The organism is Georgenia satyanarayanai (assembly GCF_900116375.1).
Classification (GTDB): domain Bacteria; phylum Actinomycetota; class Actinomycetes; order Actinomycetales; family Actinomycetaceae; genus Oceanitalea; species Oceanitalea nanhaiensis.
On record NZ_UETB01000001.1, the window covers coordinates 553,281 to 610,728 of the forward strand.

Annotated in this window: 46 protein-coding genes, 1 tRNA gene and 1 pseudogene (1 of these 48 running past the window's edge); 29 read left to right on the forward strand and 19 right to left on the reverse strand. The window is 73.5% G+C overall.

Going from position 1 to position 57,448, the window contains the following annotated elements; translation table 11 throughout:
* Positions 1 to 20 precede the first annotated feature (20 nt).
* The 3 genes and pseudogenes from DSZ44_RS02405 to DSZ44_RS02415 all read left to right on the forward strand — a co-directional run.
* On the forward strand, positions 21 to 1,202 hold the full coding sequence (locus DSZ44_RS02405) for a DUF4192 domain-containing protein (protein ID WP_181424508.1): 1,182 nt from the start codon (positions 21 to 23) through the stop codon (positions 1,200 to 1,202).
* Between the two features lie 64 nt (positions 1,203 to 1,266).
* The gene (locus tag DSZ44_RS02410) at positions 1,267 to 1,674 is read left to right on the forward strand and encodes a universal stress protein (protein WP_110850966.1); all 408 of its coding nucleotides are present in this window, start codon (positions 1,267 to 1,269) and stop codon (positions 1,672 to 1,674) included.
* A 126-nt stretch (positions 1,675 to 1,800) separates the two neighbouring features.
* A pseudogene (locus DSZ44_RS02415) lies at positions 1,801 to 3,141 on the forward strand (RNA polymerase sigma factor); the annotation flags it as partial.
* 57 nt (positions 3,142 to 3,198) lie between these two features.
* Here the strand turns inward: DSZ44_RS02415 and DSZ44_RS02420 are convergent.
* Positions 3,199 to 3,993 carry a MerR family transcriptional regulator gene (locus DSZ44_RS02420; RefSeq protein ID WP_110850968.1) on the reverse strand — a complete coding sequence of 265 codons (795 nt, stop codon included), beginning with the start codon at positions 3,991 to 3,993 and terminating at the stop codon, positions 3,199 to 3,201.
* 250 nt (positions 3,994 to 4,243) lie between these two features.
* Here DSZ44_RS02420 and DSZ44_RS02425 point away from each other — a divergent pair, with 250 nt between their 5' ends.
* Positions 4,244 to 5,104, forward strand: coding sequence for a hypothetical protein (locus DSZ44_RS02425; protein ID WP_110850969.1), 861 nt, complete (start codon positions 4,244 to 4,246; stop codon positions 5,102 to 5,104).
* A gap of 3 nt (positions 5,105 to 5,107) precedes the next feature.
* Here DSZ44_RS02425 and DSZ44_RS02430 read toward each other — a convergent pair whose 3' ends face one another.
* Positions 5,108 to 6,094: a GNAT family N-acetyltransferase gene (locus DSZ44_RS02430; protein ID WP_110850970.1), complete on the reverse strand. Its 987-nt coding sequence runs from the start codon at positions 6,092 to 6,094 to the stop codon at positions 5,108 to 5,110.
* Positions 6,095 to 6,198: 104 nt separating this feature from the next.
* Positions 6,199 to 6,390 carry a DUF7455 domain-containing protein gene (locus DSZ44_RS02435; protein ID WP_110850971.1) on the reverse strand — a complete coding sequence of 64 codons (192 nt, stop codon included), beginning with the start codon at positions 6,388 to 6,390 and terminating at the stop codon, positions 6,199 to 6,201.
* 217 nt (positions 6,391 to 6,607) lie between these two features.
* Between DSZ44_RS02435 and DSZ44_RS02440 the strand changes: the two genes are divergently transcribed.
* From DSZ44_RS02440 to DSZ44_RS02450, 3 genes are all read left to right on the forward strand, one after another.
* Positions 6,608 to 8,743 (forward strand): DNA gyrase/topoisomerase IV subunit B, encoded by a 2,136-nt coding sequence (locus DSZ44_RS02440; RefSeq protein ID WP_110850972.1) that lies wholly within the window; start codon positions 6,608 to 6,610, stop codon positions 8,741 to 8,743.
* A 46-nt stretch (positions 8,744 to 8,789) separates the two neighbouring features.
* Entirely contained in the window at positions 8,790 to 9,809 is a 1,020-nt protein-coding gene (locus DSZ44_RS18505; RefSeq protein ID WP_220035060.1) for a GNAT family N-acetyltransferase, read from the forward strand.
* Positions 9,810 to 9,870: 61 nt separating this feature from the next.
* Positions 9,871 to 10,905, forward strand: coding sequence for a GNAT family N-acetyltransferase (locus DSZ44_RS02450; protein ID WP_110850973.1), 1,035 nt, complete (start codon positions 9,871 to 9,873; stop codon positions 10,903 to 10,905).
* Positions 10,906 to 11,764: 859 nt separating this feature from the next.
* Here the strand turns inward: DSZ44_RS02450 and DSZ44_RS02455 are convergent.
* The gene (locus DSZ44_RS02455) at positions 11,765 to 14,221 is read right to left on the reverse strand and encodes a DNA gyrase/topoisomerase IV subunit A (protein WP_110850974.1); all 2,457 of its coding nucleotides are present in this window, start codon (positions 14,219 to 14,221) and stop codon (positions 11,765 to 11,767) included.
* A gap of 89 nt (positions 14,222 to 14,310) precedes the next feature.
* Here DSZ44_RS02455 and DSZ44_RS02460 point away from each other — a divergent pair, with 89 nt between their 5' ends.
* Genes DSZ44_RS02460 through DSZ44_RS02475 form a run of 4 tightly spaced genes read left to right on the forward strand, consistent with a single transcriptional unit; the run spans position 14,311 to position 19,409 of the window.
* Positions 14,311 to 17,019, forward strand: coding sequence for a bifunctional acetate--CoA ligase family protein/GNAT family N-acetyltransferase (locus tag DSZ44_RS02460; protein WP_110850975.1), 2,709 nt, complete (start codon positions 14,311 to 14,313; stop codon positions 17,017 to 17,019).
* Positions 17,001 to 17,585: a DUF5998 family protein gene (locus tag DSZ44_RS02465; protein ID WP_110850976.1), complete on the forward strand. Its 585-nt coding sequence runs from the start codon at positions 17,001 to 17,003 to the stop codon at positions 17,583 to 17,585. Before DSZ44_RS02460 ends, DSZ44_RS02465 begins: the two co-directional genes overlap by 19 nt.
* On the forward strand, positions 17,582 to 18,754 hold the full coding sequence (locus DSZ44_RS02470; protein ID WP_110850977.1) for an alkaline phosphatase family protein: 1,173 nt from the start codon (positions 17,582 to 17,584) through the stop codon (positions 18,752 to 18,754). The genes DSZ44_RS02465 and DSZ44_RS02470 overlap by 4 nt, the downstream gene beginning before the upstream one ends.
* Before the next feature lies 1 nt (position 18,755).
* Positions 18,756 to 19,409, forward strand: coding sequence for a thymidine kinase (locus DSZ44_RS02475; protein WP_110850978.1), 654 nt, complete (start codon positions 18,756 to 18,758; stop codon positions 19,407 to 19,409).
* A 322-nt stretch (positions 19,410 to 19,731) separates the two neighbouring features.
* Here DSZ44_RS02475 and sepH read toward each other — a convergent pair whose 3' ends face one another.
* Positions 19,732 to 20,856 (reverse strand): septation protein SepH, encoded by a 1,125-nt coding sequence (sepH, locus tag DSZ44_RS02480; protein WP_110850979.1) that lies wholly within the window; start codon positions 20,854 to 20,856, stop codon positions 19,732 to 19,734.
* 170 nt (positions 20,857 to 21,026) lie between these two features.
* On the opposite strand from sepH, the gene DSZ44_RS02485 reads away from it, so the two are divergent.
* Positions 21,027 to 21,839 (forward strand): inositol monophosphatase family protein, encoded by an 813-nt coding sequence (locus DSZ44_RS02485; RefSeq protein WP_110850980.1) that lies wholly within the window; start codon positions 21,027 to 21,029, stop codon positions 21,837 to 21,839.
* Between the two features lie 234 nt (positions 21,840 to 22,073).
* Positions 22,074 to 22,373 (forward strand): DUF4193 domain-containing protein, encoded by a 300-nt coding sequence (locus DSZ44_RS02490; protein ID WP_110850981.1) that lies wholly within the window; start codon positions 22,074 to 22,076, stop codon positions 22,371 to 22,373.
* On the opposite strand, the gene DSZ44_RS02495 is transcribed toward DSZ44_RS02490, so the two are convergent.
* Positions 22,328 to 22,837: a DUF3093 domain-containing protein gene (locus DSZ44_RS02495; RefSeq protein ID WP_181424509.1), complete on the reverse strand. Its 510-nt coding sequence runs from the start codon at positions 22,835 to 22,837 to the stop codon at positions 22,328 to 22,330. The genes DSZ44_RS02490 and DSZ44_RS02495 overlap by 46 nt on opposite strands.
* A 160-nt stretch (positions 22,838 to 22,997) precedes the next feature.
* On the opposite strand from DSZ44_RS02495, the gene dut reads away from it, so the two are divergent.
* Genes dut through DSZ44_RS02515 form a run of 4 tightly spaced genes read left to right on the forward strand, consistent with a single transcriptional unit; the run spans position 22,998 to position 25,195 of the window.
* On the forward strand, positions 22,998 to 23,471 hold the full coding sequence (gene dut / locus DSZ44_RS02500) for a dUTP diphosphatase (RefSeq protein ID WP_258369167.1): 474 nt from the start codon (positions 22,998 to 23,000) through the stop codon (positions 23,469 to 23,471).
* Complete coding sequence (locus tag DSZ44_RS02505) at positions 23,471 to 24,193, forward strand: DUF3710 domain-containing protein (RefSeq protein ID WP_110850984.1); 723 nt, start codon at positions 23,471 to 23,473, stop codon at positions 24,191 to 24,193. Before dut ends, DSZ44_RS02505 begins: the two co-directional genes overlap by 1 nt.
* Positions 24,194 to 24,197: 4 nt before the next feature.
* Positions 24,198 to 24,473 (forward strand): single stranded DNA-binding domain-containing protein, encoded by a 276-nt coding sequence (locus tag DSZ44_RS02510; RefSeq protein WP_146237463.1) that lies wholly within the window; start codon positions 24,198 to 24,200, stop codon positions 24,471 to 24,473.
* Positions 24,470 to 25,195, forward strand: a complete 726-nt coding sequence (locus DSZ44_RS02515; protein ID WP_110850986.1) for a DUF3159 domain-containing protein — start codon at positions 24,470 to 24,472, stop codon at positions 25,193 to 25,195. The genes DSZ44_RS02510 and DSZ44_RS02515 overlap by 4 nt, the downstream gene beginning before the upstream one ends.
* Here the strand turns inward: DSZ44_RS02515 and DSZ44_RS02520 are convergent.
* The gene (locus DSZ44_RS02520) at positions 25,131 to 25,805 is read right to left on the reverse strand and encodes a potassium channel family protein (protein ID WP_110850987.1); all 675 of its coding nucleotides are present in this window, start codon (positions 25,803 to 25,805) and stop codon (positions 25,131 to 25,133) included. The two genes, DSZ44_RS02515 and DSZ44_RS02520, sit on opposite strands and share 65 nt — an antisense overlap.
* Positions 25,805 to 26,458, reverse strand: a complete 654-nt coding sequence (locus DSZ44_RS02525; RefSeq protein ID WP_110851323.1) for a potassium channel family protein — start codon at positions 26,456 to 26,458, stop codon at positions 25,805 to 25,807. Before DSZ44_RS02525 ends, DSZ44_RS02520 begins: the two co-directional genes overlap by 1 nt.
* Before the next feature lie 54 nt (positions 26,459 to 26,512).
* Between DSZ44_RS02525 and DSZ44_RS18175 the strand changes: the two genes are divergently transcribed.
* The 3 genes from DSZ44_RS18175 (at position 26,513) to DSZ44_RS02540 (ending at position 32,478) form a co-directional block, all read left to right on the forward strand.
* Positions 26,513 to 28,195, forward strand: a complete 1,683-nt coding sequence (locus DSZ44_RS18175) for a hypothetical protein (RefSeq protein WP_181424510.1) — start codon at positions 26,513 to 26,515, stop codon at positions 28,193 to 28,195.
* A gap of 4 nt (positions 28,196 to 28,199) precedes the next feature.
* Positions 28,200 to 29,501, forward strand: a complete 1,302-nt coding sequence (locus DSZ44_RS02535) for a class I SAM-dependent RNA methyltransferase (RefSeq protein WP_110850989.1) — start codon at positions 28,200 to 28,202, stop codon at positions 29,499 to 29,501.
* A gap of 160 nt (positions 29,502 to 29,661) precedes the next feature.
* Positions 29,662 to 32,478, forward strand: coding sequence for an aconitate hydratase (locus DSZ44_RS02540; protein ID WP_110850990.1), 2,817 nt, complete (start codon positions 29,662 to 29,664; stop codon positions 32,476 to 32,478).
* 113 nt (positions 32,479 to 32,591) lie between these two features.
* On the opposite strand, the gene DSZ44_RS02545 is transcribed toward DSZ44_RS02540, so the two are convergent.
* Complete coding sequence (locus DSZ44_RS02545) at positions 32,592 to 33,191, reverse strand: DinB family protein (protein ID WP_110850991.1); 600 nt, start codon at positions 33,189 to 33,191, stop codon at positions 32,592 to 32,594.
* 259 nt (positions 33,192 to 33,450) lie between these two features.
* Between DSZ44_RS02545 and dxs the strand changes: the two genes are divergently transcribed.
* The 3 genes from dxs (at position 33,451) to pflA (ending at position 38,754) form a co-directional block, all read left to right on the forward strand.
* Positions 33,451 to 35,382 carry a 1-deoxy-D-xylulose-5-phosphate synthase gene (dxs, locus tag DSZ44_RS02550; protein ID WP_110850992.1) on the forward strand — a complete coding sequence of 644 codons (1,932 nt, stop codon included), beginning with the start codon at positions 33,451 to 33,453 and terminating at the stop codon, positions 35,380 to 35,382.
* A 138-nt stretch (positions 35,383 to 35,520) separates the two neighbouring features.
* Entirely contained in the window at positions 35,521 to 37,782 is a 2,262-nt protein-coding gene (gene pflB, locus DSZ44_RS02555; RefSeq protein ID WP_110850993.1) for a formate C-acetyltransferase, read from the forward strand.
* 117 nt (positions 37,783 to 37,899) lie between these two features.
* Positions 37,900 to 38,754 carry a pyruvate formate-lyase-activating protein gene (pflA, locus tag DSZ44_RS02560; RefSeq protein WP_502530277.1) on the forward strand — a complete coding sequence of 285 codons (855 nt, stop codon included), beginning with the start codon at positions 37,900 to 37,902 and terminating at the stop codon, positions 38,752 to 38,754.
* Between the two features lie 91 nt (positions 38,755 to 38,845).
* On the opposite strand, the gene DSZ44_RS02565 is transcribed toward pflA, so the two are convergent.
* From DSZ44_RS02565 to DSZ44_RS02575, 3 genes are all read right to left on the reverse strand, one after another.
* On the reverse strand, positions 38,846 to 40,921 hold the full coding sequence (locus DSZ44_RS02565) for a 3-hydroxyacyl-CoA dehydrogenase NAD-binding domain-containing protein (protein ID WP_110850994.1): 2,076 nt from the start codon (positions 40,919 to 40,921) through the stop codon (positions 38,846 to 38,848).
* Positions 40,922 to 41,108: 187 nt separating this feature from the next.
* Complete coding sequence (locus DSZ44_RS02570; protein WP_110850995.1) at positions 41,109 to 42,338, reverse strand: HRDC domain-containing protein; 1,230 nt, start codon at positions 42,336 to 42,338, stop codon at positions 41,109 to 41,111.
* Positions 42,339 to 42,420: 82 nt separating this feature from the next.
* Positions 42,421 to 42,996 (reverse strand): DUF3000 domain-containing protein, encoded by a 576-nt coding sequence (locus tag DSZ44_RS02575; RefSeq protein ID WP_110850996.1) that lies wholly within the window; start codon positions 42,994 to 42,996, stop codon positions 42,421 to 42,423.
* 91 nt (positions 42,997 to 43,087) lie between these two features.
* On the opposite strand from DSZ44_RS02575, the gene DSZ44_RS02580 reads away from it, so the two are divergent.
* Positions 43,088 to 44,341, forward strand: coding sequence for a carboxylate--amine ligase (locus DSZ44_RS02580; protein WP_110850997.1), 1,254 nt, complete (start codon positions 43,088 to 43,090; stop codon positions 44,339 to 44,341).
* Positions 44,342 to 44,511: 170 nt separating this feature from the next.
* Here the strand turns inward: DSZ44_RS02580 and DSZ44_RS02585 are convergent, their stop codons facing one another.
* Positions 44,512 to 45,375: a putative RNA methyltransferase gene (locus DSZ44_RS02585; RefSeq protein ID WP_110850998.1), complete on the reverse strand. Its 864-nt coding sequence runs from the start codon at positions 45,373 to 45,375 to the stop codon at positions 44,512 to 44,514.
* Positions 45,376 to 45,413: 38 nt separating this feature from the next.
* On the opposite strand from DSZ44_RS02585, the gene DSZ44_RS02590 reads away from it, so the two are divergent.
* The 4 genes from DSZ44_RS02590 (at position 45,414) to DSZ44_RS02605 (ending at position 49,359) form a co-directional block, all read left to right on the forward strand.
* Positions 45,414 to 46,163, forward strand: a complete 750-nt coding sequence (locus DSZ44_RS02590) for a YaaA family protein (protein ID WP_110850999.1) — start codon at positions 45,414 to 45,416, stop codon at positions 46,161 to 46,163.
* Between the two features lie 53 nt (positions 46,164 to 46,216).
* Entirely contained in the window at positions 46,217 to 47,197 is a 981-nt protein-coding gene (locus tag DSZ44_RS02595) for an LLM class flavin-dependent oxidoreductase (RefSeq protein WP_110851000.1), read from the forward strand.
* Between the two features lie 72 nt (positions 47,198 to 47,269).
* Positions 47,270 to 48,331, forward strand: coding sequence for a lipid II:glycine glycyltransferase FemX (locus DSZ44_RS02600; RefSeq protein WP_110851001.1), 1,062 nt, complete (start codon positions 47,270 to 47,272; stop codon positions 48,329 to 48,331).
* Positions 48,328 to 49,359: a lipid II:glycine glycyltransferase FemX gene (locus tag DSZ44_RS02605; protein WP_110851002.1), complete on the forward strand. Its 1,032-nt coding sequence runs from the start codon at positions 48,328 to 48,330 to the stop codon at positions 49,357 to 49,359. The genes DSZ44_RS02600 and DSZ44_RS02605 overlap by 4 nt, the downstream gene beginning before the upstream one ends.
* Before the next feature lie 94 nt (positions 49,360 to 49,453).
* On the opposite strand, the gene DSZ44_RS02610 is transcribed toward DSZ44_RS02605, so the two are convergent.
* From DSZ44_RS02610 to glgX, 4 genes are all read right to left on the reverse strand, one after another.
* Positions 49,454 to 49,939 carry a hypothetical protein gene (locus DSZ44_RS02610; RefSeq protein WP_110851003.1) on the reverse strand — a complete coding sequence of 162 codons (486 nt, stop codon included), beginning with the start codon at positions 49,937 to 49,939 and terminating at the stop codon, positions 49,454 to 49,456.
* A 131-nt stretch (positions 49,940 to 50,070) separates the two neighbouring features.
* Positions 50,071 to 51,840 (reverse strand): malto-oligosyltrehalose trehalohydrolase, encoded by a 1,770-nt coding sequence (gene treZ, locus DSZ44_RS02615; protein ID WP_110851004.1) that lies wholly within the window; start codon positions 51,838 to 51,840, stop codon positions 50,071 to 50,073.
* Entirely contained in the window at positions 51,833 to 54,355 is a 2,523-nt protein-coding gene (treY, locus tag DSZ44_RS02620; protein WP_110851005.1) for a malto-oligosyltrehalose synthase, read from the reverse strand. The genes treZ and treY overlap by 8 nt, the downstream gene beginning before the upstream one ends.
* Positions 54,352 to 56,472 carry a glycogen debranching protein GlgX gene (glgX, locus tag DSZ44_RS02625; protein WP_110851006.1) on the reverse strand — a complete coding sequence of 707 codons (2,121 nt, stop codon included), beginning with the start codon at positions 56,470 to 56,472 and terminating at the stop codon, positions 54,352 to 54,354. Before glgX ends, treY begins: the two co-directional genes overlap by 4 nt.
* 146 nt (positions 56,473 to 56,618) lie before the next feature.
* Here glgX and DSZ44_RS02630 point away from each other — a divergent pair, with 146 nt between their 5' ends.
* On the forward strand, positions 56,619 to 57,176 hold the full coding sequence (locus tag DSZ44_RS02630) for a GNAT family N-acetyltransferase (protein ID WP_502530278.1): 558 nt from the start codon (positions 56,619 to 56,621) through the stop codon (positions 57,174 to 57,176).
* Positions 57,177 to 57,226: 50 nt separating this feature from the next.
* On the opposite strand, the gene DSZ44_RS02635 is transcribed toward DSZ44_RS02630, so the two are convergent.
* Positions 57,227 to 57,301, reverse strand: a tRNA-Val gene (locus DSZ44_RS02635).
* 45 nt (positions 57,302 to 57,346) lie between these two features.
* Positions 57,347 to 57,448, reverse strand: partial view of an aminotransferase class IV gene (locus DSZ44_RS02640; protein ID WP_110851007.1) — the 3' end only. It continues 756 nt past the right edge of the window; the window shows 102 of its 858 coding nt (coding positions 757-858); its start codon lies beyond the right edge, outside the window; its stop codon occupies positions 57,347 to 57,349.

A 57,448-nucleotide genomic window follows, 5' to 3' on the forward strand; every position in this document is an offset into this window, starting at 1 on the left:
TACCGGTGTGCCATGGGCCCATGGACACGACGACCATCACGATCTCCGGGCCCGAGGACATCGTGGCCTACCTGCCCTACCGGCTCGGCTTCCGGCCGCGGGACTCGGTGGTGCTGCTCGCGATGTGCGGTGAGCGCAACCGCCTCGGCCTGGTCACGCGGGCTGACCTCGCCGACATCGGCCACCCCCGGGTGGGTCCGGCACTGCTGCGGGACGTCTCCCGACTCATGGAGGAGGAGGGCGCCCACGACGTCTTCGTCGTCCTCTACAGCGACCTGCCCCGCGGTCGCCTCGCCGCCGACCCGCTGGTCCGCGGCGCCATCGAGCACCTGCGCACCCTCACCTCGTGGGCCGACCCGCCCGGCCCCTGGGTGGTGGGCGCCGGCACCTACGGCTGCTGGGGGACGGGGAAGGAGTGCGCACCGGCCGACCGTGACGTCGCCGAGCTCGACGAGCGGCCCGTCGTCGCCACTCTCGTCCTCCACGGGCTCGCGCTCGTCCCCGCCCGCGAGGACCTCGCCGTGGCTCGCACGACCGACGCCGAACGGCGCCGCGGCGCCACGCGCGCCGTCCGGGAGGGGCGCCGCCGGCTCTCCGAGCTGCGCGCCCGCAGCGGTGGGGGAGCCGCCCTGCCCGGTGCCGCCTTCGGCCTCCCTCGCGCGGCGCCCGCCGTCGACCAGCGCGAGATGGTCGAGTGGCGTGAGGAGGAGCGACGCCGCTGGGAGCGGCTGGTCGCCCTCGCCGTGCGCGGTGCGGTGCTGCCCGCGAGCGAGCTGGGGCTGCTCGCCGCAGCCCTCGAGGACAACACCGTGCGCGACAGCGTGCTGTGCTCGGTGGTCCACCCGTTGTCCGGCCGGGTGCTCGACCGGGCACGCACCGAGGAGATCCTCGACCTCGCCATGCTGCCCGGTGGGCCGCCGCCGGACCAGGACCGCGTGGAGCCGGCCGCCGCCGTGCTGCGGGCGCTCGCGGCGTGCGTGCCACGCCGCTCCGGGGCCCTGGCGCTCGGGCTGCTCGCCTGGATCGCCTGGTGGTGCGCCGACGGCGCGCGCGCCGACGTCCTCGCCCAGCAGGCGCTGCGGGCACGTCCTGGGACGCGCCTGGCCGAGCTCGTCGACCAGGCCCTCGCCGCCCGCCTGCCGCCCGGGTGGGTACGAACCGCTCCCGACGGTCCGGCGGCCCCGAGCGCGCCGATCCGGTAGCGTCAGCGCACACACGGAGCAGGCCCAGGACGTCCCGGCGGTGAGCCGGAGGATGGAGTGCTGAATGACGGTCGTCGTGGGCTACCTCGCAACCCCGGAGGGCGAGGCGGCGCTGGAGACCGGCGTGGCGGAGGCCCGCCGACGGGACGCGCGCGTCGTCGTCGTCATCTCCCGCCGTTCCCGGCAGGAGCAGCACGCCGACGTCGACGCCGAGCTCGACGCCCTGCGAGACCGTCTCGACGACGCCGAGGTCGCCTACGACGTGCGCCAGCTCGGTCGCGGCAACGACGTCGCCTCCGACCTCGTGGAGACCGCCGAGGAGACGGGCGCGGAGCTCATCGTCATCGGGCTGCGACGGCGCTCGCCGGTGGGCAAGCTCATCCTCGGCTCCAACGCCCAGCGCATCCTCCTCGACGCGCCGTGCCCGGTGCTCGCGGTCAAGCCTCCCTCGACGGAGCGCCGCTCCTACTGATTTCCACCAGCGGCGAGGGAATGCCGGGGCCCCACCCGGCGTTGTGACGGGTGGCTGCTGACGAAGTGCCGGGCGCGTGGACCATCCGCGGACGGCCATCGCGAGTTATAATTGTAGGCAGCGCACCGGCCAGCAGCCGGAACCCCATTCCCCTCCGAAAGGCTTTCTGTGTCGTCGCACGCCCAGAGCACCTCCAGCAGCCGCACGCATGCCGCGCGTACCTCTGCCGGCAGTACCACCGCGTCGGTCGAGGAGACGTCGACGAAGACCCGGGCCAAGGCGCCCGCGAAGTCGACCACGGCCAAGAAGCCCGCGGCGAAGAAGGAGACCAGTACGGCTACCAAGCGCACCGCCACGAAGACCACGACCGCCAAGAAGGCTGCCCTCAAGGCCGTCCCTGACGTCGAGGAGACCGAGGCGACCAGCGAGGAGGCGGCCGAGACCGCCGCCGCGCCGGAGCCCGAGGCCACCACCACCACCACCTCCGGCAAGGAGTCCGGTTTCGTCGTCTCCGACAACGACGACGACGACGCTCCTGTCCAGCAGGTCGTCACCGCGGGTGCCACGGCCGACCCGGTCAAGGACTACCTCAAGCAGATCGGCAAGGTCGCCCTCCTCAACGCCGAGCAGGAGGTCGAGCTCGCCAAGCGCATCGAGGCCGGCCTGTTCGCCGAGGACAAGCTCGCCAGCGAGGACGTCTCCGGCAAGCTCAAGCGCGAGCTCGAGTGGATCGCCAACGACGGCCGCCTGGCCAAGAACCACCTCCTCGAGGCCAACCTGCGCCTCGTCGTCTCGCTCGCCAAGCGCTACACCGGGCGCGGCATGCTCTTCCTGGACCTCATCCAGGAGGGCAACCTCGGCCTCATCCGCGCGGTGGAGAAGTTCGACTACACCAAGGGCTACAAGTTCTCGACGTACGCCACCTGGTGGATCCGTCAGGCGATCACCCGCGCCATGGCCGACCAGGCCCGCACCATCCGCATCCCGGTGCACATGGTCGAGGTCATCAACAAGCTCGCCCGTGTCCAGCGCCAGATGCTCCAGGACCTGGGCCGCGAGCCCACCCCGGAGGAGCTGGCCAAGGAGCTGGACATGACGCCCGAGAAGGTCGTCGAGGTCCAGAAGTACGGTCGCGAGCCGATCTCCCTGCACACGCCGCTCGGTGAGGACGGTGACAGCGAGTTCGGTGACCTCATCGAGGACTCCGAGGCCGTCGTCCCGGCCGACGCCGTGAGCTTCACCCTCCTCCAGGAGCAGCTCCACCAGGTCCTCGACACGCTCTCCGAGCGCGAGGCGGGCGTCGTGTCCATGCGCTTCGGCCTCACCGACGGTCAGCCGAAGACCCTCGATGAGATCGGCAAGGTCTACGGCGTGACGCGTGAGCGCATCCGTCAGATCGAGAGCAAGACGATGTCCAAGCTCCGTCACCCCAGCCGCTCCCAGGTGCTGCGCGACTACCTGGACTGAGCCGTACCAGTGAGAAGGGCCCGCACCGTGAGGTGCGGGCCCTTCTCAGTCCTGGGCTCAGCCGCCCGCGGTCTGCCTGTCGGCGTTGGCGTGGATGGCGTCGCGCACGTACTGCGCCAGGCCCGGCCGAAGGTCGTCGTAGGTCGCGGTGAACCGCGGGTCGCTCACGTACATGTCGCCGAGGTTCCGGTGGAACTCGGCCGAGAGGTCGTAGAAGCGCTCGTGGATCTGCAGGCGGGCCCGCTCCGCGGCGTCCATCGCCTCCTCGCTCGTCGGCGGGAGACCGGCCTCCATCGCGGCGACGAAGGCAGCGTTGACCGCGTCGGTCTCCGCCTTCACCTCCTCCCAGTCCGCCTTCGTGTACCGCGACGTGCGCTGCTGGGACTGGCGCCACGCCTCGGTGCCTCCCCAGCGCTCCTCCGCCTCGGCGGCGTACTCGTCGGTGAAGCCGTCCCCGAACAGCTCGCGCTGCTCCTCGCGCGTCAGGTCGATCCCCGTCATCTCTCTCTCCAGTGCTCGGTCGATGGCCGTGACGAGCTCGGCGAGCTCCTCCAGCCGGGACACGACCGCGGAGCGCTGCCGTCGCAGGTGCTCGAGCAGGGCCGGCTGCGTGCCGTCGTCGAGCAGCTGGGCGATCTCCTCCAGGGAGAAGTCCAGCCGCCGGTAGACGACGACGTGCTGCAGGCGGGTGACGTCCTGCTCGGTGTAGAGCCGGTAGCCCGCGTGGCTGCGGGCGCTCGGGCTCAGCAGGCCGATCGCGTCGTAGTGGTGCAACGTGCGCACCGTGACGCCGAAGCGCTCGGCCACCTGACCCACCGTCAGCACCGTGAGGACTCCCGTTCCGTCGGTCATGCCCTCCACCGTGCCGCCTGACGTCGCGTGAGGGTCAAGGGCGATTCTGCCGCCCTCCGGACGCCGCGTGAATTGCGACCGGGATGTGGCCGCGAGGCGGCCCGTATCGTCGCAGCCCCGACCCCGACCCCGGCACCGTGACGGCCGGCCGGCCGGGAGCCGGCCGGCGGTCCCCGGCCAGGACCCAGCCGCCACGGCCGGGCCGGGAGGACGAGCGGGGACCGTCGACACCGACCTCTACGATCGGGGCGTGACCAACCACACCACGAACGCGTCCCTGCCCCTGGGCCTGCGCCCCTCCGACGTCGTCACCGCGGCCGCGACCGGGCTGCTCACCCTGCCGGACCCGGCCCGCCGCACCCCGCTCTCCCGGTTCGCGCTGCGCACCGCAGTGGCCGGGACCACCGGCGCGGGCGTGTGGTGGGGCACGGGCGAGGACCCGGACCTCGCGGCGGAGCTGCCCACCCGCGTCGCCTTCACGGTCGGCGCGGCCGGTCTCGTGTACGGGGCCGCCGAGCTCGGAGAGACCCTGGACCGGGCGCTGCAGCGACGGCTCGTGCGGATGGGGCTGCGCCGCCCGCGGCTGGTGATGGCACTGACGGGTGTCGGGGTCTCGCTCGCGATGTCGCTCCTCGAACGGCGCGAGGCCGACGTCACGGCGGACGACGACGCCCCCGAGGGGCCCACCCTGCGTCCCCTCCCGGAGCACGTGCGGGAGCTCGTGGACGCGATCCTCGCGCACACCGAGGACCACGACTCCCTGCGCCTGCGTGCCCAGCTCGCGCGGGCGAGCGAGGAGGTGTGGGGTGAGCCCGAGGGTGCGCCACGCATGGTGGAGCTCGCCGTGCCGCAGGACGTCCCGCTCGCGGTGCCGCGCTCCTTCACCTTCCCGGTCAGCGCCCGCTTCAGCTCGGCCCGCGGCGTGCCGTGCACGGTCCAGATCCTCGTGAGCGGGGGCCGGCTGGCAGCCGCCGTCGTGGACGTGGACGACGAGGCGTGGGAGGTCCTCGCCGAGGACTGGGACCCGGCCGACGGTGACCCCGACCCGCTGGCGGACGTGACGTTCCCGCGGGCCCAGGACGTCACCCTGGTGGCCGAGTCGCGCGGCTAGGGCTCACACGTCCTTGCCGTAGGCCAGCGACCGGCGCGACTCCCGGTAGCCGAGGGCGGTGTACAGGTCCAGGGCACGGTTGGGGTTCTCGACGTCCACGCCGAGATCGGCGCACTCGATGCCGTCCTCCCGCAGTGCCCGCATGGTCGCCGCCAGCAGGGCGGTGGCCACGCCCGCGCGCCGCCACGGCCGCCGCACCCCCAGCAGGTCGGTCCATCCTGCCGAGTAGCCCTGAGCCGCCCAGTCCTGCTCGTAGGCGGAGGTGAGGCTGTAGCCGGCCACCTCCTCGCCGTCGAGCACGACGAAGCTCCACGCGGGACGGAAGTAGCGCCCGCCCACACTCTGGCGCTCCCAGTTCTCGCGGTCCCGGGGCTCGCTGCCCCAGTGGTCGGCGAAGGCCTCGTTGTGCGCCAGCCGGACCGCCTCGCTCAGGGACGCCTCGTAGGGCACGAGCTGCAGTCCCTCCCGCAGCGACGGCGCAGGGATGCCGACGTCGAGGGGGCGGGTGAGCTCGAGGTAGACCCGCAGCCGCCGGAAGCCCGCCCGGTCCAGCAGGCTCTCCGTGGCGGTGAGCCCGTCGTCGACGTTGACGAGCACCCGTCCGGGGCCGGTGGGCCGCGCGGCGGCGATCTTCTCCCGCCCCAGACGCTCCTGCCAGGCCAGCAGCTCCCGGCCGATGCCGCGGCCGCGCCACTGCGGGTGCACGCCGCCCCAGCAGAAGGCGCGCACGGTGCGCACGTCACCCGGGAGCACCTGGACGTGCCCGAAGGCGCGGGGGACGCCGTCGTCGTCGATCCCGATGGTGCTGTCGCGGACCGGGTCCTTCCACGAGCCGTCGAGCAGCTCGTCGTGGAGGTCCTCGGCGGTGTAGCGCTCGGCAGGGTCGTCGGCGGCCTCGATCGCCCGGACGAGCCCGTGCCAGTTTGGGACGTCCTGCGCGGTGATGGGCCGCCAGCGCAGGCCGGCGACGGGGGCGGGTGAGCTGCTCATGCCGCGGAGGCTACGGGCCCGGTCCCCGGCCCGTCACCGGAAATAGCGGAAAGCGCCGGCACCCCTGAGGGAGCCGGCGCTTCCGGTCGGTCGTGAAGGACGCGTCAGTGGGCGTTGTCCTCGGTGAGACGGTGCGTCTCGTCCTGGATCGCCGTCGCGACCCCTTCGAGCGCCTCGGCGTGCTTGCGTGCGTGGTGCGCGCAGAAGAGCAGCTCCCCTACGGGCAGTCCCACACGCACGTACGCCTGGGCGCCGCAGCGGTCACAGCGGTCCTGTGCGGTCAGCGGGGCGGTCATCGTTGCGTTCACACCTGCATACAACCACGACGGCGCGGGAAACTTCCCCGGGACGGGGCCCCGTTCGCTGGCAGCGGACCGGGTGGCGCGGGCTGGTGACACGGGTCACGACGACGGCGCCCCCCCGTCGCTCCCCGTCACCTCCCCGCGGGGCAACCTTCCGCACGTCCGCGGGTCAGTCCGCGGAAGCGGGGGAAGTCCTTCGTATGATCGCCTGGTGCCTCCCAAGTCGACCGCCTCGCCCGCGCAGTACACCGCCCGCCACCTCTCCGTGCTCGAGGGGCTGGAGGCGGTCCGCAAGCGCCCGGGCATGTACATCGGCTCGACGGACTCCCGCGGCCTCATGCACTGCCTGTGGGAGGTCATCGACAACGCGGTCGACGAGGCCCTCGAGGGCCACGGCGACGCGATCGACGTCGTCCTCCACCCCGACGGCTCCGTGGAGGTCCGCGACAACGGTCGCGGCATCCCGGTCGACACGGTCGACTCAGTCGGGCTGAGCGGCGTGGAGGTCGTCTTCACCAAGCTGCACGCCGGCGGCAAGTTCGGTGGCAGCTCCTACGCCGCCTCGGGCGGCCTGCACGGCGTCGGCGCCTCCGTCGTCAACGCCCTGTCCGCGCGGTTGGACGTCGAGGTCGACCGCGGCGGCAAGACCTACCGGATGACCTTCCACCGCGGCGAGCCCGGCACCTACGACGACCGCGCCGGCGCCGGCCCCGACGCGCCCTTCGCGCCCTTCACCGACGCGAGCGAGCTCGCCGTCGTGGGCAAGACACCCCGCAGCCGCACCGGAACCCGCGTGCGCTACTGGGCCGATCCACAGATCTTCCCCTCCACCTCCCAGTTCTCCTACGACGAGCTCGTCACGCGCGCCCGCCAGACGACCTTCCTCGTCCCCGGGCTGACGATCACGGTGCGCGACGAGCGGCGGCTGCCCGGCACGCCCGGTGCGGACGGCCCGGTCGAGGAGGTGTTCCGGCACGACGGCGGCGTCGTAGACTTCGCCGAGTTCCTCGCCACCGACCCGGCCGTCTCGGACATCTGGCACCTCACCGGCAGCGGGACCTTCACCGAGACCGTCCAGCAGCTCGACGCCTCCGGCCACCTGCGTCCCCAGGAGGTCGAGCGCACCTGCGAGGTCGACATCGCGCTGCGGTGGGGGCAGGGCTACGAGACCGCGGCCCGCTCCTTCGTCAACATCATCGCCACCCCCAAGGGCGGCAGCCACCTCACCGGCTTCGAGCAGGGGCTCGTGCGCACCGTTCGCAAGCAGATCGAGGCGAACTCCCGGCGTCTCAAGGTCACCGCCAAGGATCCGAAGATCGAGAAGGACGACGTCCTCGCCGGCCTCACCGCCGTCGTCACCGTCCGCCTGCCCGAGCCGCAGTTCGAGGGCCAGACCAAGGAGATCCTCGGGACCGCGCCGGTGCGCGGCATCGTCGCGAGCGTCGTCGACAAGCAGCTCACCGAGATCCTCACCTCCTCCAAGCGCCACGAGAAGGCGCAGGCCGCCGCGGTCCTGGAGAAGGTCGTGGGGGAGATGCGGGCGCGAGTCCAGGCACGGCTGACGAAGGAGATCTCGCGCCGCAAGAACGCGCTCGAAAGCTCGCGGCTGCCCGCCAAGCTGGCGGACTGCCGCACCGACGACATCGAGCGCTCGGAGCTGTTCATCGTCGAGGGCGACAGCGCCCTGGGCACCGCCAAGCTCGCCCGCTCCAGCGACTTCCAGGCCCTCCTGCCGATCCGCGGGAAAATCCTCAACGTCCAGAAGGCCTCGCCCGCCGACATCCTGCGCAACGCCGAGGTCGCGTCGATCATCCAGGTCATCGGCGCCGGCTCCGGGCGCACCTTCGACCTCGACGCCGCCCGCTACGGCAAGGTCATCCTCATGACCGACGCCGACGTCGACGGCGCCCACATCCGCACCCTGCTCCTCACCCTGTTCTTCCGGTACATGCGCCCGCTCGTGGAGGCCGGCCGGGTTTTCGCGGCCGTGCCACCGCTGCACCGGGTGGAGGTCACCGGTTCGGGCGGCAAGAAGGGCGAGAAGATCTACACCTACTCCGAGGCGGAGCTCCACCAGCTGCTGCGCAAGCTCGAGCGCCAGGGCAAGCGCTACAAGGAGCCGATCCAGCGGTACAAGGGCCTGGGGGAGATGGACGCCGACCAGCTCGCCGAGACGACGATGGACCCTGCCCACCGCACGCTGCGACGGGTGAGCATGGCCGACGCCGAGGCGCTGGCCGAGGCCGAGCGGGTCTTCGAGCTCCTCATGGGCAACGACGTCGCCCCGCGCAAGGACTTCATCGTCGCCGGCGCCGCCCAGATCGACCGGGACCGCATCGACGCCTGAGGTGTCCCGTCCCGACCACCACCGCCGCGCACTCTAGGATTCCGACATGCCCGACACCCTTCCCGACCGCGCCGCCCCGCCGGCCCAGGCCACTCTGCCCGCCCCCCACCTCGGCCTCACCTGGCGGCCGCTGACGACCGACGACGTCGACCTCGTCCTCGCGCTCATCGAGCGCTGCGAGGCCGTCGACCAGCCCGTGCTGCGTACGGCGCGGGCGCAGGTGGAGGAGGTCCTCGGACGCCCGGGGACCGGCATGAAGGCCGACAGCCTGGGGGGCCTGGACAGCTCCGGCGAGCTGCGCGCCGCGGCCTTCGTCCACGCGCCGCTCGGTGATGAGACCCACGCCAGGGTGTTCATCAGCGCGTCGGTGGACCCGTCGTGGCGCGAGCGCGGCATCGGCCGCGCCCTGCTCACCTGGCAGGACGACCGCGCCCGCCAGGTGCTCGCCACGCTCGACCCCAGCCTTCCCGGCCGCATCGCCGCCTACGTCGACGAGGACCTCGAGGACCGCCGTCGCCTCTACGCCGCGGCCGGGTTCAGCCCCAAGCGCACGTTCCGCGAGATGCGGCTGCGGCTCACTGAGCCGCCGGTCGCCGTCGACGTCCCCGAGGGCTACGAGATCCGGCAGTGGAGCCCCGAGATCGACGACGCCGTCCGCGAGGCCCACAACGAGGCGTTCCGCGACCACTGGGGCTCCCAGCCCGTCGCGGAGTCCACCTGGGCTGCCTCGCACCGCTCGCTCGAGTCGGCCTGGAGCGTGGTCGCCGTCCACCTCGAGACCGGCGACGTCGCGGGCTACGCGCTGACGGCCCGCCACGAGCACCAGTGGCAGGCGCTGGGCCACACCGAGGGCTACACCGAGCTCCTCGGCGTGCTGCGCCCGCACCGCGGCTCGGGCGTGGCCCGTGCGCTGCTCTCCGCCGTCCTCACCGCGCTGTACCGCGACGGCATCGAGGTGGCGGCCCTCGACGTCGACATGGAGAACCCCTCGGGGGCGCACCGCTTCTACGAGCGCATGGGGTACGAGCCGCAGGGCGCCCGGATCCTCTACACGATCGAGGTGTGACGCGTCCCGCTCGGCGGTGCCGCCGGTAGGCCGCGACGCGGTGAGCACGTATCGTCGGACCATGCTCGAGGACTACGACGGCGCCACCCGCGCCCCGGCGCCCGGCGCGGGCGGGACCGGCGTCGAGCTGCCGCAGGGGCACGGCCTGCGGTGGCAGTGGCTGACCGTGGAGAGCAACGCCGCGCTCGTCGAGCTCCTCGCCCGCATCGAGGAGCACGACGACCCGCCCTACCGGACCACCCTCGAGGAGTCCGCGGAGACCTTCGTCGCGGTGGGCGCGGACGCCGGCAACGCCAAGGTCATCGGCATCGACGCCGACGGCGTGCCCCGCGCCTACGCGATCGTGCGGGTGCGCCCCACGGCCGGCACCTACCGGGCCCTGTGCGACGGCGGGGTCGACCCGGCGTGGCGCAGCCACGGCATCGGCGCGACCCTGCTGGGCTGGCAGCTGCGCGCCGCCCGCACCATCCTCGACGCCGCCGGGCAGGACAACGCCCTGGCCGTCGTCCACGTCGAGGACAACATGACCCATGCCCAGACGATGCTGCGCCTGGCAGGCTTCGTGCCCACCCGCTGGTACACCGAGATGCGCCGGGACCTCGCGCTGCCGCTGCCCGAGGTCCAGCCCAAGGGCAAGGTGACCATCGAGCCGTGGGACCCGGCCCTGGACGACGCCGTGCGCCGCGCACACAACGACGCCTTCAAGGACCAGTGGGGCGGGGAGCAGCACACCGCCGAGACCTGGCTCCAGGGCCGGACGTACTTCGCGCCGCAGTGGAGCTTCATCGCCCTGGACCGCACGAGTGACCGTGCCCGCGTGGCCGGCTACCTCATGTCCGGGCGCTACGAGGGCGACTGGGAGGCGCAGGGCTGGACCGAGGGCTACACCGAGATCCTCGGCGTCCGCGAGGAGTGGCGCGGGATGCGGGTGGCCACGGCGCTCCTCGTCACCGCGATGCGCGCCTACGCTGCCGACGGCATGGAGTACGCGGGCCTCGGCGTCGACTCGCCCGCCCCCGACGGCGACTTCGGACTGTTCGGCCAGCTCGGCTACGAGCCCACCCGCCACTCCCTGATGTTCACCCGCGCAGTCTGATCCAGCCCGGCCGCGGCCCGGTCCCCTCCCTCGCCGACAGCTGAGTTGTTACCAGCCCGTCGCGCCGACAGACCACGTCCCGCCGACCGCGCCCGGCGCGCCGACAGCTGAGTTGTTACCAGTCCGTCGCGCGCCGACTGAGCCCGTCGCGCGCCGACAGCTGAGTTGTTACCAGCCCGTCGCGCGCCGACAGCGCCCGTCGCGCCGACAGCTGAGTTGTTACCAGCCCGTCGAGTCCGCGGGGGCGGGGGCGGCCGCGTCGCGGCCGTAGGCTGGCGAGCGCGCACCGACTTCCGTCGGCCCCGTTCTCATCAGCCGACAGCTGGATCTGCGCTCCCGCGCCGTCACGCCGACCGGGCACCTGCGACCGTCGGCGGTCCCGCTCCCCGCCGTTCCCGACTGGGCCACGACCGACGAGCCGACGCCGACGGGTGTGTCGGAACCGGTGCCCGTCGGTTGAGCGGCGAGGCGACGCGCGGAAACGCGGCTGTCGGCGGATTCCGGTTGTCGATGACACGTAACAACTCAGCTGTCGGCGCACGCACGCGTGACACTCGGCTGTCGGCGCGAGTAACAACTCAGCTGTCGGCGCACACGTGACTGCTCGGCTGTCGGTGCGAGTAACAACTCGGCTGTCGGCGCGAGTAACAACTCAGCTGTCGGCGCACATGTGACTGCTCGGCTGTCGGCGGATTCTGGCTGTCGATGACACGTAACAACTCAGCTGTCGGCGCGAGTAACAACTCAGCTGTCGGCGATGGGGGAGGATCCGCTGTTGGCGCGGGGGAGGGCTCGGCTGGCGGGGCTGGGCGAGAGCTCCGCTGTGGGCGAGAGGTGGGCTGTGGGCGGGTGAGCGGGGTCAGCCGATGGCGGCGACCGGGGCGGGGAGGGGGCGGCCGGAGCCGTCGCGGCGCTCGTCGACCTCGGGCAGGTCGACCGGCTGCCCGCCCGAGCCCACCGCGCGGATCGGCTCGAGACCGACCCACGCCGTCGTCAGAGCGTCCTCACCGCGCAGGAAGCGCTGCGCGCGGACGCCGCCGGTGGCGCGGCCCTTCCCGGGGAAGCGGTCGAACGGCGTGACCTTCGCGCTTCCCGGCACCGTGCCCGGCAGCGCCGTGGAGGACCCGGCGACGGTGACGACGAGGCTGCGGGAGACGTCGTCGGGGTGGACGACGCCAAAACCGACGACGCGCGCGTCCTCGGGCATCTTGATCCCGGCCATGCCGCCCGCGCCGCGCCCCTGGGGGCGCACGGCGGAGGCGGCGAAGTGGAGCAGGTGCGCCTCGGTCGTCACGAGGACGAGGCGGTGCTCGTCGGGCGCGTGCGCGGCCCCGACGACGGCGTCGCCCGGCTTGAGGGAGACGACTTCCCACGCGTCGCCCTTGCCGGGGCGGTCGGTGGGGCTGACACGCTTGACCGTGCCACCGGCGGTGGCCAGGGCGAGGGGCGGGGCGTCGTCGTCCAGGCGGGTCAGGCCCACCACCCGCTCACCGGGCTCGAGCTGGAGGAGCTCGCCGATGGGGGCGCCGCCGGAGAGGCCCGGCGCGGAGTCGGTGGGCGGCAGCGCGGGGGCGTCGAGGACCGACAGCCGCACGCACCGGCCGCTGCTCAGCACGACCCCGACGTCGCCGCGGGTGCGGGCGGGCACGGCGGAGGCGATGGCGTCGTGGGCCACGCGCGGACCCAGGCGCGGGGGCTCCTGCGCGCTGCGGGCGAGCAGCCCCGTGCCGGACAGCGCGACCCAGCAGGGCTCGTCGGGGATCTCGAGCGGCACGCTCGTCCCGGTGCGGCGCGCGGAGGCGGCGGAACCGGTGGCCGGGCCGCCGGCATGCTCGAGGAGCACCGTGCGACGCGGGGTGCCGTGCGTGGCGGCGACCTCGGCGAGCTCGTCGCTGACGACCGTCCGCAGGAGCGCCTCGTCGGCGAGGATCGCGCGCAGCTCCTCGATCTCGCGGGCCAGCGCGTCACGCTCGGCCTCGAGCTCGAGGCGGGAGAACTTCGTCAGGCGGCGCAGGCGCAGCGCGAGGATGTAGTCGGCCTGCGGCTCGGACAGGTCGAACACCATCATGAGCCGCTCGCGGGCGGCGTCGGCGTCGTCGGAGGAGCGGATGACGGCGATGACCTCGTCGATGTCCGCGATCGCGACGAGCAGGCCGGCCACGAGGTGGGCGCGCTCGATGCGCTTGGCGAGCCGGTGCTCGGTGCGGCGGCGCACCACCTGCAGGCGGTGCTGGACGTAGACCGACAGCAGCTCGCGCAGGCCCAGGGTCTGCGGCTGCCCGTCCACGAGCGCGACGTTGTTGATGCCGAAGGAGTCCTCCATCGGCGTGAAGCGGTAGAGCTGCTCGAGGACGGCCTCGGGGTTGAAGGCGTTCTTGATCTCGATGACCAGCCGCAGCCCGTGCGCGCGGTCGGTGTAGTCGGCGACGTCCGAGATGCCCTGGAGCTTCTTGGCGTCCACCGCCTCCTTGATCTTCTCGATGACCCGCTCCGGGCCCACCTGGTAGGGCAGCTCGGTGACGACGATGGCCTTGCGGCGCGCAGTGACGTTCTCCAGGTGCGTGGTCGCGCGGGTGCGGAAGGACCCGCGACCGGTCGCGTAGGCGTCCCGGATCCCGTCCAGGCCGACGATCTTGCCGCCCGAGGGCAGGTCCGGTCCCGGCACGAAGCGCATGAGCTCCTCGAGCGTCGCGTCCGGCTGGGCGATGAGGTGGCGCGCGGCGGCGACGACCTCGACGAGGTTGTGCGGCGGCATGTTCGTGGCCATGCCGACGGCGATGCCCGAGGCGCCGTTGACGAGCAGGTTCGGCATCGCGGCCGGCAGCACCGAGGGCTGGGTGAGCTGGTTGTCGTAGTTGGGGACGAAGTCGACGACGTCCTCGTCCAGCCCCGCGGTCATGAGCAGCGCCGCCGGGGTGAGGCGCGCCTCGGTGTACCGCGGTGCCGCCGGGCCGTCGTCGAGGGACCCGAAGTTGCCGTGCCCGTCGACGAGCGGCACCCGCAGCGAGAACGCCTGCGCCAGGCGGACGAGCGCGTCGTAGATCGCGGTGTCACCGTGGGGGTGGAGCTTGCCCATGACCTCACCGACGACGCGCGCCGACTTCACGTGCCCGCGGTCCGGACGCAGCCCCATGTCGTCCATCTGGAAGAGGATCCGCCGCTGCACGGGCTTGAGCCCGTCCCGCGCGTCGGGCAGCGCGCGGGAGTAGATCACCGAGTAGGCGTACTCGAGGAAGGAGCCCTGCATCTCGCTGGAGACGTCGATGTCGACGACTCGCGACGGCACGGGCGGCGGAGGGGTGCTGCGGCGTGGCATGGGGCCATTGTCCCCGACACGGGCGCCGGTCGGCGCAGCCTGCCCGCCGTGTCCGGGCTCCACCAGAGCCAGACCGGTAGGTTGGGAGGATGAGCGAGGAGGCGCCCCCGTACCCCGCGCACTGGGAGGCCGACGTCGTGCTGCGCGACGGCATCCCGATGCACATCCGCCCGATCCGGCCCGAGGACGCACCGGCGCTGCAGGCCATGCACCAGCGGCAGTCGCCGCTGTCGCAGTACTACCGCTTCTTCGCCCCGATGGAGCGGCTCAGCGAGCGCGACCTGCACCGCTTCACGCACGTGGACCACGACGACCGCGTCGCCCTCGTCCTCACGAGCGGGCAGGACATCCTCGCCGTCGGCCGCTACGACCGGGTGGACCACGACCTCGCCGAGGTGGCCTTCTACGTCGCCGACTCCGAGCACGGCCGCGGCCTCGGGTCCGTGCTCCTCGAGCACCTCGCCGCCGCGGGACGCGAGCGGGGGGTCGTGCGATTCACCGCCGAGGTGCTGCCCGCCAACGCCCGCATGATCCGCGTCTTCCGTGACGCCGGCTACGACGTCCAGCAGGAGCTGGACGACGGCGTGCTGCGCGTGCAGTTCCACATCGAGGAGACCGGCCGCTCGTGGGGCGTCATGGCCGAGCGTGAGCAGCGCGCGGAGTCGCTGAGCATGCGCACGCTCATGGCGGCCGGCTCGGTCGTCGTCGCCGGGCTGGGCGGTCCGGAGCAGGTCTACGCCGAGCGTGCCGCCGTCACCGTCCGCGAGGGCAGCTTCACCGGCCAGGTCCACCTCGTCGGCCTGCCCGACGGCGTGACGGCGGGGCACGCGTCCCTCGCCGCGCTCGCCGAGCGCCTCCGCACGACGGAGGCTCCCGCCCCGGACCTCGCGGTGGTCGCGGGGGACCCGGACGCCGTCGTCGCCGCGGTACCCGAGCTCGCGGCGCTGGGGGTGCACGCCGTCGTCGTCCTGTCCGGCGGCTTCGCCGAGGGCGACGAGGCGGGGCGCCAACGGCAGGAGGAGCTGGCCCGCCGCACCCGCGCGGCCGGGATGCGGCTCCTCGGGCCGGCGTCCTACGGCGTCGTCGCCACCGGTCCCGCGGGGCGGCTGGACGCCACGGTCCGCCACGGCATCGGGCAGGGCGGCCTCGCCCTGTTCTGCCAGTCCGCCGCCGCGGGCAGCGCCCTCCTCGCCGCGGTGCAGCGTCGCGGCATCGGGCTGCGCAGCTTCGTCTCCGCCGGCAACCGCGCGGACGTGTCCGGCAACGACACGATGCAGGCCTGGCAGGACGACCCCGGCATCACCGCCGCCGTCGTCAACCTCGAGTCGATCGGCAACCCGCGCAAGTTCTCACGGATCGCGCGGCGGCTCGGCGCCACCGTCCCGCTCATCACCGTGCTCAGCGGGCAGACGGGCCAGCAGGTGCCGCCCGGGCACGCGGTGCGCACCACGCGCGAGCCACAGCGGGTGCTCGCCCAGATGCTCGACCAGGCAGGGGTGCTCCGCACGCGCAGCACCCAGGAGATGCTCGACCTCGCCCAGCTGCTCGTCTCCCAGCCGCTGCCCCGCGGGCCGCGCACGGCCGTGCTGAGCAACTCCGGCGCGCTGACGAGCGCGATCGCCGGCGCGGCGCGCGGCCACGGCCTGCAGCCGGTGCACGCCGGTGCCCTGCACGCCCTCGCCACGGGGGAGGACTACGCCCGTGAGCTCGCGCGACTGCGGGCAGATGACTCGTGGGACGCGCTCGTCGTCGCGCACGTGCCGCCCCTGGGCGACGGCGACGCCGGCGTGTGGCAGGCCGTCGCGTCGGCGGCGGCGGGGGAGGGGCGGCCCGTCCTCGCGGCCGTCCGGGGGCTGCTCGGCCTCACCGACGAGCTCACCAGTGACGGACGCACCGTGCCCGCCTTCGCCACCACGGCCGACGCCGTCGGCGGCCTCGCCGGCGCCGTCGCCCACGCCCGGTGGCGTGAGGCGGACCGTGGTGAGCTCGTCGACCCCAGCGGGATCGCTCCCGCACGCGCCCGGGAGCTGCTCGCCCCGGCGCTGCGCGGGCTCGGGCCCGGTGAGGTCACGCGGCTCGCGCCCGACGCCGTCGCCGAGCTCCTCGCCTGCTACGGCCTCAGCCTCGTCCCCTCGCGCACCGCGCGGACCGCCGAGGAGGCCGTCGCGGCGGCCCACGACCTCGGGTGGCCGGTGGCGCTCAAGACCCGCGACGAGGTGCTGCGCCACCGTGCCGACCTCGGCGGCGTGCGCCTGGACCTGCGCACCGCCGAGGAGCTCACCGCCGCGATGGCCGCGATGACCCACGACCTCGAGGCCGTGGGCCGCCCCGGCCTCGGCGTCGAGGTCCAGGCCATGGCCCCGCCCGGCGTCGCCTGCGTCGTGCGCGGCACCGAGGACGACCTCTACGGGCCGGTCGTGTCCTTCGGGCTCGGCGGGGACGCCGTCGAGCTCCTCGACGACGTCTCCTACCGCATCCCGCCGCTCACCGACGTCGACGTCGCCCAGATGGTCCGCGCGGCCAAGGCCTCCCCCCGGCTCTTCGGCCACCGCGGCCTTCCGGTCATGGACGTCAAGGCCCTGGAGAACGTCATCGCGCGTGTCTCCGTGCTCGTCGACGACCTGCCGGAGGTGCGTCAGATCCTCCTCAACCCCGTGCTCGTCGGGCGCCGCGGTGCGGCCCTCCTCAGCGCCGTCGTCGAGGTCGCCCCACCCGGGCGCACCGACAGCGGACGACGCGTCCTGCCCGGGGTGGGCGCAAGTGGTGTCAAGATGGAGCCGTGGATCGCCGCAACGTGACGAACGACCTGCAGTCCCGCCTCCGAGCAGACCTGGACCGCGCCGGCTACTACCCGCGGCTCGTCCAGGGTGTGCTCGACATCGCGCTCGCCGGCGAGGAGGTCCGGGCCTACCTCGTGCACCCCGAGACCACCTTCGACTCCCGGGAGGTGCGCCGTCACCTCACCGCCCTCGCCCTGACGCCCACCCGACTGGTCATGGCGCACGTCGACGACGTCCCCGGCAACGAGGTCCCCTCGGCCGCCGCCACCACCGAGGCGGTGCCGATCTCCCGCATCGCCTCCGTCGCCCTCACCCACGGCGTGAGCGACCCGGCCGGCACCCACGGTGGGCTGCGCTCGGACGACCTCACCATCGCCGTGACGTGGGGCGGTGCCCAGCAGGTCGACCTCGCGCCGGCCGGCTGCAGCGACCCCGACTGCGAGGCCGACCACGGCTACACCGGGCTGCTCACCCCGGAGGACGTCGTCGTCCGGGTGAGCGCCCAGGCGGAGGGCTCCGAGGCGCTCGAGCAGGCCCTGGCCTTCGCCCGCGCCCTCTCCGCCGCGACGGTGTCGTCGACGTGACCGAGCTGCCCCCCGACCTGCGCCTGCCCGACTACGACGGCGCGGGGCTGCGCGCCGTGCTGCCCGCCGCCCTCGACGCCGTCGGCGCCCCGACGACGAGCGCCGGCCGCAGCTCGGCGGACGACCGCGAGGCCCTCGGCCTGCCCGAGGCCCGCAAGGTGTGCGTCGTCCTCGTCGACGGCCTGGGCGCCCACATGCTCGCCGAGCGGGGAGGGCACGCCCCCTTCCTGCGCCGGTACCTGGCCGACGGGCTCACCCTCACGAGCGGCTACCCCTCGACGACGGCGGCGAGCCTCACGATGTTCGGCACCGGCTGCCCGCCGGGCCAGACGGGCATGCTCGGCTACACGGTCCGCAACGACGCCGACGGCTCCCTCCTCAACCTCATCAGCTGGGAGGACGCGACCGTCTCCCCCCGGCAGTGGCAGCCCGAGCCCACGCTCGTGGAGCAGCTCGGCACCGAGTCGTGGGGACGGCGCGTGGCGAGCGTCGGCCCGGCGCGCTTCGTCGGCTCCGGGCTCACCGAGGCCGCGCTGCGCGGCCCGCGGTTCGTCGCCGCCGACTCCATGGCCGACCGGGTCGACGCGACCTGCTCGCTGCTGCGCACCCGCGGCACCGACCTCGTCTACCTCTACTGGGGCGACGTCGACAAGATGGGCCACCACCACGGCTGGGGCTCCTGGCAGTGGGGCGAGGCCGTCGAGCTCGTCGACGCGGAGATCTCCCGGCTCGCCCGCCAGCTGCCCAAGGGCACCCTGCTGCTCGTGACCGCCGACCACGGCATGGTCGACCTCGGTCCCGACTCGCGCATCGACGTCGCGACCACCCCGGAGCTCGACCGCGACGTCGCGCTCATCGCGGGGGAGCCGCGCGCCGTCCACGTCCACACCCGGCCGGGGACCGCCCCGGACGTCGCTCGCCGCTGGCGCGACGTGCTGGGGGACAGCGCCTGGGTGCTGCTGCGCGAGGAGGCGGAGGAGATCGGCCTGTTCGGCCCGCTGAGCCAGCGCCACCGCACGACCGTGGGCGACGTCGTCGTCGCGACCCGGGGGCGGCGTGCCGTCGTCGACTCGCGCACGCAGACGCCGTCGTCGATCGCGCTCATCGGGGTGCACGGCTCGCTCACGCCCGCCGAGCTGGAGATCCCGCTCGTGCGGGTGGTGGTGTGAGGTGGCCGAGCTCGCCTTCTTCGCCGGGACGATGGACTCCGGCAAGTCCACCCTCGCCCTGCAGATCGACCACAACTACCGCCGCCGCGGGCTGACCGGACTCATCTTCAGCCGCAACGACCGGGCCGGGAGCGGGGTGCTGTCCTCCCGGCTCGGCCTCGCCGTGGCCGCCGTCGAGGCCGACGACGCGACGAACTTCTGGCAGGAGGTCGTCACCCGGCGTACCCACGGGGAGCGCGTGGACTACCTCGTGTGCGACGAGGCGCAGTTCTACAGCGTCGCCCAGGTCGAGCAGCTCGCCCGGCTCGTCGACGACATGGGCGTGGACGTCTTCGCCTTCGGGATCACCACCGACTTCCGCACCCGGCTCTTCCCCGGTTCCGCGCGGCTGCTCGAGCTCGCCGACCGCGTCGAGCAGCTCCAGGTGCAGTCGCTGTGCTGGTGCGGGCGCCGCGCGACGCACAACGCCCGCACCGTGGACGGGCGGATGGTGACCGAGGGTGAGCAGGTCGTCGTCGGGGACACCGAGGCGGAGCCCGAGCCGGCCGGCGGCGTGGGCTACGAGGTGCTGTGCCGCCGCCACCACGTGCGCCGCGAGACCGCCGCCGTCGCGGGTGCGGCAGAGCTCAGCCCCGAGACCCTGCCGCTCGGCTGAGGACCGCCGCGGCGAGCCTACGCCGGGCGCGGCGGCGCGGCGGCTGCGCGTGATCCGCACCCACGTCCGCCGGGAGGCGGGTTGAGCGACACCTGTCCCGGCGTGTCGCCCGCGTGTCGCCGAGTTGTGTGCAGATCAGCGACGGCGTCCCGTCGGCCGGCGCTGGCGCGGCGGCCGCGGGTGGTCGCCGGCGGCGGCGCGACGGCTGCGCGTGATCCGCACCCAAGTCCGCCGGGAGGCGGGTTGAGCGACACCTGTCCCGGCGTGTCGCCCGCGTGTCGCCGAGTTGTGTGCAGATCAGCGACGGCCGGGCCGGCGCCGGCTACTCCGGCTTGGCGCCGAAGACGATCTCGTCCCAGCTCGGCACGCTGGCGCGGCGGCCGCGGCTCGGGCGTCGCTTCGTCTCCTTGGCCTCGCCGTCCCGGCGCTGCGCCGGTCCCTGCGCGGCCCGGCGGCCCTGGCCCTCCCCGGTGCGCTGCTGGGCAGGCTCCTCGGCACTCGTCGCGGCGGGCGTGGCGGCGGGCGGCGTGGAGGGGGCCGGCTCGGGCTCCTCGGCGGGACGGGCGTCTCGGGGCATCGGCAGCACCTGGGCGTCGATCGCCTCGTGGGCGCGCGACGCCGGAGGGTGCGCGGCCGGGGGGAGCCCCCAGTCGTCGTCGTCCTCCTCGAGGGGCTCGAGCTCGGGGCGCGTGCCACGCGTGGCACGCAGCTCGGCCAGGAGGTCGTCGGTGCTCGCGGCGGGCAGGTCCCCGTAACCGAGGTCCTCCTCGGGCTCGGCGTCGGTGAGGTCGGCGTCGACGGCCGCCAGCGCCGGGCCGAGGTCGCCGTCGGCCTCGACGTCGTAGAGCCGCACCGGCATGAGATGGCGACGGGAGGGGGTGGCGGCGGCGACCTCGGTCTCGGAGAGCCAGCGGCCCTCGTCGTCCAGCGCGTGGGTGGTGCGCGCGGCCATGTCGACCTCCCAGCGGGCCTCGCGCTGCTTGTCACCGGCGGTGAAGCGCGCGACGAGCTCCCACGAGCGGTCCTGGCCGCGCACGGCGTCCCACTCGATCTCCGGTGCGCGCACCCCGCGGGTGGCGAGCCGGTCGAGGACGAGGTCGCCCAGCGAGGGGGAGTCCTCGGCGCGGCCGACCGTGAAGCGGCGCGCCTGCTCGACCACCCAGCTGCGCTCGGCGAGCACCGGGCCCTCGTAGCGCTTGACGTGCTCGACAGGCAGCCCGGCGGCCTCCGCGACCTCCACGGCCGTGGCGCCGGCCCGGATGCGGGCCTGGATCTCCTTGGGCCGCAACCCGGCGCCGGCGCGGATCTGCTCGAGCTGGGGCCGGTCGCGCCGGACGGCAGCCCGCAGCGCGTCGTCGACCAGCAGGCGGTACCGCTGGCCGTCCGGACCGGCGAGCGTGAGGTGCTCGCCGTCGCCGTGCAGCCCGACGAGTTCGAGCTCTAGCATGTCGTCCCCCTTCGAGGTATGGGTCGAGGGTGCCACCGCTCGCCGCCCGGATGGCGGATTCCCGCCGGTGTGTTCGCCAGGGTGCTGACAGCATGGACCCGTGCGGCCGCCGGACCGGGGAGGTGCCCCGGCGTGGCACGGCCCGCCCGACGCCGCCGAGGAAGGACACCATGACCGACACCACCGCAGTCAGCCAGGAGCTCATGGAGATCGCCGAGGCCGTCGCCCGGGAGGCCGGCGACCTCGTGCGCGCCGCGCTCGGCGGGTCGGTCACCGTGGCCGCGACGAAGAGCAGCGGGGTCGACCTCGTCACCGAGGTGGACCAGGCGGCCGAGGCGCTCATCCGCCGGCGCCTCGCCGAGCTGCGCCCCGACGACGGCGTGCTCGGGGAGGAGGAGGGCTGGCAGGCCGGCTCCTCCGGCCTCGTCTGGGTGGTCGACCCCATCGACGGGACGACGAACTTCGTCTACGGCCTGCCCGGCTACTCGGTGAGCATCGCCGTGGCCCGCGCGGAGGGTGAGGACCCCTTCGCCTGGGAGCTGCTCGCCGGCGCCGTCCACGCCCCGGCCACCGGGCAGACGTGGTCCGCCGCCCGCGGTGGTGGCGCCTACGCCGACGGCGAGCGGCTCACCATCGGGGCGCCGGCGCAGCTCGCCACGGCCCTCGTGGGGACCGGTTTCGCCTACACCGCCGACCGTCGGGCCGGGCAGGCGCGGGTGCTGGCCGCGGTCCTGCCGGAGGTCCGCGACATCCGGCGGCTCGGGTCCGCGGCGATGGACCTGTGCCTCGTCGCCGCAGGCGCCATGGACGTCTTCTTCGAGCGCTACCTCAACCCGTGGGACATGGCGGCGGGCGCGCTCGTCGTCACCGAGGCGGGCGGGGTCGTGGAGCGGGTCGGGGAGGGCGTCGAGGGGCTGACCGTCGCGGGCCCGGCCACGCTCGTCGAGCAGCTCCTCGACGTCGTGCGCCCGGCCCTGCGCTGAGCGGCGCGCACGGCCGGGAGATTCCGGTCACACCAGGGTGTGGATCGCACTCGACAACGCGCGGATCTTGGCGGAAACTGTGCACTTCGTGCGGTCCCGACCGCGACGGCGGCCCATCCGATGGTGCACAATCCGGGTGCCGCGGGAACAACGAGGGGCTCTCGACGTTCCTGAGGTACGGCACGCGTGCCGTGCCCCTGACACAACTAAGACGAACCGGAGCGTGACGTCTACATGGCGACCGACTACGACGCGCCTCGCAAGAACGAGGAGGACCTCTCCGAGGACTCGATCGAGGAGCTCAAGGCCCGTCGGGCCGAGAAGAGCTCACCCTCGGTCGACGAGGACGAGGCGGAGGCCGCCGAGGGCTTCGAGCTCCCCGGTGCGGACCTCAGCAACGAAGAGCTCTCCGTCCGGGTGCTGCCGCGCCAGGCCGACGAGTTCACCTGCTCGCGGTGCTTCCTCGTGCACCACCGCAGCCAGCTCGCCTACGAGGACGGCGGCCAGCTCGTCTGCTCGGAGTGCGCTGCCTGACCTGCCCGTCCCAGGGCCGCGGCCAGCTCGGTAGGACGTCGGCTGGCCACGAGCCAGTAGGGCGCCGGGTCTCGCGGGTCGACGACCTCCACACGGACTCCCCGCCGCACCCACGGGCGCTGGCAGAGGAAGGCGCGGGCATCGGCCTGCGGACCCATGGCCGCAACCATCGCCTCGGCGTCGAGCACCTCGGTCCTCCCGAGGTGCTCGGCGCCGATTCGTGCGTTCGCGGCATGCAGCACCGGCCCCGTGCCCAGCTCCTCGTCCCCGAGGTCGACGACGACGCGCGGTGAGGTCACGAGCAGGACGACGACGACGGCGATCACCGCTACCGCCCCCACGACGTAGCCGGCCGTCGCGCTGAAGGGCCACACGAGCGCGCCGACCGCGACGCCGGCGAGCGCGCCGAGCACGACGTTCACCGGCCGGGGGTACAGGCGCTCGGAGAAGATGACGGAGTCCACGGCTCTACTCTCCCACCCCCCAATGCCTCCCCAACGCCGCAGCTGGTCGGTTGACCGACGCCGTCGGGCGTTCAGGCGTCAGCCGGGCGACCAGCTGCGACGGTGGGGGTGGGTGGACGGTGGTTGGGGGACGGCGGCCGGGGTCAGTACAGTCGCGGGCGTGAGTGACTACGTCGACGTCCCGCTTCTCCGGCTCGACCCGGAGCTGCCCGCGCCGTCCTACGCCCACCCCGGGGACGCCGGGGCCGACCTTCGTGCCCGGCACGACGTCGAGCTGGGCCCGGGGGAGCGGGCCGTGGTCCCCACCGGGGTCGCGATCGCGCTGCCGGACGGCTGGGCCGCATTCGTCCACCCGCGCTCCGGGCTGGCGGCCCGGCACGGTGTCACCGTGGTCAACGCGCCGGGTACCGTGGACGCTGGGTTCCGCGGTGAGATCAACGTGATCCTCCTCAACACCGACCTCCGGGAGACGGTGCGGATCGCGCGCGGCGACCGTGTGGCGCAGCTGGTCGTGCAGCGTGTCGCGCAGGCCCGGTTCGCCGAGGTCGAGGACCTGCCCGAGTCGGTACGCGGCACGGGCGGGCTGGGGTCAACGGGTGGCTGGACGGTCACCGGAGCAGGAGGCAGGAACTGATGGGGCTCTTCTCACGACGCCGCAAGGATGACGAGGCCGCGCCGGCCGAGACCGATGCGCAGACCGACGACGCACCCGCGGAGGACGAGGCCGCCGCGGCCGCCCCCACGGGCCGCGGCCCCTGGGACGTCGCCGACGTCCCCGAGCTCGGGCAGCGCCTCGACCTCGGCGCGCTGCGCGTGCCCGCCCGCCCCGGCCTCAAGCTGCGGATGGAGATGGACAAGCGCACCCGCCAGGTGGTGGCCACGAGCCTGTCGGTCTCCGGCTCCGCCCTCCAGCTCCAGGCCTTCGCCGCCCCCCGCTCCGGCGGGCTGTGGGCGGACCTGCGCCCCGAGATCGTCGCCTCGGTCGAGAAGCAGGGCGGCACGGCCGACGAGGTCGCCGGCCCCTTCGGCCGCGAGATCCTCGCCCGCCTGCCCGTCACCAGCCAGGACGGGCGCATGGGCCACCGTCCCGCGCGCTTCATCGGCGCCGACGGGCCCCGCTGGTTCCTGCGTGGCGTCCTCAGCGGGCGCGCCGCCGTCGACCCCGACGCCGCCACCGAGCTCGAGGACCTCTTCGCCGACGTCGTCGTCGTCCGCGGGCAGGAGGCCCGTCCGCCCCGTGACGTCCTCGTGCTGCGCGTGCCCGGGAAGGCGAACGAGGAGGCGACGGCGGAGGAGACCCCGACGACGTCCTTCGACCCGCTCGCCCGCGGCCCCGAGATCACCGAGATCCGCTGAGGACGTGAGCCTTTCCGTGGCCGAGGCCCCCAGCCGGCGGCGCACCCGCGTCGTGGGCGTGCTCGTGGCCGTCACCTACCGCCCCTCGGGATCGCCCGTGGGTCTCGTGGGCCGGCTCACGGACGGCCGCACCGAGGTGGACCTCGTGTGGCTGGGCCGCCGCGAGATCCCCGGCATCGCCCCCGGTCGTCGCCTCGTCGCCGAGGGGGTCGTCTACACCGGCGGCCTGCGCCCCACCATCTTCAACCCGGCCTACCGGCTGCTGCGGGAGGACTCATGACCACCGGCCCCACCGACCCGGGCCACGCCCCGGACAGCGCGCCGGAGGCGGTCGCCGAGGCGGTGACCCGCTCCCGGATGAGCCAGCTCGCCGGGCAGGACTTCTCGGTCGCCGACGCCGTCGGCGGCGTCCGCGGCCTCGTCGAGTCGGTGGCGCCCGGGCTCGTCTTCGTCGTCGTCTACCTCGTCGCGGGCCAGCAGCTGGCGGCCCCGCTCGTCGCCTCCCTCGCCGTGGCCGTCGTCCTCGTCGTCGCCCGCCTCGTCGGCGGCACGCCGGTCACCCAGGCGCTCGGCGGCGTCGTCGGAGTCGTCGTCGGCGTCGTGTGGGCGTGGCGCTCCGGCGAGGCGCAGGACTACTTCGCCCTGGGCCTGTGGACCAACGGCGTCTACGCGGCCGCGCTCCTCGTGAGCATCCTCGTCCGCTGGCCCCTCGTCGGCGTCGTCGTCGCGCTCCTGCGGCAGGAGGGCTTCACCTGGCGCACCGACCCCGTGCAGCGTCCGCGGCTGCGTCGCTACACCGCCGCGACGTGGCTGTGGATCGGGCTCTTCGTCGCTCGCCTGGCCGTCCAGCTGCCTCTCTACCTCGACGCCTCGACCGCGTGGCTCGGGACTGCCCGCCTCGTCATGGGCGTCCCGCTGTGGGCCCTGGCCCTGTGGATCACGTGGCTGCTGGTGCGGGAGCGACCAGCCGCTGCAGCGCAGCCGGGTCCGCCCGCTCGCTGAGCACGAGGACGAGCCGGTCACCGGCGACCACCCGCTCGTCCGGGTCCGGCGGCACCGGCTCACCGGCGCGGATGATCGCCGAGAGGAAGCATCCCGGCCCCCAGTCGAGCTCGCGCACGGTCGCGCCGGCGACGGCGGAGCCCGGCGCGAGGGTGACCTCGTGCAGGCTCGTGCCCGAGCCGTGGAAGGAGAAGATCCGGACGAGGTCGCCGACGGTGACGGCCTCCTCGACCAGCGCCGTCATGATCCGCGGCGTGGAGACCTGGACGTCCACGCCCCACGCGGAGTCGAACATCCACTCGTTCTTCGGGTTGTTCACGCGGGCGACGACGCGCGGCACCCCGAACTCGGTCTTGGCGAGGAGCGAGACGACGAGGTTCGCCTTGTCGTCGCCCGTCGCGGCGACGATGACGTCGCAGGAGTCCACGCCGGCCTCGGCGAGGCTGGAGATCTCGCAGGCGTCGGCAAGCTGCCACTCGGCGTCGGCCACCGAGGCGATGCGCATGGCGGCGGGCTGCCGGTCGATCAGGGTCACCGAGTGCCCGTGGGACAGCAGCTCTCGGGCGATGGACCGGCCCACGCTGCCGGCCCCGGCGATGACGACGCGCATCAGACCTCCTCCTCGCGCGGGGGAGCGGACAGCACCCGCTGCACCTGCTCGACGGCGTCGGTGACGGCGAGGACGTGGAGCAGGTCACCGTCCTGCAGGACCGTGCCGGCGTCCGGCAGCAGGCCAGAGCCGTGCCGGGTGAGGAAGGCCGCCCGCGCCCCGGACGCCGCCTCGAGGTCGACGAGCGGACGTCCCACCCACCCGTCGTGGACGTCGAGCTGGACGAGGGACACCCGCCCCGAGGCGTCGCGGTAGTCGGCTGCGCCACCGGCCGGCAGGAGGCGCCGCAGCACCTGGTCGGCCGTCCACCGCACCGTGGCCACCGTGGGGATGCCCAGGCGCTCGTACACCTCCGCGCGCCGCGGGTCGTAGATCCGGGCGACGACGCTCCTCACCCCGAAGGTCTCGCGGGCCACGCGGGCAGCGAGCACGTTGGAGTTGTCACCGCTGGAGACGGCGGCGAAGCCGTAGGCGTCCTCGATGCCGGTCTGGGACAGGGCGTCGCGGTCGAAGCCGAGGCCGGTGACCCGCTGACCGGAGAAGTCCTCGGGCAGGCGCCGGAAGCTGTCGGGGTTCTGGTCGAGGACGGCCACCGAGTGGCCCTGCTCCTCGAGCTGGGCGGCGAGGGAGGATCCCACGCGGCCGCAGCCCATGATGACGAAGTGCACGTCGGCACGCTATCGCGCGCAGGCCTAGCATGGCTGCCCGTGACCTCCGACCCCGCGGCCTTCCACCGGGCGCTCCTGGCCCGACCCCGTGGCAGGCAGCGGCATCCCGCACCGGCCGCGGCGCTCGTCGCCCTCGTGGCCCCCGCCGCCGGGGGCGTCATCATCGGGCTGGGCACGGCGACCGCGGAGCTCGCCCGGTGGGCCGTGCTCGGCACGCTGGGGGCGCTGGGCGTGCTCCTCCTCGCGCTCGCCCAGCTGCCCGAGGACACCCCGCGGGGCGTGGACGGCGTGCGCACGCCGGCGCTGCTCGCCGAGCGCGTCCTGCTCCTCGCCGCCTCCGCGGCCGTCGCCGCCGAGCTGCTCACCTCCGCCGGCCTCGCCGCGCCGCGCCCGCTCCTCGCAGCCGTCCTCGTGGCGCTCGCCCTCCTCGCGCGGCTCACCGTCGCGCAGCCTGCACGACGGCGGGTGACCGCCGGGCTCGGCGTGCTCGCGGCCGTCGTCCTCGCCGTCGTCGTCGCCGCGGGAGCGGGTGCGGCCGCGGGCGGCGCCGTGTCCGGGCTCCCGGTCACCAACGAGCTCGGCCGCTCACCTCTCACGCAGCTGCTCGCCGTGGGCGGGGCCGTCGCGCTCACCGGTGCGGTGCTCCAGCCTGCCCTGCTCGTCACGCGCGGGCGCGGCCTGCCCCGCGCGGGGGCCGCCGGTACGGCCGTCGTGCTCCTCCTCGTGTTCCTCGGTGCCGGCCTCGTGCTCGGCAGCGACCCGCTTGTGCTCGCCGTCGCCGACGCGGGGCTGGGCGGGTGGGCCGGTCCCTGGGTGGGTGTCGTGCTCGCGGGCGCGCTGCTCGCGGCGGGCGCGAGCGCGCTGTCGGGCGTGCCGCGCCCGCCCGCGACGTGGCTGGTGAGCCGGCGCTGGCCCGCCGGAGCCGCCGGCCGCCGGCTCAGCACCGGGGTGGCGGTGGCCGCCGCCGTCCTCGCCGCGGCCGCGGAGCCCTGGGGGCTCGTCGCGTGCTACGCGGCCGTCGTCCTGCTGCTCGCCGTCGTGGCGCTGCTCGCCGGACGCCGCGAGTGGCGGCGCCGGCTCGACGTCCTCAACCGGCCCGGGACCCGGCGCACCGCGCGCCGCGCCCGGGCGCTGACGGGCGCCGGAGCTCTTGTCGCCGGCGCCCTGCTCCTGCTCGCGGTGCCTCGCGGCTGGCCCGCACTCGTCGCCGTCGCGGCCGGGTCGGCGATGATGTGGGGTGTGAGCCGACACGACCGCGAGCTGCGCGCGCGCCTGGCCCTCGACCACGCGGCCGAGGACCGGCCGCTGCCGACGGTCGTGCGCGCCTTCGTCGTCGTCACCGAGCTCGACCGTCCGGCCGTGCGCGCGGTGGCCTGCGCACGGGCGATGCGGGCCACCTCGGTCGAGGCGCTCACCGTGCCCGGCGACGAGGAGGCCGCGGCCGAGCTGCGCCGGCAGTGGGCCGCGCTCGACCTGCCCGTCCCGCTCGTCGAGCTCGCGGCGCCCCCGGGCGACGCCGGCGCCGGGGTCGTCGCACACGTCGCGGCCGCCCGCCGCACCGAGCCGGACGGGCTCGCCGTCGTCTACCTGCCCGAGACCACCGCCAGGCGCCGGTGGCGCCGGCTGCTGCTCGGCAGCGGACCGCAGCGGCTGCGTGCGCGGCTGCTCGCCCTGCCGGGCACCGTCGTCACCACCGTCCCCTGGCCCACCGAGGAGAGCTGAGCACATGGACGTCCTGACCGGAGTCACCGTCGGCCCACCCGCCCACGGTGGCCACTGCGTGGCCCGCGTCGAGGGCCGCGTCGTCTTCGTGCGCCACTCCGCCCCCGGGGAGGTCGTCGACGTGCGTCTCACCGACGCCGGCGAGGGCCGCAAGTTCTGGCGAGGGGACGCCGTCGTCGTCCACGAGGCCTCCCCGGACCGCGGCCCGAGCCGTTGGCCCGAGGCCGGCCCGGGCGGCGTCGGCGGGGGAGAGCTCGCCCACCTCGCCCTGGCCGCCCAGCGCCGCTGGAAGGCGGAGGTCGTGCGCGACACGCTGCGCCGCATCGGCCACCTCGAGCTCGACCACCTCGGCCCGCTCGTCGTCGAGCCGCTGGGTGAGGACGACGCGCGCGAGGGTCTGGGGACGCGGACGCGCATCGACCTCGTCCTCGACGCCGCCTCCCGGCCGGGGATGTACCGCCACCGCAGCCACGACGTCGTGCCGCTGGAGCGGATGCCGCTGGCCGTGCCGGCCATCACCGACGCCGACCTCTTCGCCCCCGGCCGCTGGGACGGTGTGCCGCCCGGAACCCGCCTCGACGTCGTCGCCCCGAGTGACGGGCCCGTCGTCGTCCTCGCCGACGGCCGGCCGGTCGACCTCGCCGACCCCGCCCGGTCGCTCGCCCCCCGGCGCGAGGCGCGCCCGCGGCGTGGCCGTCGCGGCAGCAGCGCACCGGCGCGGGTGGCCGTGCACGAGCGGGTGGCCACCGCCGTCGGGGACCTCCACTACCGGGTCGACGCGACCGGCTTCTGGCAGGTGCACCGCGACGCGCCCGCCGCGCTCGTCGACGCCGTCCTCGCCGCCGTCCGCCCCGAGCCCGGGCAGCGGGTCGTCGACCTGTACTCCGGCGCCGGGCTCTTCACCCTCCCGCTCGCGCGCGCCGTCGGGGAGGGCGGGCGCGTGGACGCCGTCGAGGTCAACGACCGGGCGGTCAAGGACGCCCGGCGCAACCTCCACGACAGCCCGCAGGCCACCCTCCACGTCGCGGGCGTCACCGCCGGGGTGGTGCAGGGGCTGGGCAGCGGCGTCGACGCCGTCGTCCTGGACCCGCCGCGCTCGGGCGCGGGCACCGAGGTCGTCACCGCGCTCACCGAGCTGCGGCCGCGGCGGATCGTCTACGTCGCCTGCGACCCTGCGGCGCTGGCCCGGGACCTGCGCACCGCCGTCGACCATGGCTACGACGTCACCGCCCTCACCGGCTACGACCTCTTCCCGCACACCCACCACGTCGAGTGCGTCGCCGTGCTCGAGCCCCGCAGCAGCTGAGCCGGGGGGCGACGCGCCGGGCGGTTCGGCGTGACTTCACCGCCCCGACAAAGTATCTTGATGTCGAGATAACTTGTGGGTGGCGGCTGCTGCGACGGCTCCACCCGCGTGGGACGATGACCGACAGAAGCGCAGCAGCGAAGCGGCAAGAGGAGCAGATGTGAGCGTCGACAGCTTTGGAGCCCGCTCCACCCTCACGGTGGGCGAGCAGGACTACGAGATCTACCGCCTGGACGCGGTCGAGGGCCTGGAGCGGCTGCCCTACAGCCTCAAGATCCTCGCCGAGAACCTCCTGCGCACCGAGGACGGCGCCAACGTCACCGCCGACCACGTGCGCGCCCTCGCGACGTGGAACCCAGAGGCGGACCCCGACACCGAGATCCAGTTCACCCCCGCCCGCGTGGTCATGCAGGACTTCACCGGCGTGCCCTGCATCGTCGACCTCGCCACCATGCGCGAGGCGATGGCCGACCTCGGCGGCGACCCGACGAAGATCAACCCGCTCGCCCCGGCCGAGCTCGTCATCGACCACTCCGTCGTCGTCGACTCCTTCGGCAACGCGCAGTCCTTCGCGCGCAACGTCGAGCTCGAGTACGAGCGCAACGGCGAGCGCTACCAGTTCCTGCGCTGGGGCCAGACCGCCTTCGACGACTTCAAGGTCGTCCCCCCGGGCACCGGCATCGTCCACCAGGTCAACGTCGAGTACCTGGCGCGCACGGTCATGACCCGCGAGAAGGACGGCGTCACGGTCGCCTACCCCGACAGCTGCGTGGGCACCGACTCCCACACCCCGATGGTCAACGGCCTCGGCGTGCTCGGCTGGGGCGTCGGCGGCATCGAGGCCGAGGCCGCGATGCTCGGCCAGCCGATCAGCATGCTCATCCCCAAGGTCGTCGGCTTCAAGCTCTCCGGCGAGATCCCCGACGGCGCCACCGCGACCGACGTCGTCCTCACGATCACCGAGAAGCTGCGCGACCACGGCGTCGTCGGCAAGTTCGTCGAGTTCTACGGCGAGGGCGTGGCCGCGGTGCCGCTGGCCAACCGCGCCACCATCGGCAACATGAGCCCGGAGTTCGGCTCCACCGTCTCGATCTTCCCCGTCGACGACGTCACCCTGGACTACCTGCGGCTCACCGGCCGCGACGCCGCCCAGGTGGAGCTCGTCGAGGCCTACGCCAAGACCCAGGGCCTGTGGCACGACCCGTCCCGCGAGGCCCGGTACTCCGAGTACGTCGAGCTCGACCTGTCGACGGTCGTGCCCTCGATCGCCGGCCCGAAGCGTCCGCAGGACCGCATCGCGCTGAGCGGCGCCAAGGACCAGTGGCGCGCGGACATCAAGAACTACGTCAACGGCAAGTCCATCGAGAAGAGCGAGCTCGACAAGGAGCTCATGGACACCTTCCCGGCGTCCGACCCCACGAGCCCCGACCCCACCCACCACTCCTCGGAGGAGGGGCGACCGACGCACTCCGCCGTGGTGCCGGGGGAGGGCCGCCCGAGCCAGCCCGTGCGGGTGACCCTCGAGAACGGCACCGAGGTCGAGCTCGACCACGGCGCCGTCGTCATCGCGGCCATCACCTCGTGCACGAACACCTCCAACCCCTCCGTCATGCTCGGCGCCGCCCTGCTGGCGAAGAACGCCGTGGAGAAGGGCCTGGAGACCAAGCCCTGGGTCAAGACCTCGATGGCCCCCGGCTCGCAGGTGGTGACGAACTACTACGACAAGGCGGGCGTGTGGCCCTACCTCGAGCAGCTCGGCTACCACCTCGTCGGGTACGGCTGCACCACCTGCATCGGTAACTCCGGCCCGCTGCCGGAGGAGATCTCCGCGGCGGTCAACGACAACGACCTCGCCGTGGCCTCGGTGCTCTCCGGCAACCGCAACTTCGAGGGCCGGATCAACCCGGACGCCAAGATGAACTACCTCGCCTCGCCGCCGCTGGTCGTCGCCTACGGCCTGGCCGGGACGATGGACTTCGACTTCGAGAACGAGGCCCTCGGGCAGGACAAGGACGGCAACGACGTCTACCTGCGCGACATCTGGCCCAGCCCGGCCGAGATCGACGCCGTCATCGCGAGCTCGGTCAGCCAGGAGATGTTCGAGGAGGACTACGCCGACGTCTTCGCCGGTGACGACCGCTGGCGCGAGCTCCCGACGCCGGAGGGTGACACCTTCGAGTGGAGCGAGGACTCGACCTACGTCCGCAAGCCCCCGTACTTCGAGGGCATGGGCGCCGAGCCGGAGCCGGTCACCGACATCAGCGGTGCACGTGTCCTGGCCAAGCTGGGTGACTCGGTCACCACCGACCACATCTCCCCGGCCGGCGCCATCAAGCCGGACAGCCCCGCGGGCCGCTACCTCGCCGAGCACGGCGTGGCGCGCAAGGACTTCAACTCCTACGGCTCGCGCCGTGGCAACCACGAGGTCATGATCCGCGGCACCTTCGCCAACATCCGGCTGCGCAACCAGCTGCTGGACGGCGTCGAGGGTGGCTTCACGAAGAACTTCCTCACGGGGGAGCAGGAGTCGATCTTCGACGCGTCGATGGCCTACCAGGAGGCCGGCATCCCGCTCGTCGTCCTCGGTGGCAAGGAGTACGGCTCCGGGTCCTCGCGCGACTGGGCCGCCAAGGGCACCACGCTGCTGGGCATCAAGGCCGTCGTCGCCGAGAGCTTCGAGCGCATCCACCGCTCCAACCTCATCGGCATGGGCGTCCTCCCGCTCCAGTTCCCCGAGGGCGAGAACGCCGAGTCCCTGGGCCTGGACGGCACCGAGACCTTCTCGGTTACCGGCGTCACCGAGCTCAACGAGGGCCGCACCCCACGCACGGTCAAGGTGACCGCCGAGAAGGAGGGCGGCGAGACGGTCGAGTTCGACGCCGTCCTGCGCATCGACACCCCCGGCGAGGCGGACTACTTCCGCAACGGCGGCATCCTCCAGTACGTGCTGCGGACCCTCGTCAAGAAGGCTGCCTGACCCACGCGTGAGCGACGGGCCCCGGTCGACGACCGGGGCCCGTCCCCTTTCCCCTTCCGACCACCCTCCCGCCGACAGCGCACTTGTCGCCGACAGCGCACTTGTCGCCCGAGCTACGCGGGATCCGAGCGGTAGAGGTCCGTGAGGACGAAGATCTCCGAGCCGTGGTGGATGAGCTCACGGTTGAGGTGGAGCACGAGGTGCCCGAACGGCGCCGCGGCGTCGATCTCCGTCGCCTGGCTCAGCCCCACGGTCATGATCTCGTCGTCGGGTACCGACTCCACGCCCTCCCGCCATGCGCCCACCCAGCGGGCGAGCTCCTCGCGGGCGTCGTCGACGTCCCCGTGGACGACGACGTCCTGCCGCCGCCGCTGCCGCTCACCGAAGGTCCACTCCCACCGCTCGACGTACGTCTCGGTGAGGTGGGCGACGAGCCAGGCGATCGTCCGCGGCCCCGGCTCGTCGGGTCCCTCGGGCCACTCAGCCACCCACTCACCGGTCCCGAGCGTGCGTGGCGTCCGCGCCTCCCCGCGGCGCACGACGTTGAACGCCCCGGGCCGCGGCTCCCGGAGGAACTCCTCCTGGGTGACGGTCGCGAGCCTGCCCGCGAGCTCGAGCCAGGAGAAGCCGAGCTGTCCCAGGGCCATCGCCTTCGGGGTCGGCACCTCGAGGATCGACCAGTCGAACTCGGGTGCGCCGTAGTCGCCTCGCATCGGTGCGCCTCCTGGGGTGTGCGACGTTGCGCACACCGTAGTGCCCGACGGCGGGACGTCGGAAGGGGGACGCGCCGCCGTCGGCCTGACGGGCGGTAACCGCACTGTCGGCGGTCCGTGCGCTGTGGGCGGTAAGTGCACTGTGGGCGAGAAGTGGGCTGTCGGCGGGTGACGGAGATCGTCGGTGGGGGAGTGGGCGCGGGCGGGCGCTCCGACGTAGGGTGGGTCAGCGTGCTGTCACCGATCTGGAAGGGGAGCGATGAGTCTGCTCGGACGCATCCGCAGGCCCGCGGACCTGCACTCCCTGACCGGTCCTGAGCTCGAGGTCCTGGCCAAGGAGCTGCGCGACTACCTCGTCGACTCGGTCTCCAAGACCGGTGGACACCTGGGCCCCAACCTCGGCGTCGTCGAGCTCACCCTGGCGATCCACCGGGTCTTCGAGTCCCCGCGTGACCGCGTCGTCTTCGACACCGGGCACCAGTCCTACGTCCACAAGCTCCTCACCGGGCGGCAGGACTTCGCCGACCTGCGCAAGCGCGGCGGCCTGTCCGGCTACCCGAGCCGCGCCGAGTCCGAGCACGACATCGTCGAGAACTCCCACGCCTCCACCGCGCTCTCCTGGGCCGACGGGATCGCCCGCGCCCACGAGATCTCGGGTCAGAAGGACCGGCACGTCGTGGCCGTCATCGGTGACGGCGCCCTGACCGGCGGGATGGCCTGGGAGGCGCTCAACAACATCACCGAGGCGCAGGACCGGCGCCTGGTCATCGTCGTCAACGACAACGGCCGCTCCTACGCCCCCACCATCGGCGGCTTCGCCCACCACCTCGACGCGCTGCGCACCGCCCGCGGCTACGAGAAGGTCCTCGGCTGGGGCAAGCGCGCCCTGCAGCGCAGCGGCCCGCCCGGGCGGATGACCTACGACGCCCTCCACGGCTTCAAGAAGGGCGTCAAGGACGTCATCGCCCCCCAGGGCATGTTCGAGGACCTGGGCATGAAGTACATCGGCCCGGTCGACGGCCACGACCTCGCGGCCATGGAGTTCGCCCTGCGCCGCGCCAAGGCCTTCGGCAGCCCCGTCATCGTCCACGCGATCACCGAGAAGGGCCGCGGCTACACCCCGGCCATGGAGGACGTCGCCGACCGCTTCCACGCGGTCGGGGTCATCCACCCCGAGACTGGGCTGCCGGTCGCCCCCTCGCGCTTCGGCTGGACGTCGGTCTTCGCCGAGGAGATCGTCGAGATCGCCCGCAAGCGCAGCGACGTCGTCGCCGTCACCGCCGCGATGCTCGCCCCCGTGGGCCTCGCACCGCTCGCCGAGGAGCTCCCCGAGCGCGTCATCGACGTCGGCATCGCCGAGCAGCACGCGCTCACCTCCGCGGCCGGCATGGCCTTCGCCGGGCTGCACCCCGTCGTCGCGCTCTACGCCACCTTCCTCAACCGCGCCTACGACCAGCTCCTCATGGACGTCGCGCTGCACCGGGCGGGCGTCACCATCGTCCTGGACCGTGCCGGCATCACCGGCGACGACGGCGCGAGCCACAACGGCATGTGGGACCTCGCGCTGCTGCGCACGGTCCCGCGCCTGCGCCTGGCCGCACCGCGCGACGAGGAGACGATGCGCACCGAGCTGCGTGAGGCCGTGGACGTCGACGACGCCCCGACCGTCGTCCGCTACCCCAAGGGCGCCCTGCCCGAGGCACTGCCCGCGATCGGCCACGAGGGCACCGTCGACGTCCTTGCCCGCACCGCCGGCGACGGCGGAGCCCGGGTGCTGCTCGTCGGCGTCGGGGCCATGGCACACACCGCCGTCGCCGCCGCCGCGGCGCTGGGCGCGCAGGGCATCGGCTCGACCGTCGTCGACCCGCGGTGGGTGCTCCCGGTGAGCGAGGACCTCCTGGACCTGGCCGCCAAGCACGACCTCGTCGTCGTCGTCGAGGACGGTCTGGGCACGGGCGGGATCGGCAGCGCCGTGCGCGACGCCCTGGCGCAGGCCGGCCACGCCGTGCCGGTGCAGACCCACGGCCTGCCCCACGAGTTCCTCGACCACGCCGCCCGGCCGCAGATCGTCGAGCAGTACCACCTCCAGGCCCAGGACGTCGCACGTCAGGCGGCGGGCGCTGTCGCTGCCCTCACCTCCGACGCGGAGCAGCCGCTCGGCCAGCCCGCGGAGCGCGACACCCGTCCCTGAGGGTGTGCCCCGTCACACCGGGTTAGCGTCGTGTGAGGGGGCTTACGTGGGCCCTCGGGCCTAGGTCCCACGAGGGCGGCCGATCCGCTCCGTACGGTGGTTCTACCGGCACTCGCCGGGGAGGACAGGGAGGCAGCAATGGCTACGACCACGATCCACACGCCGCAGCAGACGGCGGACGCCTGGGCGGGCTTCGCGCCCGGCCCGTGGCAGGGGAGCGTCGACGTCCGCGACTTCATCCAGCGGAACTACACCGCCTACGACGGCGACAGCTCGTTCCTCGCCGGGCCCACCGAGCGCACCACCCACGTCTGGCGGACGCTCTCGGAGATGTTCCCCGAGGAGCGCGAGAAGGGCGTGTACGACGTCGACGCGACGACGCCGTCGACCATCACCGCCCACGCGCCCGGGTACATCGACGAGGACCGTGAGGTCATCGTCGGCCTGCAGACCGACGCGCCGCTCAAGCGCGCCATCATGCCCTACGGCGGGTGGCGCATGGTCGCGACCTCGCTGGAGACCTACGGCTACGCCGTCGACCCGTCGCTCGAGACGATCTTCACGACCTACCGCAAGACCCACAACCAGGGTGTCTTCGACGTCTACCCGCCCGACGTGCGCAAGGCGCGCAGCGCCCACATCGTCACCGGCCTGCCCGACGCCTACGGGCGCGGCCGCATCATCGGCGACTACCGCCGCGTGGCGCTCTACGGCGTCGACGCCCTCATCGAGGCGAAGAAGGCCGACCGCGCCCTCCTCGACACCCAGCGCTCGGTCGAGGACGTCATCCGCGACCGTGAGGAGAACAGCGAGCAGATCCGCGCGCTCCAGGAGCTCAAGGAGATGGCGGCCTCGTACGGCTACGACATCTCCGGCCCCGCCCGCACCGGCCGCGAGGCCGTCCAGTGGCTGTACTTCGCCTACCTCGGCGCGGTCAAGGAGCAGAACGGCGCCGCGATGTCGCTGGGCCGCACCTCGACCTTCCTCGACATCTTCCTCGAGCGGGACATCGCCGCCGGCGTCCTCACCGAGGCCGAGGCCCAGGAGATCATCGACGACTTCGTCATCAAGCTGCGGATCGTGCGCTTCCTGCGCACCCCGGAGTACGACGAGCTCTTCTCCGGTGACCCGACGTGGGTGACGGAGTCGATCGGCGGCGTCGGCGACGACGGGCGTCACCTCGTCACGAAGAACTCCTTCCGGATGCTCCAGACCCTGTACAACCTGGGTCCGGCGCCCGAGCCGAACCTCACCGTGCTGTGGAGCGAGGACCTGCCCGAGGGCTTCAAGCGCTTCTGCGCGCAGGTCTCGATCGACACCTCGGCCATCCAGTACGAGTCCGACTCGCTCATCCGCTCCCAGTGCGGCGACGACGCCGGCATCGCCTGCTGCGTCTCGGCGATGGGGATCGGCAAGCAGATGCAGTTCTTCGGCGCGAGGGTCAACATCGCCAAGGCCCTGCTCTACGCGATCAACGGCGGCCGGGACGAGAACAGCGGCAAGCAGATCGCCCCCGCCACCGAGCCGGTGACCGGTGAGGTCCTCGACTACGACGACGTGCTCGGCCGGTACGACGCCCTGCTCGACTGGCTCGCCGCGACCTACGTCGACGCGCTCAACTGCATCCACTTCATGCACGACAAGTACGCCTACGAGCGCCTGGAGATGGCGCTGCACGACCGCGACGTGCTGCGGACCATGGCGTGCGGCATCGCGGGCCTGTCGGTGGCCGCGGACTCGCTGTCGGCGATTCGCTACGCGACCGTGCGGCCGGTGCGGCGCGAGGACGGGCTCGTCGTGGACTACGAGGTCGAGGGCGACTTCCCGACCTTCGGCAACGACGACGACCGTGTCGACGACATCGCCGTCATGCTCGTCGAGCGCTTCATGGAGAAGGTCCGTCGCCAGCCCACCTACCGGGGAGCGGTGCACACGCAGTCGGTGCTGACGATCACCTCGAACGTCGTCTACGGCAAGCACACCGGCAACACCCCCGACGGGCGCCGGGCCGGGGAGTCCTTCGCCCCGGGTGCCAACCCGATGAACGGGCGCGACACCCACGGCATGCTCGCCTCGGCACTGTCGGTGGCCAAGCTGCCCTACTCCGAGGCGCAGGACGGCATCTCGCTGACGAACACGGTGGTGCCCTCGGGGCTGGGCCGGACGAAGGAGGAGCAGGTGGGCAACCTCGTGGGCCTCCTCGACGCCTACATGGGCTCCCAGGGCTTCCACATGAACGTCAACGTCCTCAACCGGGACACGCTCTACGAGGCGATGGAGAACCCGGAGAAGTTCCCGCAGCTCACCATCCGGGTCTCCGGTTACGCGGTGAACTTCGTGCGACTCACCCGCGAGCAGCAGCTCGACGTCATCTCACGGACCTTCCACGGCCAGGTCTGACCGTCCCGCTCCCGGCCCGCCACCACCGCGGGCCGGGAGCCCACCGCTCCGTCACCAGGGAGGAGACCCGTGAGCGAGGAGCAGACGCTCGTCAGCGGCGTCGTCGCCCCCGACGGCATCAACGGCGAGTACGTCGCCACCCCCGAGGACGCCGTGCCCCGGCTACGGCGCTCGGCGGGCACCGCCGGCCTCGCGTCGGTGGAGGAGATGGACCGCACCGAGCACCTCGCCGCGGTCCGCGCCGGGGACATCGGCTCGGTCCACTCCTGGGAGCTCGTCACGGCGGTGGACGGCCCCGGCACCCGCCTGACCGTCTTCCTCGCCGGCTGCCCGCTGCGCTGCCTGTACTGCCACAACCCCGACACGCTCCGGATGCGCGACGGGGAGGCCGTGCGCGTCGAGGAGCTGCTGCGCCGGGTGAGACGCTACGTGCCGGTGTTCAAGGCCACCGGTGGCGGGCTCACCGTCTCCGGTGGCGAGCCGCTCATGCAGCCCGCCTTTCTCACCCGGCTCCTCGAGGGTGCCAAGGCGATGGGCGTGCACACGACGATCGACAGCTCCGGCTTCCTCGGCTCCCAGGCGAGCAGCCGGCTGCTGGACGCGCTCGACCTCGTCCTCCTCGACGTCAAGTCCGGCCTGCCCGACGTCTACCGGGCGACGACGGGACGTGAGCTCCAGCCGACGCTCGACTTCGGGCGAAAGCTCGTCGCGCACGGCAAGGAGATCTGGGTGCGCTTCGTCCTCGTCCCCGGGCTCACCGACGGCTACGACAACGTCGAGGCCGTCGCCGACTACGTCGCGAGCCTTGCCACCGTGACCCGCGTGGAGGTGCTGCCCTTCCACCAGATGGGCCGCGACAAGTGGGAACGCCTGGGCGCCACCTACCAGCTCGAGGACACCCAGCCCCCGTCCCCGGAGCTGGTGGAGAGGGTGCGCGCGCAGTTCCGGACGCGTGGCCTGACGGCCTACTGACCCCCGTCCCGACCGCCCCCACCTCACAACTGGTGGGTTGGCTGACGCCTCGGACGGGCGCAGGCGTCGCCCAACCCACCAGCTGCGACGTTCAGGGGGTGGGCAGGGTGGCGACGCCTGGCTCCAGGAAGCGTCGGCCTGTCACTGCCTCGGACGTTCCTGTCCTGTCCAGGTAGGGGGCGATGCCGCCGTTGTGGAGGGGCCACCCGGCGCCCAGGACCATGGCGAGGTCGACGTCCCGCACATCGGCCACGACACCGTCGTCGAGAAGGAGACGGACCTCCTGGGCGAGGGCGCGACGCACCCGCTCGAGGACGCCGTCGGCGTCGAGCGGCTCGGGCAGCGGCCGGGAGCCGAAGAACCGGTCGAGGTCCTCGCGCACGGCCGAGGCGGCGCTGGGTCGCTCGTCGACGGTGAAGCGCTCGCCCTCGGCCACCATCCGCTCGAGCCCCGGAGAGTGCGGGTAGCGGTCCCCGAGGGTGCGGCGCAGCTCGTCGAGCACGTGCATCGCCACCGCGGGACCCACGAGCTGGAGGAGCTGGAGGGGCCCCATCGGCAGGCCCATGGGCCGCAGGGCACGGTCGGCCACCGACACCGGCGTGCCCTCCTCCAGGGTGCCGAGCACCTCACCGAGCAGCCGGACGAGCACCCGGTTGACGACGAAGCCGGGCGCGTCCCGGCACGCGACGGCGCTCTTGCGGGCGCCGGCTGCGACGGCGAAGGCCGTCGCGTAGGCGGCCTCGGACGTGTGGGGGGTGCGGACGACCTCGACGAGCGGCATCTGCGCCACCGGGTTGAAGAAGTGCAGCCCCACCACCCGCTCGGGGTGCTCGAGCCCGGCCGCCATGTCGGTCACCGACAGGGCGGAGGTGTTCGTCGCGAGGACACACTCCGGTCCGACGACGGGCTCCACCTCGGCGAAGACGCGCTGCTTGACGGCGAGCTCCTCGAAGACGGCCTCGACGACGAGGTCGCAGCCCGCGAGCTCGGTGAGGTCCGCGGTGGCCGTCACGCGGGCGCGCAGCTCCTCCGCCCTTGTCTCGTCCAGCCGGCCCGAGCGCTCCAGCCTGGCCACCTGGTCGTGGACGTGGCGCAGGCCGGCGGCGGCGCGGTCGTCGTCGAGGTCGCGCATGACGACGGGCACCCGCAGCGTCCGGGCGAGGAGGACGGCGAGCTGGCTCGCCATGAGCCCGGCCCCCAGCAGCCCCACGCGGCGCACCGGCCGCGCGAGCTCCTCGGAGGGGGCGCCGGCGGGCCTGCGGGCGCGGGCGCGGGTGAGGTCGAAGGCGTAGAGACCGGCGCGCAGCTGGTCGGACATGATGAGCTCGGTGAGGGCGAGGTCCTCGGCGGCGAAGCCCTCCGCGCGCGAGGCGGTGCGCGCGGCGGCCACGAGCTCCAGGGCGCGCAGCGGCGCGGGCGCCCCGCCCTCGGCACGGCGTGCCACGACCGGCCTGCGGGCGCTGACCGCCTGCTCCCAGGCGCCGGCGTCGGACGTGTGGTCGGTGCGCGCCGGGTTGATGGCGCCGGAGAGCACCTCGGTGACCCACGCGAGGGCGCCGTCGCGGAAGTCGTCACCGCCGCGCTGGACGCTGTCGACGAGCCCGAGGTCCAGGCCCTGCTGCGCGTCGAGCGTGCGCTGGCGGGCCGGGTTGTCGACGATCACCTGCAGTGCCGCCTCGGGCCCGACGAGCCGGGGCAGGAGGTAGCACCCGCCCCACCCGGGCACGAGCCCGAGGGAGGTCTCGGGCAGGCCGAGGGGCGCGGTGTCGGCGGCGGCCACGCGGTAGCGGCAGGCGAGCGCGAGCTCGAGCCCGCCGCCGAGGGCGAGGCCGCTGAGGAGCGCGAAGCTCGGCAGGTCGCGCAGGAGCGTGACGATCCGGTGACCGGCCTCGGCCACGGCACGCGCGTCCTCCACGCGCGCCATCGAGCCGACGGCGCGCAGGTCCGCGCCCGCCGCGAAGCAGCCCGGGGTGCCGGTGAGGGCGACGGCGGTGACCTCGCCGTCGTGCACGCGGGCGGCGCACGCGGCGAGCGCCTCCTCGAGGGCCGCGATGCTCTCCGGGCCGAGCGTGGCGGGCCGGCCGTCGGTCCCGGCCATGGTGACCAGGGCGAGCGTGCCGGTGGCCAGCGAGACGTTCTCGACGCTGATCGTCGTGGTGGGTGTCATCGTCACTCCCTCGTGATGGGTACCGACGACCGACAGTACCGGGTACCTCGCCCCGGCGTCTCCCTCCACCGCCCCGTCAGCATCGTCAGCTCCGACCCTGCGCCTGATCCGTCCGCTGTGCGCCCGTCGGAACGGGCGCACAGTGGCCCCAGGAGGCGCATGGTGCGGGGCAGGTGCCTGCCGCGTGTCAGGCGGTCCGCAGCGCCTCGGTGAGTGGCGCCGCCGTGAGATCCACCTGCCACGGGCGGGCACCCTGCTCCACGAGGGACTCACGTACCGCCGCCTCGTCCACGACGTCGGGCGGGGTCCAGGCGATCTGCCGCTGCACGGCGGGGGAGAGGAGGTTCTCCTGGGGCACGTCGTGCTCCTCGGCGAGGGCACGGACAGCGGCCCGGACGGCGTCGAGCCGAGCAGCGGCGGCCGGGTCCTTGTCCGCCCAGGAGCGGGGCGGGGGCGGCGTGCCCGTCGTGGAGGCCAGCCGGCGCGGCGGGTGCTCGGAGGCGGGCAGCGCGAGGGCACGCTCGACGGCGGACCACCAGTAGCCGCTGGAGCGCCGGGTCCCCTTGCCGGAGAACTCCGGCAGCGCGACGAGTGCCTGCTCGCTGCGCGGCAGGGCGAGAGCGGCGGCGACGATGGCGCGGTCGGGCAGCACGCGGCCGGGGGAGCGGTCGCGCTTGCGGGCCAGCTCGTCGCGCGCCTGCCACAGCTCACGGACCACGGCGATGCCCTGGCCGCCGCGGACGGCGTGCATGCCGGAGGTGCGACGCCAGGGGTCCACCCGCGGGGACGGGTCCGGGGCGAGACGTACGGCCTCGAACTCCTGGCGAGCCCACTCGAGCTTGCCGGTCTCCTCCAGGGCGGCAGCCAGCCGGTCGCGCAGCTCGACGAGGAACTCCACGTCCAGGGCCGCGTACCGCAGCCAGTCCTCGGGGAGCGGGCGGGTGGACCAGTCGGCCGCGGAGTGCTCCTTGGCCAGGGAGTAGCCGAGCTCCTCGGCGATGATCGCGCCCAGGCCGACCTTGCTGCGCCCGAGCAGCCGCGCGGCGAGCTCGGTGTCGAAGAGCGCGGCGGGGTACATGCCGAGGTCGTGGAAGCCGGGCAGGTCCTGGTTGGCGGCGTGCAGCACCCACTCGGTGCCGGCGAGCGCATCGCCGATCGCGCTCAGCTCACCGACCGCGATGGGGTCGACGAGCAGCGTGCCGACGCCCTCACGCCGCAGCTGGACGAGGTAGGTGCGTTGGCCGTAGCGGTAGCCGGACGCGCGCTCGGCGTCGGCCGCGACCGGGCCGGTGCCCGTGGCCAGCGCCTCGGCGGCGCGGGCGAGGCCGTCGCGCGTGGTGATGACGGGCGGGGTGCCCTCGCGTGGCTCGGTGACGGGGATCAGCGGGGGCGTCTCGGCGTCGACGGGCTCGGTCATGGGGGTCACGGTATGCCCGGTGGGTCGGCACGGCCGCGTCGGCGCGCGGCCGGGGCGGAGACCGTGACGAACACCGCTCGCCTCAGCGGCGTGGCGTCAGCGCGGTGACGCCGTCGGGCAACGGTTCGAGGCCGGAGGCGGAGGAGGCGAGCTGGGTCCAGGCCATGAGGTGGGGGCCGAGGTCGGTGGTGTTGGGCGACCAAGAGGCCCGCACCTCGATCTCGACGCTCTGGTCGCGCAGCACGAGGCCTCCGAAGCTCTCCGACAGCACCCGGGTGACCGTGCCGGACAGCGAGTGGTAGCCCGCCCCGGCGGAGGCGAGGGCGTCGGTGAGCCAGGCCCAGCCCACCTCGCCGAGGAGCGGGTCGGCACCGAGCTCGTCCTCCAACCGCGCGCGCGCCATGACGACGATCCGGAAGGTGCCGTTCCAGGCGCTCTGCCCCTCGGGGTCGTGCAGGACCACGAAGCGTCCGCTGCCGAGGAGGGTCTCGGGCTCCGCCGTCGGGTTGACCTCGGCGGTGAGGGCGAGGCCGTAGGGCGCGATCCGCGTGGGGGCCGGCACCTCCTCGAGGCGCACCTCGGGCCGCTGGCGATGTCCGCGCAGACTGAGGAGCGCCTCCTCGAATGCGGGCGGAACCTGCGCACCGTCGCTGTTCACGCCCTCAGGCTAGGGTGGCGCGCCCCGATCACGGCCGTGGCGCGCCGGTAGACTCACCGCGCCCCCGCCGCCCAACCCCGGAGGAGCGCCCGTGGCCGACTTCCGTCCCGTCCTGCTCGGCACCGACCTTGGCGTGTACTCGATCGCCCGCTCGTTCCACGAGGCGTACGGGGTCCGCTCGATCGTCGTGTCCAACCAGCGCCGGGGGCCGGTCGACCACTCCCGCATCCTCGACAACGTCCTCGTCGGGGCGGGCGCGAGCGAGGAGCAGACCGTCGCCGCCCTCGTCGACGTGGCGCGCCGGCACGCTGGCACCCCGCTCCTGCTGATCGTCAACGCCGAGCACGAGGTCGAGATGCTCGTCCGTCACCGCGCGCTCCTCGAGGAGCACTTCGTCATCCCCTACGCCTCGGGCGAGGTGCTCACCGCCGCGGGCGACAAGGAGGTGCTCGCGGCTGCCTGCGAGCGGCTCGGGGTCGCGACGCCGGCCACCCGCGCCGTCGACCTCTCGGCCGCCGACGACGGCGGGTGGGCTCCGCCGCGCCTGGACCTCACCTTCCCCGTGGTGCTCAAGCCGGCGGTCAGCGCCGAGCACCTGCTCCTGTCCTACGAGGGCAAGCGCAAGGTCTACAGCGCGGCCACCCAGGCGGAGGCCGAGGTCGTCCTGCGGCGCCTGGCGGCGGCCGGGCTGCGCGACGTCGTCCTCGTCCAGGAGCTCATCCCCGGTGACGACACCCAGGGCCGCACGGTCACCTGCTACGTCGACCGGTCCGGTGAGGTGACGCTCATGGCCTCCGGGCAGCTGCTCCTCCAGCTGCACGCGCCGACGATGATCGGGAACTCCGCGACGATCCTCACCGAGGCGCAGCCGGAGATCGAGGCGCAGGCCGCGGCGATCCTCGGTGAGCTCGGGCTCACCGGCTTCGCGAACTTCGACGTCAAGGTCGACCCGCGTGACGGCCGCGCCCACTTCCTCGACCTCAACCCGCGCATCGGGCGGCCGAACTACTACCTCAACGTCGCGGGCCGCAACCCCGCTCGCGCCGTCGTCGCGGACTTCGCGGCCGAGCTGGGCGTGGCTCCCGCGTCCGCACCCCTGTACCGCGCCGAGCAGGAGGCCGGGGTCTACTCCTACCTGCCGTGGCGGCTCGTGCGTCGCTACCTCACCGACCCCGAGCTGCGCCGTCGGGTGGGGCGCATCCACCGCACGCGCCGCTTCGCCCACCCGCTCGCCTACCCGCTCGACCGCGACCCGCGCCGCGCCCTCTACCGCGCCGCCTCCACCGTCAACCTCGTCCGCGACTTCAGGGAGCACTACCCGGAGCCCACCCCCACGGGCCTCTGACCCGCCCGCCCCACCCCTTTCCCGTCGAGAGCTGAGTTGTTCCTCGCCGGAAGGGGAACGGCTCAGCTGTCAGCGGAGGGGGCGGTAGGTCGCCACGGTCACCGAGACGACCTACCGCCCTTGTCCGCCGAGAGCTGAGTTGTTCCTGGCGGGGAGGAAGAACTCAGCTGTCAGCGGAGGGGGCGGTAGGTCGCCACGGTCACCGAGACGGTGACGTCGACGGCGTCGGGCAGGGCCAGGGCGGCGGCGGTGAGCGCGTCGCGGTCGACGTGGTGTGCGCTGGGGCCCATGAGCGCCTCGAGGGTGACGTCCTCGCGCGTCATCGCCGCGCGGTACCGCACCGCGCGCTCCTCGACGACGGCGAAGTCGGCGAGCTGGCGGGCGAGCCGGTCTGCCTTGTCCGGGGCGACGCCGATCATCCCGAGCGGCCCGATGATCTCCGCCAGATGGTCCTGCGAGGGGGCGACGACGACGAGCCTCCCGCCCGGCGCGAGCACCCGGGCGATCTCCGGTGCGTTGCGCGGCCCGAAGACGCTGAGCACCGCCGCGGCCGAGCCGGTGGCGAGGGGTAGGCGCTGCCACACGTCGGCGCGCACCGCCGCCAGTCGCGGGTGGGCGCGCGCGGCACGGCGGGCGGCGTAGGGGGAGAGCTCGACGTCGAGGCCGACGGCGGCGGGCAGGGCGTCGAGCACCGCGGCGAGGTAGAAGCCGGTCCCGCCGGCGAGGTCGAGGACGAGGGGGGTGTCGCCGTCGTCGTCGGCCGCGGGGACGGTGGTCGCCGTCTCGGCGAGGGCGGCGGCGATCGGCGCGTAGTGGCCGCGCCCGAGGAAGGCCTCGCGCGCGGCCACCATGTCCGCGGTGTCTCCCTGACCCGCCCGGCTGCCGCCGCCCAGCAGCGTGAGGTAACCCTGTCGGGCGAGGTCGAAGCCGTGACCCCCTGCGCAGCGCACCGAGCGGTCGGTCCGTTGGAGCGCGGCCGCGCACACCGGGCAGCGCAGCTGCGGCAGGACGAGGTCGATGCGCGGGTTCTCCATGACGGCCGCCAGCCTATGGGGTCGCTTAGGGTTGTCCGGTGCTCATCCTGCTGCCGCCCTCGGAGTCCAAGTCCACCCGCAGCAGGGGCAGGGCGGCCGATCCGGCCGCGCTGAGCTTCCGCGAGCTCGTCGGCCCGCGCCGCACGGTCGCGGCCGAGCTCGCCGCCGTCAGCGCCCGCGCGGACGCCCTCGACGTGCTCGGGGTCGGCGCGAGCCTCGCCGAGGAGGTGGCCGGCAACCTCCGGCTCGACACGGCGCCCGCCCTCCCGGTGCGCGAGCTCTACACCGGCGTCCTCTACGACGCCCTCGACCTCGACGCCATGGACACGGCCGCCCGCCGCCGGGCCGGCCGCTGGATCGTCGTCGTCTCCGCCCTCCACGGCGCCCTGCGGCTCAGCGACCGCGTCGCCCCCTACCGCCTCGCGATGAACGTCACCCTGCCCGGCACCGGACCGCTCGCCCGGTTCTGGCGCGAGCACCTCGACGCCGCGCTGACGACGGCGGCCGGGGACGGCGTCGTCGTCGACTGCCGCTCCTCGACCTACGCGGCCGCCGGGTCCCCCCGCGGGTCCGCGGCCGAGAAGTGGGTCCAGGTGCGCGTCCCGGGCGCCAGCCACATGGCCAAGCACACCCGCGGGCTCGTCGCCGGCCACCTGTGCCGCACGGGCGCCACGCCCCGTACGCCGCAGCAGCTGGCCGAGGAGGTGGACGGCGCCTTCACCGTCGTCAGCCTCAGCGCGCCCGCCCGCGCCGGCAAGCCGTGGGTGCTCGACGTCACCGCGGAATAGACCCGGGCCCTCCGGGTTGAACCGGGGAGAACACTCCACACGAAAGGTGCCCGATGCCTCTCCCGCTCTCGATCCTCGACCTCGCCACCGTGGGCCGCAGCCAGACCGTCGCCGAGTCCCTCGACGGGACCGTCGCCCTGGCGCAGAAGGCCGAGGAGACGGGCTACACGCGGGTCTGGTACGCCGAGCACCACAACATGGCCGCGATCGCGTCCTCGGCCACGTCCGTGCTCATCGCGCACGTCGCCGCGCACACGAGCACCATCCGGCTCGGCTCGGGCGGCGTCATGCTGCCCAACCACTCGCCGCTCACCATCGCCGAGCAGTACGGCACCCTCGAGACGCTGCACCCGGGCCGCATCGACCTCGGGCTGGGCCGCGCGCCGGGCACCGACCAGAACACGATGCGGGCGCTGCGCCGCGACGCGTCGTCGGCCGACTCCTTCCCCGAGGACGTGCTCGAGCTCCAGGGCTACCTGCGCGGCCAGTCGCGCATCCCCGGCGTGGACGCCTACCCGGGCAAGGGGACCGACGTCCCGCTCTACATCCTCGGCTCCTCGCTGTTCGGCGCCGGGCTCGCCGCCACCCTCGGCCTGCCCTACGCCTTCGCCTCGCACTTCGCGCCCGCCGCGCTGCACGAGGCGATCGCGCTGTACCGGCGTGAGTTCGAGCCCTCCGCCCAGCTCGACAAGCCCCACGTCATCGCCGCCTACAACGTGCTCGCCGCCGACGAGCAGGCCGATGCCGAGCGTCAGCAGCAGGAGGTCATGCGCGGCCGTGTCGCGCTGCTCCTGCGCCCGGGCACCGAGTACACCGACGAGCAGGCCGACGCCCTGCTCGCCTCACCCCAGGGCCGTCACCTGCACCAGATGATGACCTACAGCGCCGTCGGCACCCCCGACGTCGTGCGCGAGAAGGTGACCGAGTTCGGCGAGCAGACCGGCGCGGACGAGATCATCGTCGCCCACCAGGGCCCCACGGTGGAGGAGCGGCTGCGCTCCGCCGAGCTGCTCGCCGAGGCCTACCTCACCTGACGTCGGCGGCCCGCCTGCCGTGCGTCGCCCCCTCCCGCACCTAGGGTGGGGGGCGACGCGAAAGGGGATGAGGTGGAGCACAGCATCAGGCTCGTGCCGCTGGACGACGGCGAGTTCGCCAAGCTGACGGCGGACGTCGACCTCCCGGTGGAGCAGTCCCTCGCCTGGGACGCCTACGACCGTGCAGTCCCGGGACGGCGGCCGTGGAAGCGTTTCGCCTTCCTCCTCGACGAGGAGCCGGCCGCCGTCGTCGCCCTGTCGGAGTACCTCGGGCGCGGCTTCCACTACCTGTGGGCCAAGCATGGGCCGGTCTGGCTGACCGAGCCCACCCCCGAGCTCGAGCGCGCCCTGCGGGAGCGGCTCGTCACCGGCGTGCGCGCCGTCGACCCGCGGCTCGCCTTCGTGCGCCTCCACGCCGCCCACCCCGCCGAGGACCTCCACCCGCTGCTCCAGTCGGTCACCTACGACCGCACCGTCGTCGTCGAGCTCGACGGCCGCAGCGACGACGAGCTGCTCGCCGGCATGAAGAAGCGCGGCCGCCGCGACCTGCGCAAGGGCCTGCGCGAGCAGCCCGTGGAGTGCACCGAGGAGACCGGCGCTCCGGACTTCGAGCCGTTCTACGAGGTGCTGCGCGAGACCGCCGAGCGCGACGGCTTCGGCGTCCACCCGATGAGCGTCTACACGACGATGCTCGACGCCCTCGGCCCGCAGCACGCGCGCCTGTTCGTCGGCCGGCACGACGGCGCCGTCCAGGCCTGGGTCATCGTCACCGTCCACGACGGCCTCGCCACCGCCTACTACGCCGCCAGCACCGCCGCCGGCCGCGTCCACGACGTCCCGACCCAGCTGTACTGGCACATCATCCGCACCCTGCGTGACGAGGGGGCGCGGAGCTTCGACTTCATGGGCATCGGCTCCGAGCTGGCCCCGTCGCTCGAGGCGCTGACGACGATGAAGACGAAGTTCAACCCCGAGCCCACGGAGGTCGCCCCTGCCTGGGACGTCCCCGTCCGCCCCCTGACCTACACCGCGCTGACGAAGGCACTGGCCGCCAAGCGCAGCGCCGTCGCGGCGGCCCGCCGCGCGGTGCCCGCTGCGCGCCGTGCCGTCAGCCGCGAGGAGGAGACCGCGTGACCCTGCGCCCCGTCGACGACACCACCTACACCTCCCTGGCCGCCGGCACCCCGCTGCCCGTGGAGCAGGCGCCCGTCTGGGCCGCCTTCGACGCCGTCGTCCCCGGCCGCTCCCACTGGGGCCGGCTCGCCTACGTGGACGACGACGGCGCGACGGCCGCCGTCGTCACCCTCGCCGAGGTCCGTGGCCCCGGTGGGTTCCGGTACCTGTGGGCGAAGAACGGGCCGGTGTGGCTCGTGGAGCCGACCCCGGAGCGGGAGGCGGCGCTGCGCCGTGAGCTGGGGGAGCGGCTGCGCCGCGTCGACCCGCGGCTCGTGTTCGTCCGCCTCCACGCCCGCCACGAGGCGCCGGACCTGCGCCCGGTCATGCAGGGCATCACCTACGACCGCACGGTGGTCGTCGACCTCGACCGCAGCGAGGACGAGGTCTTCACCGCGATGAAGCAGCAGGGCCGCCGCGCCATCCGCAAGGCCCTCAAGGACGAGTCGCTCACGGTCGGCGAGGAGACCGGCCTGGACGAGGCCGCTTTCGCCGAGCTGTACGACGTCTTCGTCGAGACGGGCGAGCGCGAGGGCTTCGGCCCCCACCCGGCCCGGCGCTACCTCGACATGCTCGCGACCCTCGGGCCCGAGCACGCCCGCGTGTTCGTCACCCGTCGTGACGGCCGGGCGCTGGCGTGGGCCCTGGTCCTCGTCAACGACGGCGCCGCCCTCTACTCGGTGGGCGCGTCCAGCTCCGAGGCGCGCGGCGCCTACGCCGCCGACCTGCTGCACTGGGACATCATCCGCACGCTGCTCGCCGAGGGCGTGCGCTCCTACGACCTCGCCGGCGCCGGGTCCGACCGCTTCCCCGGGCTGTCCGGCCTCACGCAGTTCAAGACGAAGTTCGAGAAGGAGATCACCGAGGTCTCCCCGGCCTGGGACATGCCGCTCCACCCCCGCGCGTACACCGCGCTGGTCCAGGCCCTGGCCGCGAAGCGCCGCGCCACGGCAGCGCTGGGCCGCGTGAGGTCCCGCCTCCGCCCCTGACCCCCGCCGACAACTCGGCATCTGGTGGGTTCACCGGCGGTGGTATGCGTTTACCGTGTCGCCTGAACCACCAGCTGCGACGTTGGCGGGCGGGTCAGCCGACGATGCTGCTGCCGGTGTAGAGGTGGAGGACAGGCACTCCGAGCGCCTCGCGCGCTCGGCTCGCCCAGTCGCGGCGCAGGGTGTCGTCGAGCAGCTTCGGGCTCGTCACCACGACGACCTCGGCGGCCCGGTGGTTGGACACCGCCTGGGTGAGCGCGGGCAGCGGGTCGTCGCCGACGACGACGCCGTCCGCCGTCGCTCCCGCTGCCTCGAGCAGCGCGAGCGACAGGCGCAACGCCTCGGTCGCCTCGGTACGTGCCGCGCGCTCGTCGGGGTCGGGGTTGGTGATGTCGTGCCACAGCCGCCGCAGGTCGAGCAGACCGAGGTCGTTGACGACCTCCTGAAGGACGTTGTGGTCGGTGTCCGCCGGGACGAGCACCTCGAAACGCACGTCACGCCCGGCGTAGGTCTCGACGATCTGCGCCACGTCGGTGTCGAGCAGGGTGTCCTCGGTCAGCACGACGACGGTCTGCGTCACTGGTCCTCCAGGTGTCTCGGTCCTCTGGGACGCACGTCCGGTCCGGCCGGCGCCGTCCGGAGGTGCATCCAGACGACCATATGTGCATCGCGGGCGGAAGGGGTGGGCGGGGGCGGCGGGGCCGCGGTGTCTCAGACGCGGAGGACGACGACGTCGTGGCCCGGCAGGGTCAGCGTCTCACCGTCCGCGGTGGCCTCGCCCGTCCAGGACAGGACGACCTCGCGGACCTGGCCTCGCACGTGGATCTCGCGTGGCTCCTCCTCGAGGTTGGCGATGATCGCGACCGAGCCGCGGTACATGCCGATCCAGCCGCCGTCGTCGCACGTCGTCACGCCGGTGTCGGCGCGCACGCCGCAGGCGATGTCCGTCTCCGCGTGCCGCAGCGCGATGAGGTCGCGGTAGAACGCGAGCAGCCGCGCGTGCCGCTCCCGGCCCGGCTCGGACCAGTCCAGGCGGCTCGCCTCGACGGTGCCGGGCGACTGCGGGTCGGGCACCTCGACGTCGCCACCGTAGACCTCCTCCCAGCCGTGGGAGGCGAACTCCTCGGTGCGGCCCTTGCGGATGGCCTCGGCGAGCTCGGGCTCGGCGTGGTCGGTGAAGTACTGGAACGGGGTGGTCGCGCCCCACTCCTCGCCCATGAAGAGCATCGGGGTGTAGGGCCCGAGGATCGCGATCGCGGCGGACACCGCGAGCTGGCCGTCGCTGAGGACGCGGCTGGGGCGGTCCCCGATGGCGCGGTTGCCCACCTGGTCGTGGTTCTGGGTGAAGACGACGAAGCGCCGGGTGTCGACCTCGGCCGGCACGGGCGCGCCCCAGACCTTGTCCCGGAACTCGGAGTACGTGCCCGCGTGGACGAAGGTCTGGGCCAGCGCCGTCCGCAGGGTGTCGGTGGTGCCGAAGCTCACGTAGTACCCGTGCCGCTCGCCGGTGAGGCGGGCGTGCAGGGCGTGGTGCACGTCGTCGTCCCACTGCGCCGTCATGCCCAGCCCGCCCTCGGCGGTGGGGGTGACCATGCGGGCGTCGTTGAGGTCGGACTCCGCGACGAGGGACAGCGGGCGGCCCACCTCCTCCTCGAGCTCGGCGACGGCGTCGGACAGCTCCGCGAGCACGTGCCGCGGGGAGTCGTCGATGAGGGCGTGGACGGCGTCGAGCCGCAGGGCGTCGAGGTGGAAGTCCCGCAGCCAGCGCAGGGCGTTCTCGACGACGAACCGGCGCACCGGCCCGGCGTCCGGGCCGTCGAGATTCACGGCCGAGCCCCAGGGCGTCTCGTGCCGGTCGGTGAAGTACGGACCGAAGGGGCCGAGGTAGTTCCCGGACGGGCCGAGGTGGTTGTAGACGACGTCGAGGCACACCGCCAGTCCGCGGGCGTGGGCGGCGTCGACGAAGCGCTGCAGCGCCTCCGGCCCGCCGTAGGGCTCGTGGACGGCGTACAGCGTGACGCCGTCGTAGCCCCAGCCGTGCTCCCCGGGGAACGCGGCGACGGGCATGAGCTCGACCATGTCGACGCCGAGGTCGACGAGGTGGTCGAGCCGCTCGATGGCGGCGTCGAGCGTGCCGGCAGGGGTGAAGGTGCCGACATGGAGCTCGTAGATCACGGCGCCGAGGCTCGAGCGGCCCTTCCACTGCTCGTCCTGCCACTCGTAGGCGGAGGCGTCGAAGACGCGCGAGGGGCCGTGGACGCCGTACGGCTGCCACGCGCTGCGCGGGTCGGGCAGGCCGAACCCGCCGTCCAGGTGGAACAGGTAGTCCGTGCCGGGGGGCAGCGCCTCCGGCGTCGCCCACCAGCCGTCCTCGCGCGCCTCGAGCGGGAGGCGCTCGGCGGTGTCGTCGGCCGGACCGGACGGCAGGCTGATCTCGACGGTGCGGGCGGCGGGCGCCCAGACGGTCAACGGCTCAGGCATCGGCTCTCTCCAGCAGTGCGACGGGGTGAGGGTCGAGGAGGTCGGCGAGGCGGCACGAGCCCCCGGGCACCTCACGGCCGGTGAGGACGTCACGCCACCGGCCCTCCGGCAGGACGACGGTGTGCTCGCCGAACCCGCCGAGGGCGTCCAGCCCGCGGGCGAGGCGGGTGACGACCGTGACGGCCCGCGGCCCGGAGTCGTCGCCGCGCGCGAAGGCGATGGCGTGGCCGGTGGACGTGGGCAGCGGCAGGTACTGCGAGGACGCGCCGACGAAGGCCGCGGCCTCCCGGCGGCGCAGCCGCAGGGCCCGGGCCGTGAGGGCGAGCTTGACCTCGTCCAGCGTGCCGGGCGTGGCGCCGTCGTCGAGGCGGTCGAGCTGGCGGGCCAGCTCGGTGAAGTCGACCGGTCGCCTGTTGTCCGGGTCCACGAGCGACGTCCGGGTCACCTCGGTGCCCTGGTAGACGTCGGCGACGCCGAGCACGGTGAGCTGGAGCAGCTTGACGCCGAGCACGGCCGCTCGCACGGTCTGCGCCGTCGTCCGCTCCCACTCGGTGAGGGCCTCGACGACGGCCGGGTGCTCGAGCAGCGCGGTCGCGTAGTCGAGCAGCGCGTCCTCACGGACGGTGTCGGGGTCGGTCCATGTCGTCCAGGACTTCTGCTCGCGCACCGCCTTGACGAGGTAGCCGCGCAGACGCTCGGCGGTCATCGGGTCGGAGTCGGTCCACGTCCCGACGAGGACCTGCCACAGGAGGTTTTCCGCGCGCCCGTCGAGGTCCGCGGGGCGGATGTCCGCCGTCGCCTCACGCAGCCGGCGCACGAGGGCCAGCCACTCCTCGGCGTACTCCGAGAGCACGCCGATACGGGCGCGCACGTCCTCACCGCGCTTGGTGTCGTGGGTGCTGCCGGCCGTCATCGTCGCGGGGTGCGCGCTGATGGTCTGCGCGACCCACGCGTGCAGCTCGTCGACGCTGATGCCGAAGCGACGCGGGGAGCCGCCCACCTCGCACAGGCTCACCAGGTGCGTCCACCGGTAGTAGGCGGTGTCCTCCACGCCCTTGGCCATGACGGCGCCGCAGGTCTGCTGGAAGCGGATGATGAGCTCGTTGCGCCGTGCCTCGTGCACACGCCCCGCGCTGCCGACCTCGTGCCCCAGGAGGAGGTCGACGACGACGTCGAGCGTCTCGTGGCGCTCCTCGTCCAGGTGGGTGCGCGCCTCCTCGGCGGCCTCCCGCACCACCCGCTCGCTCATGGGCGGCGCGGGCTCCCCGGGGACGACGTAGGCGCGGTAGCGGTCGAAGGCCACGAGGAGCTCGACGACGCAGTCCTCGAGGGACCGGTAGGTGTGGTCGCGCAGGCGCACGTCCTCGTCGCACAGCTCGCGCAGGATGGTGGCGAGGCGGTGGACCTCGGCGTACAGCGAGGTGCTGACGATCTGCCGCTTGGCGTCGGTGATCATCTCCGCCAGCTCCCCGCGGGAGTCGCCGGCGATCTCGGTCATCGCGGTGCCCAGCGCGCCGGAGCCCGCCGGGTCGGTGAGGACGGAGTTGATCCGCCAGGCGGCGTCGTAGCCGGTGGTGCCGGCCACCGGCCAGTCCGGGGCGAGGGTCTCCTCGCCCTCGAGGATCTTCTCCGCGACGACCCACGCGCCGCCGGTGGCCTCGTCGAGGCGCTCGAAGTAGCCGCGGGGGTCGGCCAGGCCGTCGGGGTGGTCGATGCGCAGGGCGTCGATGTGCCCCGAGCGCATGAGGTCGAGGAGCAGGGCGTGGCTGGCGTCGAAGACGTCCGGGTCCTCCACCCGCAGCGCGGCGAGGGTGTCGACGTCGAAGAAGCGGCGGTAGTTGAGCTCCTCGTCGGCCACCCGCCAGTAGGACAGCCGGTAGAACTGCCGCTCGAGCAGCTCGGCCAGCGGCAGCTGCTCGGTGCTGGGCCGCACGGGGAAGGTGTGCTCGTAGTAGCGCAGCACCGGCTGCTCGCCGAGCTCGGGCTCGGAGGGCACGACCATGTGCTCCACCCGCAGCTCACCGCCGGCCAGCGCGGCCCCGACGCGCTCACCGAGCACGGGCATGAGGATCCCGGGCCGCTCGGAGGCGAGGTCGACGTCGAACCACCCGGCGTAGGGGGAGTCCGGGCCGTCCTTGAGGACCGACCACAGCGCCCGGTTGTGCCACGCGGGCGTCGGGACGGCCATGTGGTTGGGCACGACGTCGACGACGATCCCCAGCCCGGCGCCGTGCGCCGTCGTGCACAGCCGCTCCAGACCTTCCCGGCCGCCCATGACGGTCGAGATGCGGGTGTGGTCGACGACGTCGTAGCCGTGGGTGGACCCGGGGGCCGCCTCGAGGACGGGGGACAGGTACAAATCGGTGACCCCGAGCCCGGCGAGGTAGGGCACGAGCGCCTCGGCGTCCGCGAAGCCGAGGTCCGGCCCGAGCTGGAGCCGGTAGGTGCTCACCGGCAGGCGACGCCCCGCCGAGGGGAGGTGGCGGGAGGCGGCGGTGGGCTGCGGCGTGCTCACGCCTCCTCCTCACGGGGGCACACGAGGATGACGGTGTTGTGGGGCAGCACCTCCAGGGTGTCCCCGGGGTGGTAGTCCCCGTTCTCCGTGTGCGTGGGGTCGGTGTTGATCGCCGTGCGCCACACCGTCCCGAACCCCTCGTCGGGGATGGTGAAGGTGACGGGCTCGGCGGCCGCGTTGAGCATGACGAGGAGGTTGTCGTCGACCACCTGCTCACCGCGGGCGTCGGGCTCGGGGATGGCGTCGCCGTTGTAGAAGATCGAGATGGAGCGGGCGTGGGACTGCTCCCAGTCCTCGTCCTCCATCGGCTCGGCCGCGGGCGTGAGCCAGGCGATCTCGCCGACCTCGGACTGACCGCCGTGGCCGGGATCGCCGGCGAAGAACCGGCGCCGGCGCAGCACCGGGTGCGCCGCCCGGAAGTGGACCATGCGCTGGGTGAAGTCGAGCAGGTGCTCCTGCTCCTCGGTGAGGTTCCAGTCCACCCACGCCAGCTCGTTGTCCTGGCAGTAGACGTTGTTGTTGCCCTGCTGGGTGCGACCGAGCTCGTCACCGTGGGCGATCATCGGCACGCCCTGGGAGAACAGGAGCGTGGCGAGGAAGTTGCGGTGCCGGCGGAGGCGCAGCGCCCGGACCTCGGCGTCGTCGGTCTCGCCCTCCGCGCCGCTGTTCCACGAGCGGTTGTGCTCCTCGCCGTCGTTGTTGTCCTCGCCGTTGTCCTCGTTGTGCTTCTCGTTGTAGGAGACGAGGTCGCGCATCGTGAAGCCGTCGTGGGCGGTGACGAAGTTGATCGAGGCGACCGGGTGGCGCCCGCTGTGGGCGTACAGGTCCGCCGAGCCCGTGATGCGGGTGGCGAACTCGGCCAGCGTCGAGGGCTCGCTGCGCCAGAAGTCGCGCACCGTGTCGCGGTAGCGCCCGTTCCACTCCGTCCAGAGCGGGGGGAACCCGCCGACCTGGTACCCGCCCTCGCCGAGGTCCCACGGCTCGGCGATGAGCTTGGCCTGGGAGATGACCGGGTCCTGCTGGATGATGTCGAAGAAGGACGAGAGCCGGTCGACGGCGTGGAGCTCGCGGGCCAGCGTCGAGGCGAGGTCGAAGCGGAAGCCGTCGACGTGCATCTCCGTGATCCAGTACCGCAGCGAGTCCATGATCATCTGGAGCGTGTGCGGTGAGCGCATGAGCAGGGAGTTGCCCGTGCCGGTCGTGTCGAAGTAGTGCGCCTCGTCGCCCTCGACGAGGCGGTAGTACGAGGCGTTGTCGATGCCCTTGAAGGACAGCGTGGGCCCGAGGTGGTTGCCCTCGGCCGTGTGGTTGTAGACGACGTCGAGGATGACCTCGATGTTCGCCTCGTGGAGGGCCTTGACCATCGTCTTGAAGTCCTGCACCTGCTGGCCGGCCCCGCGCAGGGAGCTGTAGGCGTTGTGCGGGGCGAAGAACCCGATGGTGTTGTAGCCCCAGTAGTTGCTCAGCCCCTTCTCCTGCAGGTGGGGGTCGTTGACGAACTGGTGGACGGGCATGAGCTCGATCGCCGTGACGCCCAGGGCGGTGAGGTGGTCGATGACGGCCGGGTGCGCGAGGCCGGCGTAGGTGCCACGCAGCTCCTCGGGCACCTCCGGGTGGAGCTCGGTGAGCCCCTTGACGTGCGCCTCGTAGATGACCGAGTCGTGGTACTCGTGGCCCGGCGGGCGGTCGAACTCCCAGTCGAAGAAGGGGTTGATGACGACCGAGTGCATCGTGTGCGGCGCCGAGTCGTCGGTGTTGCGCTCGGCCGGGTCCTCGAACTGGTAGGAGTACAGCGCCGGGTCCGCGTCGATCTGTCCGTCGATCGCCTTGGCGTACGGGTCGAGGAGGAGCTTGGAGGGGTCGCACCGGTGACCCTGCTCGGGGTCGTAGGGGCCGTGCACGCGGTACCCGTAGCGCTGCCCGGGCTGGGCGGAGCGCAGGTACCCGTGCCAGACGTGCCCGTCGACCTCGGTGAGCTCGAAACGCTCCTCGGTGCCGTCGTCGTGGAGGAGGCAGAGCTCCACCTTCTCGGCGACCGAGGAGTAGAGCGCGAAGTTGGTGCCGGTGCCGTCGAAGGTGGCACCCAGGGGGTAAGGACGTCCAGGCCAAGGCTGCATGAGCGATAGGCTCTCATCGCTGCGGCATTTCGGCCCGCAGAGAGCTGAAGCGGTCCGAGGGAGGACGCGTGATCGACCTGTCGCCCGGCTGGCAGGTGGCCCTCGAGGTCCTGGGGTGGGTGGGCTCCGGCATCGTCGTCTGGTCGATGATGCAGCAGCGGATCCTGCGTCTGCGCGTGTACAACCTCATCGGCTGCGTCGTGCAGGTGCTCTACAACGGGGTGCTCGGGGTGTGGCCCGTCGTCGCCCTCAACGTCGTTCTCGCCGTCGTCCAGGTGGTCAATCTCACACGGCTGCTGCGCGGCCGGGACGACCCGGCGTCCTACTCCGTGGCGGAGGTGCCCGCCCACGGCCCGCTCCTCACGCAGCTCGTCGAGCGGCACCGTGAGGACGTCGCGCGCTTCCACCCCGGGTTCACCACCCCCACGGCTAGCGCCGACGCCTTCGTCGTCATGTCCGGGGACGAGGTCGCCGGGTGCGTCGTCGTCCACGACGACGACGGCGTGGCCCAGATCGAGCTCGACTACGTCACCGAGCGCTTCCGTGACTTCTCCCCGGGCCGCTTCGTCTTCCGGCGCAGCGGGGTCCTCGCCGATCGCGGCTACCGGGCGGTGGCCTCCGCTCCCGGCACCGTCGAGCCGTACTACGAGCAGGTGGGCTTCGAGCGGCGCGGGGACCGCTTCGTCCTCGACCTCACGGCCTGAGCCGGGAAACGAGCAGGGCCCCCGACCGCTGGTCAGGGGCCCTGCTGCGCTGGTGGGCGATACTGGGTTCGAACCAGTGACCTCCTCGGTGTGAACGAGGCGCTCTACCACTGAGCCAATCGCCCGCGCTGGACGATGTTAGCCCACCGGCGGGCGTGCCCCCAAACCGCTCACGGGTCGAGGTCCTCCGCGGCGCGCGTGGCGTAGAGCTCCTGGACCCGCAGCGTCACGGGCCCGGGCTCGATCTGGCGGCCGTCGATGCTGTCGACGGG

Bases quoted from the DNA above. Each gene is read 5' to 3' on its own strand.
- DSZ44_RS02545 (WP_110850991.1), bottom strand. From the start codon at position 33,191: ATGCGAGGCGACTACGGCGCACCCGAGTTCGACTGGTCGATCCTCGAG.
- treZ (WP_110851004.1), bottom strand. From the start codon at position 51,840: ATGCCTGAGCCGTTGACCGTCTGGGCGCCCGCCGCCCGCACCGTCGAG.
- DSZ44_RS02565 (WP_110850994.1), bottom strand. From the start codon at position 40,921: ATGACACCCACCACGACGATCAGCGTCGAGAACGTCTCGCTGGCCACC.
- DSZ44_RS02630 (WP_502530278.1), top strand. From the start codon at position 56,619: ATGATGCAGCAGCGGATCCTGCGTCTGCGCGTGTACAACCTCATCGGC.
- glgX (WP_110851006.1), bottom strand. From the start codon at position 56,472: ATGCAGCCTTGGCCTGGACGTCCTTACCCCCTGGGTGCCACCTTCGAC.
- DSZ44_RS02490 (WP_110850981.1), top strand. From the start codon at position 22,074: ATGGCGACCGACTACGACGCGCCTCGCAAGAACGAGGAGGACCTCTCC.
- DSZ44_RS02410 (WP_110850966.1), top strand. From the start codon at position 1,267: ATGACGGTCGTCGTGGGCTACCTCGCAACCCCGGAGGGCGAGGCGGCG.
- pflB (WP_110850993.1), top strand. From the start codon at position 35,521: ATGGCTACGACCACGATCCACACGCCGCAGCAGACGGCGGACGCCTGG.
- DSZ44_RS02420 (WP_110850968.1), bottom strand. From the start codon at position 3,993: ATGACCGACGGAACGGGAGTCCTCACGGTGCTGACGGTGGGTCAGGTG.
- DSZ44_RS18505 (WP_220035060.1), top strand. From the start codon at position 8,790: ATGCCCGACACCCTTCCCGACCGCGCCGCCCCGCCGGCCCAGGCCACT.
- sepH (WP_110850979.1), bottom strand. From the start codon at position 20,856: ATGCTAGAGCTCGAACTCGTCGGGCTGCACGGCGACGGCGAGCACCTC.
- DSZ44_RS02585 (WP_110850998.1), bottom strand. From the start codon at position 45,375: ATGGAGAACCCGCGCATCGACCTCGTCCTGCCGCAGCTGCGCTGCCCG.
- DSZ44_RS02450 (WP_110850973.1), top strand. From the start codon at position 9,871: ATGCTCGAGGACTACGACGGCGCCACCCGCGCCCCGGCGCCCGGCGCG.
- DSZ44_RS02570 (WP_110850995.1), bottom strand. From the start codon at position 42,338: ATGACCGAGCCCGTCGACGCCGAGACGCCCCCGCTGATCCCCGTCACC.
- DSZ44_RS02535 (WP_110850989.1), top strand. From the start codon at position 28,200: ATGGACGTCCTGACCGGAGTCACCGTCGGCCCACCCGCCCACGGTGGC.
- DSZ44_RS02455 (WP_110850974.1), bottom strand. From the start codon at position 14,221: ATGCCACGCCGCAGCACCCCTCCGCCGCCCGTGCCGTCGCGAGTCGTC.
- DSZ44_RS02515 (WP_110850986.1), top strand. From the start codon at position 24,470: ATGACCACCGGCCCCACCGACCCGGGCCACGCCCCGGACAGCGCGCCG.
- DSZ44_RS02430 (WP_110850970.1), bottom strand. From the start codon at position 6,094: ATGAGCAGCTCACCCGCCCCCGTCGCCGGCCTGCGCTGGCGGCCCATC.
- DSZ44_RS02525 (WP_110851323.1), bottom strand. From the start codon at position 26,458: ATGGGCTGCGGCCGCGTGGGATCCTCCCTCGCCGCCCAGCTCGAGGAG.
- DSZ44_RS02595 (WP_110851000.1), top strand. From the start codon at position 46,217: ATGCCTCTCCCGCTCTCGATCCTCGACCTCGCCACCGTGGGCCGCAGC.
- DSZ44_RS02435 (WP_110850971.1), bottom strand. From the start codon at position 6,390: ATGACCGCCCCGCTGACCGCACAGGACCGCTGTGACCGCTGCGGCGCC.
- DSZ44_RS02460 (WP_110850975.1), top strand. From the start codon at position 14,311: ATGAGCGAGGAGGCGCCCCCGTACCCCGCGCACTGGGAGGCCGACGTC.
- DSZ44_RS02405 (WP_181424508.1), top strand. From the start codon at position 21: ATGGACACGACGACCATCACGATCTCCGGGCCCGAGGACATCGTGGCC.
- DSZ44_RS02485 (WP_110850980.1), top strand. From the start codon at position 21,027: ATGACCGACACCACCGCAGTCAGCCAGGAGCTCATGGAGATCGCCGAG.
- dxs (WP_110850992.1), top strand. From the start codon at position 33,451: ATGAGTCTGCTCGGACGCATCCGCAGGCCCGCGGACCTGCACTCCCTG.
- DSZ44_RS02520 (WP_110850987.1), bottom strand. From the start codon at position 25,805: ATGCGCGTCGTCATCGCCGGGGCCGGCAGCGTGGGCCGGTCCATCGCC.
- DSZ44_RS02505 (WP_110850984.1), top strand. From the start codon at position 23,471: ATGGGGCTCTTCTCACGACGCCGCAAGGATGACGAGGCCGCGCCGGCC.